This window comes from Flagellimonas crocea (assembly GCF_033441595.1).
In the GTDB taxonomy this organism is placed as follows: Bacteria; Bacteroidota; Bacteroidia; order Flavobacteriales; family Flavobacteriaceae; genus Flagellimonas; species Flagellimonas crocea.
Genome location: NZ_JAUZVX010000002.1, coordinates 721,014 through 778,684 on the forward strand (window position 1 = coordinate 721,014; position 57,671 = coordinate 778,684).

The following is a 57,671-nucleotide window of genomic DNA, read 5'->3' on the forward strand; positions in this document are numbered from 1 at the left end:
GTATTGGGACCAGTAGCCTTATCCATATATTGTTGGTAATCGCAGTTATTGCCATTCTTTACAATATTATCTCCGGACGTAAACCGTTGTAATCAATAGCAGAGCAAAGAATAAAGAAAAGGCCGCGTGAATGCGCGGCCTTTTTATATGGGATTGATGCAAATTTATTTTCGGTACGTTAAATATTGAGCCAATAGGTCAATTTTAAGTTGATGGACCTGGTACGGGGCATAAAGTTGTTTACAAAATAATTGTCGTTGTATACCAAGAAGAGATCGGAAAGCGGGGCAAAACGCCATTGCAAACGGGAGTTGAACCCAAGATTGTCCTGTTGGTTGCTGTATTGGATCAAAGTGGACCAAAACACCGATTTGTTGAAAGTGATGTCGATTTTAGGACTTACCAGCCAAAGGTCCTCGCTCTCGTAAGGTTGGGGCAACTTAATGCTGTTGTAGTTAAGACCCAATGAAATTAGCATGGTGGGCTGTATCCTTAGGCTAAGGTCGCCCTCCAATACAAATCGGGTGCCGTTATAAAAATCCCCATATCCTGGCTGCATGGAATAAGAAAATACCTTTCTTCGATCGCTCAAGAACTGTACTTCATAGCTGGTATAATAATAGCCAACATTTGCAGGGAGTTCCGTTCCCCCATCCGTTCCGGTGGGATCAAAGGTATCGGTGAGGTAGGTGTATCGGTTGAACAAGCGGACCGATAATTCTTCCTGGGATTTGAATTTGGCCTGCCAACTGGTGAAAATAGCATAATCCGTATTCATATAATCCAAGGTCGGTCTCCAAATGGCATTGGGATTGAACCGAAATCCGTGCGTGTTCAATTTGCCCTTTTGCGGCCAAAAATTGAATTCAACAAATGGCCTTGCAGCAATAATATCTTGTCTTCTTACATACCCGAGGTCCGATCGAAAATCGTCTCCCACAAAATTTCCCCGTAGACCTAGGTTCAAAAATCTGGAATTGTACCGAAGATCTATTCCTCCCGATGCGTCGCGCGAACCAATGCCGTGCGCAAAGGATTTATGATAAAAAAACTTTCCGGTCCACATATTGTTAGGTGATGCCAGATTATAATCCAGGCCCAACACACGATTGTATCTATCCGTTTCCTCCAGAAATTCGTAATCCTTAAACGTTTGGCGGTTCACAAAAATGAAACTGAGGTTGGAGCGGGAAAACATTTTCTTTTGGAGCGCAAAGACCGTATTGTTGTTACTGGCGATTTCGTTGGCTTCATCCTCTTCCGTTTGAAGGTTCAACAGTCCGAGCCGCCAGTTTTTGTTCAGTTTTCCACTTAGCCGTATTCCACCGATAATCCCATTTTCAATGGTTTCGTCATCCTGATTTTTGGCAATACCTATTCTTCTGGAGAAAAACGGATTGGCATCCCTATCGTTTCCAAAAGAGCCAAAAAGGTCGCTGTTGTCTATAAAAAATTGCCTTTTCTCCGGCAGGGAAACCTCGAACCGGGATACATTGGTAATCAAATTATCCACTTCAACATTGGAGAAATCCGGGTTTAGGGTAACGTCCAGATTCATGCCATTTCCTATGGAAACCTTTGCATCGCCACCAAAATCTACCTTGTTCAGGTTTTCATTGTTTTCGTAATCTTTTCCCACGATTCCGTTCACGTAGGGAATCAGGGCCAATGGTGTTCTTGATTTTCCCAAAGGTTTTTCAAAAACCATATCTCCCATGAATGCCAAGCTGTACACCCGTTGGTTTTGCGGAATCCTTATCCAACTGCTTGTCTCGTTGGTCTGCATATCAAAACGGTAGCTGTTAAAACGCCATTTGGTCTCCCCTTGCTTAAATTTGAAGGATGTTAGGGGTATGGCAATCTCGCAGATATAATATCCATCATAAATTCGGGTTTCCCCCAACCATTTTACGTCCCAGGAGGTGGTAAAACCGCTAGGGTCGGAACCTCCGTTGGAAATCAAGGCCTCCCTGCGTACTCCATAGGGGTTCATCCCAAAAAGGAAAGCATTGGTACCATCGTTAAAAGTGTCGAACATAAGACTGATGTTGTCATTTCCGCCGGCCCTATAGTCCCTCTTTAAGGAAGGTATCACATAATTGTCCCCCTCTGTTTTTAGTTTGATGCCAATGTATAGGGTAGTATTGTTGTACACCATCTTAATATCGGTCTGTTGTGCCGCCAAGGTGGTGTCCGAAGGAAAATATTGATGGAAGTCTGTTGCGCTTTCCGATACTTCCCAGGCACTTTCATCCAAGATACCGTCGATTTTGATGATATCATCAATAAATCTTACGGTAAATGTCTTTGTATCGGATTGAGAAAATAGCGCAAAAGGAAACAGTATTGTAGCGAGTACAAAACACTTTTTTAGCATTGGTCTAGTTTAGTTGGTCCGTCAAATTTAAGGATACATAGTTAAAAAAAACCCAAAATTTGAAATTAGATTGCTGTTTGACAAAACATTCAGAAAATTAGCCGTGATTTGATTTTACAATCACATCACTTATCCTAAAAGACGTTAAAAAATGAAAAAAACCTTATTCCTATTGCTTTTATTTCCTGTTTTTGTTTTTGGCAACAGCATGTGGGGCAAAACCGGACACCGCATAACGGGACAAATTGCCCAAAACCATTTAACAGGTAAGACCAAAAGGGCGTTGAACGATCTGTTGGACGGTCATAGCCTTGCCTTTGTGTCCACATATGCAGATGATATCAAAGCGGACGGTTCCTATTCCAAATATTCCGCTTGGCACTATGTAAACTATCCTCTTGGTATGGATTATAGGGATTCGGAGAAAAGTGAATACGGGGATATTGTGAGGGCCATAGAGGAATGTATCAGCAAGGTGAAGGACAAGAACAATTCCCGGGAAGATCGTATTTTTCATTTGAAAATGCTCATTCATTTTATTGGGGACCTTCATCAGCCCATGCATACCAGTAGGGAAGAGGACAAGGGCGGCAACGATATCCAGGTACAATGGTTTGGCGAAGGCAGCAATTTGCACAGGGTATGGGACAAGAATTTAATCGAGTCCTATGGGATGACCTATACAGAGCTTGCCTCTGAACTCACTGAAGTCGATAGAAAGCGCAAAAAGGAAATTCAGTCCGGAAACCTATATGATTGGGTGGATGAGTCCCACGAGATATGTGCTGAACTTTACGATTCCGTTGAGGTCGGTGAAAAATTGGGATATCGTTACGCTTATGATCACAACGACCTTTTGTTCCAACAGCTTCAAAAAGGTGGCTTGCGCTTGGCCAAGGTTTTGAACGATATTTTGGGCTAAAGTTCTAGGATTGTAGTACCGTCTTCAATTGATTCCTGTATTCTGAGGGGTTTTGACCTGTAAACGCTTTAAAGGACTTATTAAAGTGTGAGAAGTTATTGAAACCACTGTCATAACAAACCTGCGTAATACTGATGGGCTGTTCCGCCAATAGTTTGGATGCATGCACCAATCGGTACTCGTTTACAAATTGGGTGAATGTTTTGTTGGTAATTTTTTTGAAGTATCTACAGAAAGAAGGAACCGTCATGCTCACCAAATCGGCAATCTGCTCCAAACTAATGTCCTCTTTGAAATTTGTTTTGACATGGTTGAAAACAATATTGATGCGGTCGTTGTCCTTCACCTCCGTTTCCATGGAGAAACCTTCGGCGTTCAAAACGTTCATTTCCGTGGAGGTGGCCAATATGTTCAATATATTAAGGATGGAGAGCAGGCGCTGAAAATCCGTTTGGTATTCCAAGATTTCCATTTTTTCACCAACCTTCATTTTGGTTTTGCCGGAAAAGGCAATTCCACCTTTGGCGACCTCGAACAGTTTTTGGATGTTCTTCATTTCGGGAATGTTGAAAAAATCGTTTCCCAAAAAATCCAATTTCATCTGTACCAAAGTTTCACTCTTGTTACCGGTAAGTTTATCGGTAAAGCCACAATGGGGCAAATTGGAACCAATAAGGATAAGGTCACCATTCCTATAATAGGAAACGTGACTGCCTATCTGTCTTTTTCCAGAGCCCCCATTTACATATACCAGCTCCAGTTCGGGGTGGTAATGCCATCCATTGTTCTTGTTCTCATTGTTTGCATTGAATTTTTGAAACGTAAATGAGTGGCCAAAACTTGGGGCTATTGCTTCAAACGCTGGTTTTTGGATCATTGATGCAATTTTTCTTCCTTATTGTAAAGTTAAAAATCTTTAATCGATGCAAATATCTGCAATGTTAACACAAAGTTATGCTATTTTATCATTAATACTATGTTAAAACATATACCATGTTAATATTGCATATAAAGTGGAAAAGATGGTGGTATTCCTGTACGCTATTGCGACATACATTTGTATTGTAATCTTAAAAAAACGAAGTGTTATGAAAGTAGTAAAGAATTTAACCGTAGCAGCGGCCCTTTTGATAAGCGCAATTGGGTTGGCGAACACCGACACAACTGACTTTGGTAAAAAAACAGTAGCCAAATACGAAGTTGAAAAGAACCTTGTAAAAGTGAACCTTGATCCTGTATTTGTAAAGAAAGGTCAAAAAATAATGATGAACCTTTTGAACGTTTCCCAAGGAAAGGTGCTTTTAAAAGTTTACGATAGCCAAGACAGACTTGTTTTTGATGAAGCTATCGATGGCGACATCGTTGTTGAAAAAGCATTCAACTTCGAAAAAGCATTTAAAGATAAATATACCATAGTTGTAGTGGACAAATTCGGTACCTACAAGAAAACTATGGAGGTAAGATAGTTTGTTTAGTTAATTTTTATGTGCATGGGGGGTCGGGAGGCCCCCTTTTTTTATGCCCATTTTTTCAATTTCTCCCGTTTTGACATAGGTAGCGCACTGTTTTTAATTGCCCATTGCAATAGTTCCGGATCTTTGGTCTTGGCAAAAAGCAACCGGTAGAACTGCTGCACCGTCAAAGGGTTTTTGCTTTCCTCCATAAGTTCCAAGCCGTCCCCGATGGATACTTCTCCAGGTTCCAGCACTCGGACATAGGTTCCCGGCAACCCATGATCTATAAACTGCTTTAGAATATTTTGATCGCCAAACCGTATACCCAACTTGTAGCAGGGCTCCCTGGGTTGTGAAATCTGTATCAGAGCACCTCCCATTTTGTAAATGCTCCCTATTTTTAGTTTTGACTCGTCCAAGCCCTCAACGGTCAGGTTTTCCCCGAACATGCCCCAGTCCCATTCCAAGAGGGGGTATTTTGCTTTCCAAAAAGGATAATGGTCCGCGGAAAACAAATAACAGGCTTTGTAGGTACCGCCATGGTACTTTCGGTCTACCACCGTATCGCCCTGCACATCGGCAGAATCCAAAACAATAGGATGCTTTACCGGAAATTTATAAATGCCCGTTGTCGTTTCTTTACCGTTCCAGACGATTTTTGTGGGCCTACCGAGGTTTGTTGAGATGACTTTCATAACGGCAAGGTATAAAAAACCACCGCTTTTGGCGGTGGTCCTTCAATTAAAATAAAAGTAAACAATTAATTCTCTTTATCCAATTTCTTGGTCATGTTGAAACCGACCATCAGTCCAACACCGGCCAATAGGAAAATTGTACCTGGGTAAGCCACCTCTTGTTTAACTCCAATACTGTGGACCAATATCGAAGCTACAAATATGGCCGTTCCGATTCCCATAAGCAACAAGGCTAGGTTGAGGAGAATGATTTTTCCAATTGGAGCGGCCCCATCCCTTTTTCCCCTTACAAAAATACTGGCATCGGCCCCCTTTTCAATCAATGCCAAGCGTTCCTTGTTCCGGGTTGAAAAATAGAGGTATGCAATGGCGAAAATAACTCCGAAGATAATAGGTATAATAATTACTTCTGATCCCATAACTGTTCGTTTTAAATGATTATTGATATTTTTTTGTTCATTAGCTATGACGACCGTTTTTTATTTCAGGTTACATATTCTAATAAATTTTATTTTCGGTGTAACCTAAATCATACATTGGGCGTCCAATGAACAATGCTGACCAACAAGGAACAAGAACTGATCACGGAAATACGCAAGGGGAACACCCGGGCCTTTTCCGAATTTGTGGACAGTTATAAAAACTTGGTCTTTACGTTGTCCTTAAGAATGTTGGGCAACAGGGAAGAGGCAGAGGAGGTTTCGCAGGATGTTTTTATTAAAGTGTACAAGTCCTTGGCGAATTTTAAGGGGGATTCCAAGATATCCACTTGGGTATACAGAATTGCGTACAATACGTGTTTGGACAGGATAAAAAAAATAAAAAGGAAAAGAATCCATACGGATTTGGACCAGCTGGAAAGGGCCGCTTATGCCGAAGTGGATACGGCCTTGGATAAAATGGTGCTCCACGAGCGAAAGGAATTGATAGATCTTTGCTTGTCAAAGTTGCCAGAAGAGGATGCAGGTATCCTAACTTTATTTTATCTTGAGGAAAAGAACCTGCAGGAATTGGAAGTGATCATGGATCTTTCGGTAAACACTTTAAAGGTGAGATTGTTCCGGGCCAGGAAAAAATTGGCAGAGATAATGGGGAAAAGTATAAACAAAGAAATATTGCATGGCAATGGATAAGGTTGAAGATAAAAAACTGGAGGCATTGGTCGATAAAATGATGGGGGGAATGCCATTGGAATCCCCTTCCCGTGATTTTACACAAAGTGTGATGGCCAAAATTGAAGCGCAGGAATCCAAGGAAGTGTTCCAGTACCGACCCATTATGTCGAAAAGGGCATTGTTCACGGTCTTTGCGGCATTTGCGGCACTTCTAATCGCAGTTGGTTTCCAATTAGGCCCGGAAAGTGGCCAAGGTTGGTTCAAGAACCTGAACATGGAAAATTGGTTCCACGCTGATTGGAGTTGGATGGAAGGTTTTACCTTTTCCAAAGTAACGGTGTATGCTTTCCTCTTTTTGGGACTTATGTTTTTTGTGCAGGTCTCTTTGTTAAAGAAACAGTTGGGCAGAAGAGTTTACTAGAGATAAGCATAATAATATGCCCAATACATCAAAAAGAATTGTAGCGGAATCCGTAGGATCAATATCCATTTGGGGATGCCGGCGGACGCTTTCTCGCTCGAAAGCATGTAAAAATGCACGGATAGAAATACGCCTAGCATCAAAATAATACCAAAAGTGCTGAGTTTTCGGGTGGCATCAAAACAGACCCCAATACCCAAAACAATTTCCGCAATACCGCTCAAATAGACCAAAAGTTTATGGTTGGGAAGGTACATGGGCATAATGCGCATGTACATTTTAGGTTTGATAAAATGCATGGTTCCTGCAAAAATGTACATGCCTGCCATCAGATAAAGGTGCCATGGGGCCATAGGTCTCTAATTTTTAAAATACCAAAACGGCAAGATAACATCTGAGACGGTAACGACCGTATCTTTCTCCTTTCTTTTGCGCCTGAGCCGTAAAAGGTGCTTGCCTTCGTTCAATTGCGATATATTCAGGAATGTCTCGAAACCGAGAATATTGTTCATTCCCGTAGTCAGGATAAATTCCTCATCCATGTCAAGGCTGTCAATTTTAAAAGAATGTGTTTCGTTAAATGTTTTAAGGTACACTTTGCGGATACTGTCCTTTTGTCGGGCACTGGTGATTTGCTCACTCCAGTTGGTATTGATGCTTACACTAGAGGAAAGCCCCCTACGGTCATCTTCGGGCCTTAACGAATCATTATAGGCAAAAATGCGGTCCTCCACATTTTCAGAAAATGGTACAAAAACCTGTAAATAGGAATCAGTAATCACTTTGGAGGGAATGACGAGCCTGCCTGGAAAATCACCTTTCTCGGTAAGCATGTCCAAATAGTTTTCTTTATTGGCAAAAAAATCGGAGGATTTCATATCCTTATGGACATAGTTGGAATTCCTGTACTCCAAACTCGTAATCATTAAAATGGCGATGTATATGGGAACAAGTAGCAAAATCAACCGTTTGCCAAACCGATTGTCCAAAAAGTTATAGACCAACGGCCTGTACAAAAATGAAAGCGTGATAAAACTAAAAATCCAGTATACGGGAAAATAGATTCTGGATATCCATTTTTTTCTTTTGAGCCAGCCTTGTGTAATAAAATCCACAAAGGTTAGTGTCATTCCGATTACGATAAAGAAAATAAGAATAGAACCGAAAATACTGGAAAACCGTTCGGGCAAATCGTCATTGTCAATAATAAAATTGGCCACCAGCACAATGGACAGGATGACCATGGTCAAGGCCAATACATAGAAAATCAACAAAAAGGAAATCGCAAAGAGCACACTGCAATAGTTTTCCAAGTTGGCAATATACCTATCGAACGAGATGATACGTTTTTGTAAATACTTGGTGAAACGTTCCGAATATCTAAGCTTTTCGAACTCAATGTCCCCGGATACGTAACGAAGTCCGAGGGCCCCGATCCACAATCCTCGTAAAATAACATGGAGCAGAAGGTTGAACAACAGTATGGATGAGGCAATATGAAGAATAAAGTAAACGACGAACTTGTAAATGGAATCCTCGTTTTCCGCATTAACCATTTCTATCCGAAGGGGTTCGTAAGCGGTAAAAAGCCCGAAAATGGCAAATCCCGAAATGATCAGTTCCAGTTCCCAGCTTTGTTGCTGTAGGGAGTCCAATAGTTTTTTAAAGGAGGGACTATTGTAATCGTTGTTATTGCCCACGGTTTGATCGGTTTGTCCAACCAAGATAATCATAAAATGCAAAAACCGCTCGTTTGGAGCGGTTTTGCGTTGTTGATTATAGAAAAACTGATTATTTGATCATATCATAGCTTCGGGCGATAAAGTTCGTAAGCTCTTCCCCTTTTAGCAATCCTTTTGATAATCTTGCCAAATCCAAGGATTGATTGATCAGTCGCTCGCGCTTTTTCGCGGTCTTTGTATTCAAAATCTCGCTCACCAATTCATGGTTGGTGTTTACGATCAGGTTGTACATATCCGGCATATTGCCCATACCGAACATCCCGCCTCCGCCAGTTCGTTGCATTTCCTTCATTCGGCGCATAAACTCTGGCTCGGTGATAATGAACGGGGAAGCACTGCTTTCCATGGCCTCCATTTGAATGGTGTATCCTTTGTCCTTGGTGACCTCTTCGATTTCCTTTTTCAATTTCTCCTTCTCCTCGTCGGACAATTTGGAAATAGCGGTGTCCTCTTTTTTGATGAGGTTGTCCACATGATCGGCATCTACACGAACAAAGGATAGATTGTCTTTGGAGGTTTCTAACTTTTGCATCAAGTGTGGCACAATTGGGGAATCCAACAGTAGGATTTCATAACCTTTTTTCTTGGCAGCTTCAATATAGCTGTGCTGTGCCTCTTTGTCCGAAGCATAAAGTATCACCAATTTGTCGTCCTTATCGGTTTGATTGTCCTTGATCTTGGCTTCCAGCTCTTCAAAAGTGTAGAAATCGCCGTCGACAGATGGATAAAGGGCAAATTTGTCCGCCTTTTCAAAGAATTTATCCTCGGAAAGCATTCCGTATTCGATCACCACCTTGATGTCGTTCCATTTCTTTTCAAAATCCTCTCGGTTGTTCTTAAACAGCGATGTCAGTTTGTCCGCAACCTTTCTGGTGATGTAGGAAGAAATTTTCTTAACGGCACCATCTGCTTGTAGATAGGATCGTGAAACGTTCAAAGGAATGTCCGGAGAATCGATGACCCCTTTCAGCATGGTCAAGAATTCGGGAACGATGCCTTCCACATTGTCCGTTACGAATACTTGGTTCTGATATAATTGGATTTTATCTTTTTGAATGCTGAGGTCGTTCGTCAGCTTTGGAAAATATAGGATACCTGTCAAGTTAAATGGGTAGTCCACGTTCAAGTGAATGTGGAACAAGGGCTCCTCGAACTGCATGGGGTATAGCTCCCGGTAAAAACTCTTATAATCCTCTTCCTCTAGATCGGTGGGCTGCTTGGTCCATGCCGGGTTGGGATTGTTAATAATGTTATCCACCTCTTTAGTTGGGGCCGGGTCATCTTCCTTGGCACCTTCGGGTTTTGGGAGGGTCTCCGTTTTAGTCCCAAATTTGATGGGAATGGGCATAAACTTATTGTACTTGACCAACAGTTCACGGATTCTGGCGTTTTCCAAAAACTCCGTGGAATCCTCTGCAATATGGAGTATAATCTCCGTTCCTCGTTCCGTTTTGTCGCTCGGTTCAATGGTGAATTCCGGGGAACCGTCACAGCTCCAATGCACCGCAGGCTCTTCCTTATGACTTTTTGTGATGATCTCCACTTTTTCCGCTACCATAAAGGCAGAATAAAAACCGAGACCAAAATGTCCGATAATGCCTGCATCCTTACCAGCATCTTTGTATTTGTCCAAGAATTCCTCGGCGCCCGAAAAAGCCACTTCGTTGATGTACTTTTTCACTTCCTCTTCCGTCATCCCGATACCTTGGTCAATAATATGGATGCGCTTGTTGTCCTTGTCCACCTTGACCTCGATCATGGGGCTGCCATATTCAACTTTCGCCTCTCCAATAGAAGCAAGGTGCTTTAGTTTTAAGGTTGCATCCGTAGCGTTGGAAATAAGTTCCCTCAAGAAAATTTCGTGATCACTGTAAAGAAATTTTTTGATCAAGGGAAAAATGTTCTCTACTGATACATTGATTTTACCTGTTGCCATCGTTTTGTGTTTAAATCTTTTTACTCTCTTAGGTCAAAAAAAATACCAGACTGTTAAATATGACAAACTGACATTTTGATAGGTTTTAAAGGGCAGGAATAAATTTTAACATAATTTTGTTTATTTAATTTTGAAAAAGATTAAACAAAAGAGTTATCTTTACAATGTTATAGAACAGAATTGCTATGAAATAGTACTACTATAACAAGTTTGTTTATTTATTGGTTAGGTTGTGAAAATGCACTTTCGCCAGAAAGTGCATTTTCTTTAAAAGCTCATTTTGCGCAGCACTGACTTTCGTAACACTTCAAAAAAATACCAAAATGGCAAATACTTCAAAATCCAAAATCACCGAGGATAAAATTGTAGGTCTTTTTATGGAATCCGTACTGGAAAATGAAAAGGTGCCAAACTCGGTATTCAAATTCTGTAAGGACAATAAAATAAAGGAAGAGGAATTCTATAGTTTCTTTGGATCTTTTGAATCGCTCCAACAATCGATTTGGAACAAATTTTTCGATAACAGTTATGGTCTAATGCAAAAGAACGAGCAGTACGAGTCCATGACCAATGAGGAAAAAATGCTGACTTTTTTCTTCACCTTTTTCGAAAATTTGACATTGAACCGAAGTTATGTGCTGTTCATTATGCAAGAGCACAAATATTCTTTGGAAGGTCTGAAACAATTGAAAGGACTTCGAAAAAGTTTCAAGGATTTTGCATCCACATTGATCGAGGAAAGAAATGAAGAGAAGAATCTCAAAATCTTTAAATATAATGCACCGTTGTTTTCCGAAGGAGCGTGGCTTCAGTTTTTGTTCATCCTAAAATTTTGGATGGAGGATGGCTCCCCGGGCTTTGAGAAAACAGATATTGCCATAGAAAAATCCGTCACCACCATTTTTCAAATATTTGAAAGCACACCCCTTGAAAAAATTGTGGACTTTGGAAAATTCCTTTATAAGGAGAAATTCGCATAAGGCCAATGAAAAGTTTGGATACCATCCCCACAGGAAAGATTGAACGAGCTGGAAAGCTGGTAAAAACTGGCGTAAAAATAGGGGGGAACTACGTAAAATATTACGGTAAAAAATTAGTGGACCCAAAGACCTCCAAGGACACCTTGGACCAAGACAACGCCGAGGATATTTACGATGGTCTTAAAAGTTTGAAGGGAAGTGCCCTAAAAGTGGCACAAATGCTGAGCATGGAAAAAAATCTTTTGCCGCGTGCCTATGTGGAAAAGTTTTCCCTCTCCCAATTTTCGGTCCCACCATTGTCCGCTCCTCTGGTCCGCAAAACCTTTAAAAGATACTTGGGCAAGTACCCGGAAGAAATTTTTGACACATTTGAAAAGGATTCCGTGAATGCGGCAAGTATTGGGCAGGTGCACCGAGCTGAAAAGGATGGAAAAAAATTGGCGGTCAAAATCCAGTATCCAGGAGTGGCAGAAAGCATTAGCAGTGACTTGGCCTTGGTAAAACCGGTGGCCATTAAAATGTTCAACCTTAAGGGCAAGGACTCCGAAAAATATTTTAAGGAAGTAGAGAACAAACTTGTGGAGGAGACCAATTATATCTTGGAACTTGAACAAAGTGATGAGATTACCAAGGCCTGCTCCGTGATTCCGAATATGCGGTTTCCCAAATATTACCGGGAGCTGTCCAGCGAACGTATCTTGACCATGGACTGGATGGAGGGAATCCATTTGGGCGAATTTTCCCGTACCGATTTTGATGCTGAACTGGGCAATACCTTGGGCCAGGCCCTATGGGATTTTTACATGTTCCAGATTCATAAATTAAGAAGGGTACATGCCGACCCGCATCCCGGAAACTTTTTGGTGAGTGCCAACGGGGAGTTGATTGCCATAGATTTTGGCTGCATCAAGGAAATCCCGGAGGAATTTTATGTGCCTTATTTTGAGTTGGCCAAGGAAGAGAACATCAACAACCACGAGGTGTTCATGGAAAAACTTTACGAACTGGAAATATTGACTTCCACTGATTCGGAAAAGGAACTTGAGTTTTTTGCTGCGCTTTTCAAGGAAATGCTTTCCATTTTTACATCTCCTTTTCATAAGGAAACGTTCGATTTCGGGGATGAAACCTTTTGGTCCAAAATCGCAAATCTTAGCGAACGTTACTCCAAAGATGAACAGATCCGTAAGATGAACGGAAACCGAGGTTCCAAACACTTTTTGTACATAAACCGTACGTTCTTTGGACTTTACAACCTGCTTCACGATCTAAAAGCCAAAGTGGAGGTCAACCATTTTGAAAAGTACATGGACTAAATTTGTTAATAAATATCCAGTTCTTAGGATATATTTTTTACTTTTCCGTCAAATAGTCCAAGATTTTTTAATAAATCAATATTTAAGCACTAAGTAATGTATAACTCAAGAATATCAGGATTGGGATTCTACGTCCCTGATAATGTGGTCACTAATGATGATTTATCAAAGGTGATGGACACCAATGACGAATGGATTCAGGAACGAACAGGGATAAAGGAAAGGCGTCATGTGGTAAAAGGTACCGATACCACGACCTCCATGGGGGTCAAAGCAGCACAAAAGGCCATTGAACGTGCAGGTATTGATAAAGATGATATCGATTTTATCGTTTTTGCCACGCTAAGTCCGGACTATTACTTTCCTGGTCCCGGTGTATTGGTGCAACGCGACCTTGGTCTAAAGACTGTAGGAGCGCTGGACATTAGAAATCAATGCTCGGGCTTTGTATACGGTATCTCCGTTGCGGACCAATATGTGAAGAGCGGTATGTACAAAAATGTACTCGTTATCGGTTCCGAACTACATTCCCACGGTCTGGACATGACCACAAGGGGCAGAGGGGTTTCCGTGATTTTTGGTGATGGGGCCGGAGCAGCTGTTTTGACACGCGAGGAAAATAAAGAAAAAGGAATCTTGTCCACCCATTTGCACTCGGAAGGGCAGCATGCGGAAGAACTGTCGCTGATAGCACCTGGAATGGGGAAACGATGGGTAACGGATATTATCGAGGAAAACGATCCGGAGGATACCTCTTACTTTCCTTATATGAACGGACAATTTGTTTTTAAGAATGCAGTGGTCCGTTTTAGTGAGGTAATCATGGAAGGGTTGAAGACAAACCATCTTGGACCTGATGATATCGATATGTTGATTCCGCATCAGGCCAACTTGCGGATTTCCCAATTTATTCAAAAGAAATTTGCCTTGCAGGATGACCAGGTCTTCAACAACATCATGAAATATGGAAACACTACTGCGGCTTCCATTCCGATCGCTTTGACAGAGGCTTGGGAAGAAGGAAAAATAAAAGAGGGCGATTTGGTGGTATTGGCCGCTTTTGGTAGTGGCTTTACCTGGGGCAGCGTTATTATTCGCTGGTAACACAATTCAAAATACTTCTTATAAAACAAAACCCCGATCCTTTAGGATCGGGGTTTTTGATTGATGCCCTTATAAGATTTTACCAACCAACACTCGAATAAGGAACATCAACCCATTTTATAGAATCCCACCACCACCTTGCTTGGTGTTGCTGTCCCTTCTTTTACGCTGTTTGGCGCTGTTTTTGCCACTTCCGAAGCGATAGGACATCCCAACGTACACATTGTTGCTTTCCCAGTTGAAGGCACCTTCCTGCTCATAAGGGTAATCTCCCTCAAAGGCAAAGCGCATGGTATTGAAAATATCGTTATAGTTTACGCTGAGTGTTCCTTTGCCTTCGGCAAAACTGTAACGGGCGCCCAGGTTCACAAAATACATGGGTTTGGCATCAAACTGTATGCTCTTGTTCCTGCCGCGATAGAACCCAAACGCCTGAAATGTTAGTTTTTGGTTCACGGTGAAACTATTGTTCATTCTAAGGTTCCATGCCGTATTCTCTATTTTTACCCTTTCCTCCACAATATCGTCCTCGCTTGGGTTCGGGTCGGTCGTGTTCAGCGTTTCCGTAAGACCTCTCTGGGTTTGCGAAAAAAGGTCGAAACTACCGTTGATGCTCCACCACTTTATGGGCTTGTAGTTTGTGGAAAGCTCCACCCCGTAGGCGGATGTCTTGTCAAAATTATCGAACGTAAGGATGGTCTTGTTCAGATCTAATCGGTCAATATAGATAGCTCTGTTGATTTCATCGGAAATGCTTCTGTAGAAAACCCCTCCGGTAACACTTCCATTTTTGATTCGCTTAGTATAATTTGCTTCATAGGAGCTGGTAAACTGCGGAACCAAATTTGGGTTTCCGAAGGAAGATATCAACGGAGTGGCAAATTCCCTGATTGGGTTTACCTGCTGTAACCCGGGACGGTCCACACGTCTGCTATAGCTCAGCTGCAATTGGTCTTTTTCGTTAGGTTTGTAGGTCACGAAGGCGGAAGGATACAGTTCCGTATAATTATCGGTAAAGGAGCGAACCGCATTGGTGTCCGCCTTTACCTGCACGTCCTCGATACGCACACCCATTTGATAAGACCATTTTTCATTGGATTGTCCAAAGGTGGCGTAAGCTGAATAAATATCCATGGAATACACAAACTTGGTGGAAGGTGTTGGCACCAAATTGCCGTTGGAGTTGAAGGATTGTCCCGTGGAGGAATAATCCACCTTGGTTTCAAAGTTTCTGGACTGGAGTCCAAGCTCTAATTTGGAAATGCTGTCCAATGGATTTACATAATCCAAATTGGCCGTGGTCTGTGTACGTTCCGTATCCACAAAATCCATATAATCGGGATAGGTGGATGCGCCAACAGAGCTGAAATCGGCATCTTGTTCGCTTTCAAATAGATTGTGGTCTACTTCCAACTCGATATTGTGTCCTTCCTTATTAAAATCCAACTTATAGTCAAAATTGTATTGTTCGCTACGGTTGTTGGAATCGTCCAAGAATAACTGGGTCACGTTTCGCGACATATTGTTAAAATAGGTGACCTCGGTAGATCCAGTACCCTCACCCTCGAAAATATTCTGGTTGGTAAAAAAGGAAATCGTGTTTTTATCGTTCAGGTAAAAATCGACACCCAATTTATAAAGATGTGATTTGTTGTTGTTGAAAAAATCAAACTTTTGACGTGAGTTTTCCTCAATACGAAGAATGCTCCCATCGTTTACCCATTTGCCGATATTGTTGCCATAATTTCCATAAAAATTGAATTTTCCGTTACGGTAGTTCATGTCTATGGAGCTGTTGAATTTGGCCTCAATGCCTTTGGTTAATCCTAGGTTCACATTTCCATTGAAGCCAATATTGGCGTTTTTGTGCAGTACAATATTGATGATACCGCTCATTCCTTCAGGATTGTACTTGGCGGATGGATTTGTGATCAACTCAATCGATTTTATTGCGGTAGAAGGAATTTGTTTCAGTAATTGGGCCACGGGCACGTTGGATAGTTTGCCATCGACCATTACACGTACATTGGAATTGCCGCGCAGGGTAATGTCACCGGTTTGGGAATCCACGTTTACAGATGGAATGTTGTTCATGATATCCGATGCTGTGGCACCAGATGTGGTAAGGTCCTTGCCCACGTTGATGACCTTTCGGTCTACCCGTTGCTCTATTGTGGTGCGTTCCGCCACCACTTCTACGCCTTCCAGTTCCTTGGTCTCTTCCTCCAAAATTACAGTTCCAAGGTCTAGGTTTCGTTTTCCTTTGGCTATCGTCAGTTTTTGGGAATGGGTCTTGTACCCGATAAATTGGACTTCAAAGATAAAGTTGCCATCGGGGAGTTCCTTAATCTCAAAATTTCCATCTTCCGTGGTAATGCTTCCGGTAATGGTTTTGCTGCCATCCTCCGATTTTAGGACCACGGCCGCATAGGGGACTGGTTGATTGGTAACATTGTCGACCACGTGTCCATTAACAGAGCCAAGGGCATCTCCGGGGTCGTTAGCCAAAGAAATTGTAGGGAATAAAGTGCACAGGAACAGTGCAAAAAGAAAGCACACATTTTTCATGAGTAGTTCGTTTTTTGATTGATGATGATTGATTGATTGATTGATGATTGACTGATGTCACTTTTAAGACGCCTCGTCCAGCAGAATGTTACAGCGAAGGTTCATTTTAACATTCTTTAACAATCAGAGTGGTAAGATTGTCCATCTTTGTAAGGTATTCCGGTTCGATGAGACAACTGAGGTAGGTTCATAAAAGAAGAAACCCCGGTAAAGAATACCGGGGTTAAACATTGATAAGCTATACTAAACACTAACCATTAACTATAAAAATACAGTCTTACCAATGACAATAAGTTATGTATAATAGACGAGAAATACTCTTAAAAGTAACAGTCTATATAAAAGTTTAACACAAAAATTAACAAATGTCAAAAACACTTGTCATAGGGGCTTCCACAAACCCAGGAAGATACAGTAACACAGCAATTCGTAGGTTGGTTGACAACAATGTTGAAACAACCGCATTTGGGATACGTGGGGGAACTGTATCAGGGGTACAAATTAAAGACAACTTGAATGATTTTCAAAATATTGACACCGTAACTTTATATTTGAGCCCAAAAAATCAAAAGGAATATTACGAATCCATAGTTGCATTGAAGCCGAGAAGGGTCATCTTTAACCCTGGAACCGAAAACCCGGAATTCTACGAAATCCTTGAAAACGCTGGGATTGAAGTGGAAGTTGCCTGTACTTTGGTGCTTTTGGCTACGGGGCAATATTAATTTGCTTATCCGGATTTTTGGTTCGGATGAGCCAAAGGCCAAAAAAGGTCAACAAGCCGTTCAACGGTAGCAATTCGTACCCGACCTGATATCCTCCCAGATAATCGACCGGAACATTGGCGATCAAAATAATGGTCACCACCGAAGCAAGGGCCACTATCCATACATAGGAATCCTTTATTTTGTGCTTTGTAAAGATGCCAAAGGCAAAAAGCCCCAATAATGGACCATAGGTATAGCCCGCCACGGTAAGCAAACTGTCGATAACATTACTGCTTAGGATATACTTGAAGGCGATGATTACGATGACCAGAGCAATGCTCATGACGACGTGGGTACGTTTTCGAATTCGTTTTTGCTCCTTTTCCTCTTTTTGCTGCACGTTCAAAAAATCTACACAAAACGAAGTGGTCAACGAGGTCAGGGCGCTGTCCGCGCTACTGTAGGCTGCGGCAATTAGTCCCAGCATAAAGGTAACGGAAAGGGCCAGACCCAAATCCCCGTTCAATGCGATTTCGGGAAAAAGTAGGTCCGTTTTTGGTGTGCCGTCCATCATGGGAATCGCTATGCCTTCCCTTTTTGCAAAAATAAAGAGCAATACTCCCAATAACATGAACAAAAATGTGACCCCTACCAGAACAAAACTGAAGGAGACCATATTTTTTTGCGCATCCTTCAAGGATTTGCAGGTAAGGTTCTTTTGCATCATATCCTGATCTAAACCCGTCATGCAAATGGTTACGAACATGCCCCCGACAAATGATTTGATGAAATGGCTCTTGTTCAAAAAACTGTCCGTCACCCAAATGTCATTGTAATTTTTCAATTCCTCCGAGGCCAAGAATTCCCCAAAGCTCCATCCCAACTCGTTATTGATCATTCCAATGGAAAGGATAACGGCCAAAATCATAAAAAGGGTCTGCAGTGTATCGGTCCAAACAATGGTCTTGATGCCGCCCTTGTTGGTGTAGATCCAGATCAATAAAATGGAAATGATCACGGTGAACTCAAAACGCACCCCTAGGTCATCAAAAACGAATTGTTGCAGAACAATGGCCACAAGGTATAGCCTAAAGGCCGCACCCAAAACCCGGGATACAAAAAAGAAAAAAGCACCGGTACGGTGGCTTACCTTTCCAAAACGATCGTGAAGGTACTCGTAAATAGAGGTCAGGTTGAGCTTATAATAAAGCGGAAGCAGCAAAAAAGCCACCACAAAATACCCAAATAGGTAGCCGAGCACCACTTGCATATAAGTTAATTGACTGTCGCCTACCCAGCCCGGAACAGAAATAAAAGTGACTCCCGATAGCGAAGCGCCTACCATTCCAAAAGCCACGATATACCAGGGGGATTGCTTCCCGGCCTTGAAAAAATCAGCGTTTGAATCGTTCTTTCCCGTGAAGTAGGAAATAAGGATCAGCACTAAAAAATAAGCGCCAATAAGTAACAGAATTTGTGTTGCTGACATACCTGCAATTTGATTTGCAAAGTACGAAAGTAAATTCGTAACAGTAAAATCGTAATTTTGCATTAGAATTGATGCTATGGAATTTTCATCGAAGCTATTGGAAAACGCCGTTTATGAGATGTCCCAATTACCGGGAATCGGTAAGCGTACGGCCTTACGGCTGGTGTTGCACCTGCTTAAACAGCCCGAGGAAAGGACCGAACTATTGGCCCATGCATTGCTCAAATTGAAGAGCGAGGTCAACTTTTGTAAAAATTGCCATAATATTTCCGATACCGAAGTATGTGAAATATGTGCCAATCCCAAAAGGGACGATACCTTGGTCTGTGTAGTGGAGGATATACGGGATGTAATGGCCATTGAGAATACCTCGCAGTACAATGGACTTTATCATGTATTGGGCGGAAAAATATCACCGATGGAAGGTGTGGGCCCGCAAGATCTTACCATTGCATCTTTGGTCAAAAAGGTAAAGGACGGAACTGTCAAGGAACTGATTTTGGCATTGAGCTCCACTATGGAAGGTGACACCACTAATTTTTATATTTATAAACAATTGGAAGGCTTGGAAGTGACCACTTCTACCATTGCCCGGGGAATTTCTGTTGGCGATGAATTGGAATATGCCGATGAGGTGACTTTGGGAAGAAGTATCATAAACAGGGTCCCCTTTGAAAGTTCTATAAAAGCGAATTAATGAACATAAATCAAAAATAAGTCGATTTCTTTAGTATTTTTGTAACATACTAATCAAAATCACTTTGATAAATACGAATATGTCAAAATTTGAATTGAAATTACCGCAAATGGGAGAAAGTGTCGCGGAAGCTACCTTGACCAATTGGTTGAAGGAAGTGGGCGATACTATAGAGATGGACGAGGCCGTCTTTGAAATTGCCACAGATAAAGTGGACTCCGAAGTTCCCAGTGAAGTGGATGGAGTATTGTTGGAAAAGCGGTTCGATGTAGACGATGTAATAAAAGTAGGTGAGGTGGTCGCCGTTATTCAAATTGAAGGTGAAATTGATCATGCTGCGGACGATGCCCCCGAGGAAATGGAAGAGGAGGCTGAACCTGTAGAAGTGTCTGCAAGGGAATTGGAAGTTCAAATGTCGGGAGTAAAAGAGTCTGTCTCAACTTCAACCCCCGATTTTTCAGATTCCGAAAGATTTTATTCCCCTTTGGTGAAGAATATTGCCAAGGAAGAGAACGTTTCCATGGACGAACTGGAGGCCATTGTAGGTACGGGAAAAGAAGGCAGGGTCACCAAGAACGACATTATGGCCTATTTGGAAGATCGTTCCAATGGAAGTCAACCCAAAGAGGAGACAAAGGCGCAGCCGGAAACCAAAACGGAAAAACCAGCCACACCATTGGCGCCAAAAGAGCCTGTTGCCGAGAAACCCAAACAATCCAAAGTTCAGGTCGGAGCCGGAGATGAGGTGATCCCGTTGACGCGCATGGGCAAACTGATCGCCCATCATATGGTTGAAAGTGTATCCACATCCGCACACGTACAAAGTTTTGTGGAAGTAGACGTGACAAATGTGGTCAATTGGAGAAATAAGGTGAAGAATGCGTTCCAACAGCGAGAAGGTGAAAAATTGACCTTTACGCCCATATTTATGGAAGCTGTTGCCATGGCCCTTAAAAAATATCCATTGATGAACATATCGTTGGATGGGGACAAGGTCATCAAAAAGAAAAATATCAACTTGGGAATGGCGGCCGCACTGCCCGATGGCAATCTCATTGTTCCCGTTATTAAAAATGCCGACCAATTGAACTTGGTGGGCATGGCCAAAACCGTGAACGATTTGGCCGGCAGGGCCAGAAAGAACCAGTTAAAGCCGGATGAGGTCAAGGATGGTACCTATACCGTGACCAACGTAGGTTCCTTTGGAAGTGTTTTTGGAACGCCCATCATCAACCAACCCCAAGTGGGAATCCTAGCGTTGGGGGCCATACGGAAAATGCCTTCGGTCATAGAGACCGATCAAGGAGAATATATTGGTATCCGCAGTAAAATGTACCTGTCGCACAGCTATGATCATCGTGTGGTGAACGGAGCTTTGGGAGGAATGTTTGTAAAAGCAGTGGCCGATTATTTGGAAGCATGGGACATAAATAGGGAAATATAGCCCAAAACAGTTCATATTCCTGTCACTATTCTTACTTTAGGAGCCCAGTGAATATCATTTAAAAAGTCCACATGCAATTACAATTGACCAAACCTATCTGCTTTTTCGATTTGGAAACTACGGGAACCAATGTCGCAAAGGATAGAATTGTTGAAATTTCTATATTGAAGGTTTTTCCAAATGGGAATAAAGAAAGTAGAACTTGGTTGGTGAACCCGGAAATGCCCATTCCACCGGAATCCGAGGCCATTCATGGAATTTCCGATGAAAAGGTGGCCAATGAGCCTACTTTTAAACAGCTTTCCAAAGAAATCTATGCAATGATAAGGGACAGTGATCTGGCAGGGTTCAACTCCGATAGGTTCGATATTCCGTTGTTGGCGGAAGAAATGTTGCGCGCCGATGTGGATTTTGATATGAAGAGTATGGTATCCGTGGATGTTCAGACCATTTTTCATAAAATGGAAAAACGGACCTTGGAAGCCGCCTACAAATTCTATTGCGAGAAAAGTCTGGAAGATGCACACAGTGCCGAAGCGGACACCTTGGCCACCTACGAAGTATTGTTGGCTCAGTTGGAACGCTACCCGGAATTGGAGAACGATATCAAAAAACTTTCAGAGTTTACAACACGAAGACAAAATCTCGATTTTGCCGGTTTTATAGGTCTCGACGAAAATGACAACCCAATTTTTTCCTTTGGAAAGCACAAGGGAAAAACAGTAGATGAGGTACTGGAAAAGGAACCCGGATATTTTGGATGGATCTTGAACGCCGACTTTCCCCTGTACACCAAAAAAGTACTTACCCAAATTAAGTTGAGCAAGCTCAACAACAAGTTTTAAAATAAAATAAGCATAACCCCGTAACAGATTATGAAGCTGATTTGTATAGGACGTAATTATGTGGATCATATCAATGAACTTAGCAACGAGCGTCCGGAGGAACCTGTAGTCTTTATAAAGCCCGATTCCGCTATTTTGCCCAAAGAGCAGGATTTTTATATCCCCGAATTTTCTGATGATGTGCACCATGAGGTAGAGGTCTTGGTGAAAATTAAAAAAGTGGGCAAACACATTTCACGGGAGTTCGCCCATAAATATTATGATCAAATTGGATTGGGGATCGACTTTACGGCAAGGGACCTTCAGGCCAAATTAAAATCCAAAGGATTGCCTTGGGAAAAAGCCAAGGGGTTTGATGGGGCCGCCGTAGTGGGAACATGGTTGCCCAAGAACAAATTTGAAGACGTCGACAACTTAAATTTTTCATTATCAAAAAACGGTGAAAAAGTACAGGACGGAAATACCTCTTTGATGCTGTGGAAAATAGATGAGATCATAGCGCACATATCTACATACTTTATGCTTAAAAAGGGCGATATTATTTTTACCGGAACGCCCGCCGGTGTTGGTAAAGTAAGTCCAAATGACTACCTTGTCGGTACTTTGGAAGGAGAACAATTATTCCATATTAAAGTAAAATAATGATATACAACCTCGATAAAATAAACGAAATGGCCGAAGGCGATGAGGATTTCATAACCTCGGTAATTTCAGTGTTTTTGGAAGAAGTCCCGGAAGACCTGGAAAGTCTGGAAAAGGCAATAAACAATAAGGACTACGAAAACATATATAAATTGGCCCACAAGATAAAACCCAATGTGGATATTTTGGGCATGGAGCAAACCCGGGCCAAGGCACTGGAAATAGAGACCTTGGGCAAAACCACGGGAAGCATGGAGGAAATTCAGGAAAAGTTCCCCGTACTTAAAAAGGATGTGCTCCAAGTGGTCACAGAACTAAAAAATGACTTCGATTTATAGATGCAGGCCGAGATAATCACCATTGGTGACGAGATTCTCATTGGGCAGATAGTGGATACCAATTCAGCTTTCATTTCCAAAGAGCTGAACAAAATTGGGGTTTCCGTATATCAGATTACTTCCATTCAAGATGACCGGGAGCATATACTCAAATCCTTAAAAGAGGCTGGAGAGCGTTCTTCGGTGGTCATAGTTACAGGAGGTTTGGGCCCTACAAAAGATGATGTGACCAAACATGCCCTTTGTGAATTCTTTGAGGATGAACTGGTCCGTGACGAAGCAGTTTTGAAACATATTGAAGAGCTCTTCAAAAAATATATTTCCACCCCCATCTCCGATCTTAACAGGGAGCAAGCCATGGTTCCCTCAAAAGCCACTGTACTGCATAATGAGTTTGGCACTGCTCCGGGACTATGGATGAAGCAAGGGAAGACCGCTTTTGTGTCACTCCCCGGAGTGCCTTACGAGATGAAGAATCTCATCGGTAAATCCGTGCTTCCCAAGATTGTTGAAGAATATGAACGTCCACACATTGTGCATAGGACCATTATGACGTATGGATTGGGCGAGAGCGCCGTTGCCGAAAAATTGGAAGACTGGGAAAACCAACTTCCGCCCTATATCAAATTTGCGTATCTGCCAAGTTTGGGGAGCGTAAGGCTGCGACTCTCTGCCAAAGGTGACGATAAAGATTTCCTGATGGCCGGTATTGAGGAGCAGATAAAAAAAATGTATCCCTTGATCGGAGACATTATTTATGGCGAGGAAGAAGAAGAGGGTAGGGTAGAAAAGCAGATTGGGACATTTTTGACCAACAAAAAAATGACTCTGGCCACTGCTGAGAGTTTTACGGGCGGTAGCATCGCGGAACGAATTACCGCAGTGCCCGGAGCTTCGAAATACTATAAGGGGAGTTTGGTGTGCTATGCCACAGAGGCTAAAGTGAATTTGTTGGGAGTTCCTCAAGAATTGATCGATAGGCATTCCGTGGTAAGCGAAGAAGTGGCCGTTGCCATGGCCGAGAACGTGAAAATAAAATTAAAGTCCGACTTTGCGATAGCCACTACGGGCAATGCAGGACCAACAAAAGGGGATTCCGATGCAGAGGTCGGAACAGTTTATATAGGAATAAGCACTCCAAAAGGAACTTTCGCCCAAAAATTCGTTATGGGCAGACACCGGGAAAGGGTGGTGGTAAAGTCTGTAAACAAGGCTTTTGAACTATTGTACAAAGAAATTTTAAAATTCTGAAAAAGAATTTTGTACGTCCCATTAAAATGGTATAAATTTGCAGCCTCAATAAAATCACTCAAAAGTTAGGGAGATGTCTAAAGTTTGTGAAGTAACAGGAAAAAAGGTGATGTTTGGAAACAACGTTTCCTTTTCTATCAATAAGACCAAAAGGAGATTCGATGCGAATATCTCCAAGAAGAGATTTTATATTCCAGAGGAAGATCGTTGGGTAACCTTGAACGTTTCTGCCCGTGGGTTGAAAATCATCAACAAGAAAGGAATCTCTGCTGTCTTGAAGGAAATCAATTCCAAAAAGTAAGTTGTAAAAGCATTTTAAGTACGATACAATGGCAAAGAAAGGAAATAGGGTTCAGGTAATTTTAGAGTGTACAGAGCACAAAGAATCTGGTATGCCAGGTACTTCTAGGTATATTACCACCAAGAACAAAAAGAACACGCCAGATAGGATGGAAATCAAAAAGTACAATCCTATCCTTAAGCGTATGACCGTTCACAAAGAAATTAAGTAATAGCGTTTACGTCGCGTAAGCAGCAAAAAAAGATATAAGCCATGGCAAAGAAAACCGTAGCAACACTTCAGTCATCATCCAAAAGATTGACAAAGGCCATAAAAATGGTCAAGTCTCCAAAGACAGGAGCCTATACTTTTGTGGAGTCGGTAATGACACCGGAGATGGTAAACGACTGGTTGGACAAGCAATAAGGAAACACTTCCTTGGACTACAATATTTAAAGCCGCTGCAAAGCGGCTTTTTTGTTTTTTATAGATTTTAAAAGGGAGCGTTGTTTAACCGCCTAAAGCGGGAATAACCGTTCCATGCCATTTTGTGTCCATAAAACTCCCGACACTTTCCTATCTTTGACCATTCTCAAAGAACGAAGGATGAGCTTATTCAAAAATATATTTTCAAAGGACAAAAAGGAGACCTTGGACAAAGGTTTGGAAAAATCCAAAACCAGCTTTTTTGGAAAGCTTGGAAAAGCCGTTGCCGGCAAGTCCAAGGTCGATGATGAGGTGCTGGACAACCTGGAAGAGGTTTTGGTCACTTCCGATGTGGGCGTAAATACCACCCTAAAAATAATTGAGCGTATCGAAGAACGTGTTTCCCGTGATAAATATATGGGAACGGACGAACTCAATACCATTCTCCGCGAAGAGATTGCAGGTCTTCTATCCGAGACCAATTCTGGCGAGGATACGGAAATTACCTTTCCTAAAGACAAAAAACCGTACGTAATCATGGTGGTGGGCGTAAACGGTGTGGGCAAAACAACTACCATTGGCAAGTTGGCCTATAAGTTTAAAGCGAAGGGCCTGAAAGTGGTCTTAGGAGCCGCAGATACCTTCCGTGCCGCTGCTATCGACCAATTGGAGGTTTGGGCAAAGCGCGTGGATGTGCCTATCATTAAACAAAAAATGGGCAGTGACCCAGCTTCCGTTGCCTTTGACACCCTAAGTTCCGCGGTGGCCGAAAAGGCCGATGTAGTCTTGGTGGATACCGCTGGACGTTTGCACAACAAGGTCAACCTGATGAACGAACTCTCCAAGGTAAAGCGCGTCATGCAGAAAGTGGTGCCCGATGCTCCGCACGAAGTGTTGTTGGTTCTGGATGGCTCAACAGGGCAAAATGCCTTTGAGCAGGCCAAACAATTTACCAAGGCCACCGAAGTAAGCAGCCTGGCCGTCACCAAACTGGACGGTACCGCAAAAGGAGGCGTTGTCATCGGAATTTCCGACCAATTTCAGATTCCCGTAAAATATATCGGCGTAGGCGAAGGGATTGAAGACCTTCAGGTGTTCAACAAATTCGAGTTCGTTGATTCATTCTTCAAAATATAAGTGACTATGTACAAATACCTTCTCTGTTCTTTTTTATTGATTGGTTTTATTTCCTGCAAACAAAAAGAAGCGGAACCCAAGGAAGATATTGTCCTTTGGACTCCGTACAACGATTCCATAGAGGTAGCAGCCAGTGCCGACAATGAGAATAGGAGAATGCAATATAAATTCATCCAAAGTAGGGTATTGGACAAGAATGAAGTGTTTTTGCCACTTTATGATGAGGTGTCCCAATTTACAGAGGCGCAATATCAAAAAATGAAACCTTTGGTGTTGGAGCAGAATATTCCCACCATTCAAACCCATATTGATCAAGGTACATTTACGTATGAAGAGTTGGTGCTTTTTTATCTTCACCGAATCTACAAGTACGAGTTGCCCAACAATACAACCCTGAATACCATTATTGCCTTGAATCCCAACGTGCTGGAAGAAGCACGTGCCCTGGACAAGAACAAGGGAGACCACCATCCTATTTATGGCATGCCCATTTTATTGAAGGACAACATTGGAGCTGCAGAAATGAAGACGACAGCGGGAGCCATCGCATTAAAGGACAACCAAACGGATGATGCTTTTATTGTGGAACGCTTAAAACAAAAGGGAGCGTTGATCTTGGGCAAAGTAAATTTGAGCGAGTGGGCCAATTTTATCTGCGGGGTTTGTCCCAACGGGCAGAGCGCCGTGGGCGGTCAGACCTTGAATCCCTACGGAAGAAGGGTATTTGATACGGGTGGTTCCAGCGCGGGCAGTGGAACGTCCACCGCGGCCAACTATGCCGTTGGTGCCGTTGGAACCGAAACTTCAGGTTCCATACTTTCACCATCCAGTCAAAATTCTGTGGTCGGGTTAAAGCCTACCATTGGCCTGTTGAGCCGAACGGGGATAGTACCCATCTCCAGTACGTTGGATACCCCTGGCCCCATGACCAAAAATGTGACGGATAATGCCATTCTGTTGGATGCCATGTTGGGGAAAGATGAAGCTGATTACAAATCGGTGACTGCGGAACTAGGTATTTTATCCGCTTGGATGAATCCCGAACCGCTTCAAGAAATCCGTTTGGGAGTGATGAAGAACTTATTGGAACGCGATTCCATTTATGCCGCGAACGTCGAAACATTACGAGAAGCAGGTGCCCAAATCGTGGAATTTGAAGCTGAGAATATTCCTTTGGAAGGGTTCACTACCTTGTTGAATTTGGATATGAGGGAGGATTTGCCCGCTTATATAAATGCAGAGGTGAAGGATAAAGATGCCGTACGGGTGGAATCGGTAGAAGATGTGGTTACTTTCAACCAACAGGATTCCTTGGTGAGGATACCTTACGGACAGGAACGTTTTGATGGTATTTTGGCAGATTCGACAACGACAGACCAATTTGAAAAAATCAAACAAAATCTAAAGGAATCGGGAAGGGCATTCTTCAATATCATGGAAGAAAAGGAGCTTGATGCCGTGTTGAGCATTAACAATTATCATGCAGGATACGCAGCTGTGGCGGAATACCCAGCTTTGACGGTTCCCATGGGATATAAGGCAGATGGAGAGCCCGAAAGTCTGACCTTTATCGGAAAACCATTTTCAGAAGCGCATCTGCTCCGTATCGGCAAAGCCTTCGAAGAATTGACCAAAGCCAGGAAAATCCCGCAAGGTTATCAAGATTAATTGATGTAGGCATTGAGTTTTTCCCAAAGCTGGTTGTCAAAACTGGAAGGGCCCAACTGACCTTCGCCAGCATCATCCCCCAAACGAACAATGACCAGTTTCTGGCTAGGAACCAAATAAAGTTTTTGGTCAAATGCCCCGAGTCCCGCAATAAGATCACTGGGAGCCTCGGAAATCAGTTCACCGCTGATGGAAGTCTCCAAACCAGGTGCCCTGTAACTGTTCTTTCCATTCAGCCACCATAAGTATCCGTAGGATGGATTCAAGTCTTGGGAGGTATTGGTCATTTCTGTAAAATAGGTCTTGTCCGTCAGGATTTCCTCTCCATTCCAAGTACCTTCATTCAAGCAGAGCAGCCCAAAACGGGCCATACTGCGTGTATCGCTAAAGAAAAGATTGTTGTATCCCAGTTTCACCCAATTTCCCTGCATTCCGATTTTATCCCTTATTTTTTGATAGGAATATTGTCTAAAATCCATTTGGGTGGCGTTGGTGACAACTTCATCCAAAATAGTATAGGCCGCATTGTGATAATACCAAAATGTACCTGGGTCATTTTTGTAGATCAAACACTCCTTATCATAGCAAAAAGGGTCGTCCACCGTATAATCCAGGCCAGTGGTCATCGTTAAATGATGACGTACGGTAATGTTGGCTTCTTGCTCTGGGGTGAGCATGGACCAACCTTGGCCCAAATAGTCTTGGGAGGAGTCCTCAATGGATAGAAAACCTTCGGCTTGGGCAATGCCCACCGTCATTGCGGTCAAAGTCTTTCCCGCTGAGTTCCAAGAATGGTAGTCATCTTCGGTAAAATCATCAAAATACCATTCCACCACAATTTTTCCATCCTTCAGAATAATAAAACCATCCGTTCCTTTTTCATCCAAAAAATCCTGTAATTCCTGTTCTGCGGCGATGTTCCAGGAAAGGTCGGTCGGTGAAAGGGTTTCCCATTCGGAGGTTCCTGTGGGTGGAAAATATAATTCACCTGTTTCGGGCGAAGGAACGGATTCGAGATTGTTTTCCCCTTTGTCCGACGAACACCCCATAATCAATATTGAACCGATAATCAAAAACAAAAGATGCTTCATAATTATATAGGATTTGGCTCGTTGACTTCAATGAGACTTAATAGTTTAACGCTGAAGTGCTAAAATTATGCAAGCAATTCGATGTAATGCCTTGTGTTATTGTATTTTTGCACACCATTTAAAGGAACTATGCGCACAAAATCGCTCAAAAAGAACAAAATCAATGTGGTGACCTTGGGTTGCAGCAAGAACGTCTACGACTCGGAAGTGTTGATGGGGCAGTTGCGGGCCAACAACAAAGAGGTGGCCCACGAGGAGGATGGCAACGTGGTGGTAATCAATACCTGCGGATTTATTGCCAATGCAAAGGAGGAAAGCGTCAACACCATTTTGGACTACGTACAGCGGAAGGAAGCTGGTGAGGTGGACAAAGTTTTTGTGACGGGTTGTTTGAGCGAACGCTACAAACCAGATTTACAGAAGGAAATTCCCAATGTGGACGAGTATTTCGGTACAAGCGATCTTCCCAATTTGTTGAAGGCACTCGGCGCGGATTACAAGCACGAGTTGATCGGTGAGCGTTTGACGACCACCCCAAAAAACTACGCATACCTTAAAATTGCCGAGGGATGCGACCGTCCTTGTTCTTTCTGTGCCATTCCCTTGATGCGAGGTAAGCATAGAAGTACGCCCATAGAAGACTTGGTCTCAGAAGCTGAGAAATTGGCCGCCAACGGGGTCAAAGAACTCATTTTGATTGCTCAAGACCTTACCTACTACGGACTTGATCTTTATAAGAAAAGAAATTTGGCCGAACTGCTCCAGGCTCTGGCCAAAGTAGAGGGCATTGAATGGATTCGTTTGCACTACGCTTTCCCCACAGGCTTCCCCATGGATGTTTTGGAGGTGATGCGCAACGAACCGAAGATTTGTAATTATATTGATATTCCCCTTCAACATATATCCGATGCCATACTTAAAAGTATGCGGCGCGGTACCACACAGGCCAAGACCACAAAGTTATTGAATGACTTTAGGGCGGCTGTTCCAGAAATGGCCATCCGAACCACCTTGATCGTAGGTTACCCAGGCGAAACCGAAGCGGATTTTGAGACCTTGAAAAATTGGGTGCAAGAAATGCGTTTTGAAAGATTGGGTTGCTTCACCTACAGTCACGAAGAGAATACGCACGCCTACAATTTGGAGGACGATGTTCCCGAAGAAGTAAAGCAGGAGCGTGCCAACATCATTATGGAGATTCAATCACAAATTTCTTGGGAATTGAACCAAGAGAAAATCGGGGAAACATTCCGTTGTATCATCGATAGAAAAGAAGGAAACCATTTTGTGGGCCGTACCGAGTTTGATTCGCCCGATGTGGACAACGAGGTGTTGATCGATGCGACCAAACATTACGTGAAAATCGGTGACTTCGTGAACATCAAGATTACGGATGCATCCGATTACGATTTGTTCGGGGAACCTGTTTAGGCTTCACTGGTCAAATCTATGGATTCCCTTTCCAAAGGGTTTTCTGCCGACAGCAAAGCTGTTTTGATGACCTCGCTCCAAATGGCATAGCCTTTTTTGTTGAGGTGCAAGCCGTCCGACATATAGAGTTCTGGTTTTGGACGGTTATCGGCCGTAATCATTTGTCCAAACACATTAATGTACTGCGCATTCAGTTCCCCGATCACGTATTTGGAAAGCAATAAATTGGTCTCGATGATCTGTGGGATCATTTCTTCGCGCTCCAAACTTGGCTTTAAGCTTACAAAGGCCAGTTCTACTTCAGGATATTTTTTAAGAATCATTTGAACCAATTTGTTGCAGTCGTTCAACACCTCTTGTGGTGATTTGCCCTGTGCAAGATCGTTTTCTCCGGCGTAGAGAACGATCTTGCTGGGTTCCGCTCCATGAAAGATTTCATCAAAATAATAGATGCACCACGCATAGGTGGAACCTCCAAACCCTAAGTTGAGCACATTGAAAGGATGCAGATCTTTTTTCATGCTCACCCAAAGTCTCACGGAGGAACTTCCATAAAAAATAATCAGGTCGTTCTGATCTTCCAGACTGCGGACACGCCTTTTTAAGCGCTTGATTTCGTTGCGCCAAATTTCTGGAGGCTCTTCCATCACGGTCGGGGCAGGTTTCATATACAATTCTTCGGCCCGTTTTCTTGCTACTTCCACGTAACGCGCGTAGGTGTGCTGATAGCCTTTCACAAAATCATATAAATCAACAGTCCCAGATAATTTCTCGCTCAGTTTAAAAGGTTTGTGGACCTTGCAGTAAAAAAGCCCATTGGAAATGCGTTTGTCAAAGTTTACCAAAACAATGGGCACGATGTAAGGCTCCTTGTCCATGGACTGGGCCAGTTTAAAAACACCCATTTTAAACGGCCCTGGGGATTCCTCGGTGGAGTAGGAGGTGCCTTCTGGACTTATCACCAGATTGTGTCCGCCAAGTAGATATTCAGAAGCTGTTCGATAAAAAATGCTACGGGTCTCCTTTTTGCTCCTTTTGTCCACCGTGTCCGATTCTTTGGTGTAGACATTGATGTATCCCAACTTGTTGTAATAATTCTGATGGCCGTATTCTTGTCCCCGACCAATTCGAACTGTTCGGATACCTGGGTCACCATACTTTTCATCCAATATTTTGGCGCTGATAAAATGCGAATCCAATGTAATTTGGAACTTATTGTTGAGGGTGTAGAACGAATGGTTGAAGAGATGGTTGTAAATAAAGATGCAGCCACTTTTTTCTGGAAGGTTTTCCAATCCCTCAATATGATGCTGTACGTTTTCGAATGCTTTTTTGGTAGCCGAGGCACATGATTTTCTCACATCGCTGTCCGATTCATTTTTCTTTTCCGCCACCGTTTCATAAATCTGTTGGAGCCCCTTGAGGAACTTGAGCTCTTGCATGTCCTCTTGTAAAAGTTCCAGACTGAGAGAGGCGATATGTCTTTCCAAATGGGAACCTTGGTTGATGAGTTTGGACAGGGCATCGTACCCCAATTGTTTGGTATTGGTATTAGATAACAAATGCCCCACTTGATGCAAGGGGGAGGAAAGCGCCAATCTGGATTTGTTGTTCTCGATCAATTGATAGACCGCCTGCAGGTTATGCTTGCCCAAAAGTCCCAAATAACGAACAAAGGCCGCATTGATTTGATTGCCCATCAGCCATAACAGCCGCATAAAAAAGTTATGGGCAAAAACGGAGCATTTGTCCAATAGTTGTAGCAAATCCTTTTGATGGATAAAATAAATGGATGTTTTCTGGGTGGTTACCGCCGAGCAGATATCCTTTTCGCCCATGGCGCAGGACCAGCCAAAAATAAAACCAGGGTTGTTTATGGACCGCTGACGAATCTCAATGTTTCCTTCCAACCGCTTGATGGCCACTTCGCCATGGATTAAAATAAAAAGTCCATTGGTAAGCCTGTCCTGAATGTAAAGCACTTCGTCTGGTTCATATTCCCGTCGCTCGGCAATGGACGCGATTTGCATCAGCTGTTCGTCATCGAAGTAGTCCAAGAAAGGGGAACGTCGCATCAAGGAAACCACTTCGGACTGCTCTGTTTCGGGGCCCATAAAAAATTCACGATCTTTTTGCAGGGGTCGGTAGCGTGCCGCCTGCAAAAGATCGGTCTGTTTTAAGAGTGCTTGCCGTAGTTGATGGTACAACGAACGGCCGACCTTGGCAATGGTCTGGTTGTCTCGATCATTCTCCAAATGTTGCGCCATTTCCTCAATGGGTACCTCAAAGAAACTGGCCTGCTCGGACGCTATAACGATTTTATAGGTGTACCGCTTGCGATCGTTCAGTCCATTGAGGCCCAAAATGCTCAGTGGCTCGGAAATTTGGCAGACCAATACTTCGTCTTCGGGATCCTTGGTGGTAGTGTAATAGTCAAAAGTACCGTGGAGCAACCATCGAAAGGTATTCACTTTGGTGTGTAGGTTGCAGATAACGTGCCCCTTTTCATATGCAGAAATGGTTCCGTTGGGAAACTGTTTTTTCAGATAGTTGATATCCGCTTCAATCTGGTTCACAAGCCTTCTTCAAGTATGGGTTGGTGGGGTTAACTTCATCAAAAAAAAGCAGTTGGGAAAAGTATTTTGGAATTAAAATCAATATGTAAAAATGAAGCTATAATCATAGCAATATTTCCAAAATTACCTCTACAAATTGGGCAATCCGTAATTGGGGGAAACCTTCATACTGTCAGTTTATGATTTCATAATCAACCTTATGGGAACTGACATTTGTCATGGTAATTGGCATTGGTGTAGGTTAATTTTAGTATTTCAAAAACACAGACCGGTCTCCTTTTTTTGGCGACCAAGGCAAATAAGGAACATCTACAATTAACTATAGCAATTATGAACTTAAACCAAAATAAACTGAAAGCAAGTGTTACCCTGCTTCGCATTTTTATCGGGTGGCACTTTTTATTTGAAGGCGTGGTAAAGCTCTATAATCCTGAATGGACCTCGTTCGGATATTTGGCAACCGCACAAGGACCATTCGAGTGGTTTTTTACCCTGTTGATAGGGGATGCAACCATAGGTTGGGTGGATACCCTCAACATTGTTGCGTTAATGTTGGTTGGCTTTACATTTACCCTTGGAATATTTGAGCGTGTCGGCGCCATTGTCGGGGCAGGTCTTTTGGCCCTTTACTTTTTGGCGCACCCGCCATTACCCGGACTTACACAAATGAACGTTGAGGGGAGCTACTGGATCATTAATAAAAACTTGATCGAGCTCGTGGCCTGTATCGTGATCTATCAATTACCGACCGGGTCTTATTTTGGCCTAGATCATCTTAGAAAGAACAAACTTAAAACTCAGGAACAATGAAATGGACTAGAAGAGACCTGTTGATAGGATTGGGAGGCCTGCCCATATTGGGAGCCGTATGGTGGGCTGGGGCGGCTAGCTCCGTTGGTTCGCGAAAAAACCGTTCTGAAATATTGGAACAGCTCAACATAAAACCGTCGTTGCCGAATGCTGTGCCAGGAATAGGGGGAGACCCCGTGAGAATCGGGGTCATCGGTTTTGGTATTCGGGGCGAACAATTGACACGGGCCTTGGGGTTTGCGACCGATGAATGGAAAGAAGAGATGCGCCTAGCGACCGAAGAAGACCCCAACAATAGAGGTTTGGAGGATTTTGAAGCACAAGAACGTCTTAATGTGAAACTGGTAGGTATCTGTGACGTATTCAATGTACGTGCAGAGAAATTCATCAATTCGTTTTCTACTGATGATAATAAGATTAAAAGGTATGCGAGCTACAAGGATATGATCCAGAGTGGGGACGTGGATGCCGTCGTAATTGCAACACCTGACCACTGGCATGCCCCCATGTCCATCGAAGCTTTGAACAACAATGTACACGTTTATGTGGAAAAACCTATGACGCATACCGTTGGCGAGACCTATACCTTGCGCGAAGCGGCCGAAAAATCCGATGCGGTGTTCGCCGTGGGGCACCAACATAGACAGACCCTGAGTTTTAGTACTGCACGTGACATTGTGGAAAAAGGAACTCTTGGGCACGTATCGTTGATTCAAACAAATACCAACAGGAACGATGACAATGGAGCCTGGAACTACGATATCCATGATAAAGCCAGTCCCGAGACCATTGATTGGGAACAGTTTTTAGGCTCCGCACCAAAGGTGCCTTTCAATAAGAACCATTTTTTTAGATGGCGTAAATGGTGGGCATACGGCTCTGGATTATCAGGGGATTTGTTGACCCACGACTACGACCGTTTGAATTGTGTACTGAATATGGGCATTCCTGCTTCGGTCAGTGCCTCGGGGGGCATATACACCCATAACGATGGCCGAAACGTTCCAGATGTGATTCAGGTGAACATGGAGTTTCCCAATTTCAGTACGGGAAGCAGTCAGGCAAAAGGAAAGGAAAAGGGTATGACCTTCTGCTACAGTGCCACTTTGGGTAATGGATTTAACCGTCCAACCATTTTAATGGGGCACGATGCCACCATGGAACTGGGCAATAGGTTGACTGTTTGGCCCGATGGTGCATCCACCCGATATGCCGATATGCTGGAAGCCGAAAAAATGAATCCGAATGTACCGATTTACCAATACGACCCCGCTGCTACCAGCACGGATGCCGTTTCCTCGGCCACATCGCAATACTTTGCCGATAAGGGCCTAATGTGGACCTATATTGATGGAGTCCGTGTGGATTCTACCTTCCTGCACATGAGGGAATGGTTGAGCGTCATAAAAAATGGAGGAAAGGTAAGTTGTGGAATCAAAGAAGGTTTTGATGAGGCCATTTCGGCCCATATGGCAGGTCTGTCATGGAAATTGGGCAGAAAAATAGAATGGGATGCTGCTAGCCAAATGTTGAAACCGATTGAAGGTATCGACTTTGATCAAGTATTGTTGGCGAACGAAAATTGGAACATACAACCAGAAATGGTTGGATGAGGTTTCTTGATTTTTATGGATTCTAGTCCGGAAGGTGGGGTGTTGCTGTAAATGAATTTTATTCAGGGAGGCGATGTCCCACTTCTACTTTTGGGTTATATGATGACGTTGGAAACCAGTTCCTCTACGGTTGGATGTTCGCTTCCACCAGCAGGTTCAATGGTCAGGTTCAAGGATTCCGCATTTTCAATATATTTTAAAGAGACCAATTCCTTGTCCGTGGGCACAACGCCCATGTTGATCATCTCTCCATTGACATCGCTCCACATTTGATAGGTTTTGTCCTTGGGCAAACGGGGCAAACCTTTAGGGTTTACGAGCACCAGTTGACTTTTATGGTTGATATAGGCTATGGCCTTTCCATTAGGGGCCTTTTGATTTCCGTACAGTACCAAAGGAGTTACATCGGGGTTGTTGATGCTTTCCAATCTATTGGAGGTGAGCCTAAATTCCGACTCAAGATTGTCTATTTGACGCTGTAGTCCACTCGTCTGCAATTGGAGCGACTTGAAGTTGTTTTCGGCATTCTGCCATTGTATGTATAGCCAAAAAGTGCTAAGGCCAAAAATCAGGGCAAACCCTGCGGCAATCGATAAGGGCAGCCAATTAGTTTTTTTTATGTCGTTTTGATGGATGGAGTTGGCCAGTCTTTGCTTTACGGTCGATGGCGGCATAATGGCCTGCTCCATGCCCATACGCTCAAAATCCAGCTCCAGTGCATCAAAGTGTGCTTTAAGTTCTTTATCGTTTTTAAGGGCTTCTTCTACGGCAATCGTAACCTCTTCCGAAAGCTCTCCGGTCAGATAAAGCTCAAGAAGTCCCTCTTCCAATATCTTTTTCCTTTCCATCATGCCATTAATTCTAAAAAGATCCAAATGTAGACCAACTTCTGGGAATACGATTCCCGTAATTGCTTTAGGGCCTGCCTTACATAGGATTTAAAAGTTCCAAGCGGAACACCCATTACTTTGTGGGCCTGTTTATGGGTGTATCCTTTATAGTACACCAGGGCAATTGCTTTTTGGTGATGAGGCTCCAATGTTTTTATGGTGCCTTTCAACTCTGTATAATCGGGCTCCTCTTCTTTCGTCTCTTCACTATCATATACACTCAAATCCTCCATTTGGATGAGCAAATCTTTGGAACGCAGTGAATTTAACGTTGTATTCCTTGCAATTCGGTAGGCCCAAGTATAGAACCTGCCCTTGGAGGCATCGTAGGCCTCTATGTTTTTCCAAATCTTGACGAAAGTTTCCTGTAGAAGATCCTCTGCTTTGGATTGATTCCTGCACATACGAAGGATGACCCCAAACAGGGCGCCGGAATATTTATCGTAAAGCTGGTAGAGGGCTTTTTCATCTCCTGAAATCAAACGGGAGATTGCCTCGTGATCTTCAAAATTGGTTTTCATTGCTGATGTTAAAGATATGATAAAAAATCGCTGGCTTCATCCATCGGCAAAAAGCATGTGTAAATAATAGTAGAAAGCGCTTTAAAAACAATAATCATTAAAATTAAAAATCAGAAAAATGAAAAAATTAATTTTTGCCTTTGCAGCTTGTGCACTATTACTATCTACACAACAATCCAATGCCCAAAAATCCCAGGACATTGTTGATATCGCCGTTTCGGTGGATGATTTCTCAACCTTGGTAACCGCACTAAAAGCGGCCGATTTGGTGGGCGCCCTTAAAGGTGACGGACCTTTCACTGTTTTCGCCCCTGTAAATTCCGGCTTTGCGAAAATCGATTCCAAGACATTGAACAGCTTGTTGAAACCTGAGAACAAAGAAAAGTTGGCGGCCATACTTACCTACCATGTGGTCTCCGGAAAATTGATGGCTGCCGATGTAGCGGCGGCTCTTGAAAAAGGAAATGGCAGTGCAGAACTTACAACCTTGAACGGTGGGAAATTGATGGCTATGAAAAAGGACGATGGCATTTATTTGAAAGATGCCAAAGGTAATTGGAGCAAAATCTCCAAAACTGATGTCGTTGCCTCAAATGGAGTGATTCATATTATTGAGGACGTTGTGATGCCCAACTAAGTAAGAGTTGTTTGTTTTGTAGTTGAAAAGCACCGCCCCGCGGTGCTTTTTTATTGGATAAATCCGCTTCGGCAGGTTATTTTTTGCGTTCCAGCTCCAGTTGATAAATTTCCCTCCCCAACTGTGCCAAAAAAGGGATGCCCACTTCATCATAATCATAGGTGTCATCATTGAAGATACCATTGCTGTTCACTAAAATGGTGGCCACGATCATAAAATCGACCTGATTTTTTGTGTCCTTGATGTAGGCGCAGTCCGTTAATGTGCCATAGGCATATCCTACCTTGTTGTATATTTTTATGTAGGGCGGAATATCATCGGTATTGTCCCCGAACATGAAGAATTTTACGTAACTGTCATAAAATGTCACTGGATCATATCCCAGTTCTGTAGGCAAAGTATGCATGGATTCCCTCAGGAAATTGTATTGGACTTCACTGAGGTCAAATTGTTGCTCTTTGGGAAATGCCCCGGGGAATATGATTCGTTTTAATAATTCGCTTTGCGATTCAATAGGATAATAATTCTTCAGACCAAAATCAAACGGCCCCTTTCTATAGTTTCCGTCCTCTATGTATCCCTTACCTTTTTTGGTGTTCTGCAATTGCAATGGTTTTGCAGGGGAGCTGATGATGGGATCGCTCAAATAAGTTGTGGAGTCGTTTAGGTAGTGGACCAAGGGTTTGGTAGTGACATCATCGGCATTGTCCGTGGATAAGCGATGGGCGATTCGAATGGGTGAAACACCTCTTTTTTGGATTCTTTCATTGAGTTCGTCCTGTCCCAAAAACTCTATCAATCTGTTATTGGCGGCATTGTCCGACACGGCAAAAATCTGTGAGATATTGGTGGCGAATGTTGTTTCTACCGAATCGCCCTCAACAAAAAAACGGCTTTGGAGGGAGAGCGAATCTATTTCGTTCAGCTTTTCCAAGGCAGCTACCGCAGCAGGAAATTTAACGGTACTGGCAGGGTAGAAGTATTTGTTTTTATCTACTTGAAAATCGTGATCTGTAAAAAATATACTGTCGTTCCTACGGTCTATTTGTGTGTAGCGAATCTGAATCTCATGTTCCCCGAGGTTGTCCATGACCATTTTAATCCTTGGATTCGGTGATGAAAGTACTTTCTCCAAAGGGTCCGTTACCGGGTCTTGTGTGCAGGAAACCCCGATAGCCAAATAACCCAACACTGCAAATCTACGCCACATGGGAGCGGTTTAAATATCCTTGGTATATACCTCGCCCCGGTGCGGTTTAAGTATGCTTTTCACTTCGCCCAGTTCAAATTCGGCAACCACCAAAAAAGCGATACTGTGCATAGGGCTAAAATGATCTACGCCGGCAAGGTCGTACTTAAGTTCTTCGACCTCTGCAAATTCTTTGAGGTGTTTTAAGTAGTGCTCGGCAATGTGTGCTGCCGTGGGGCCCCTAAAATCCCAGATTATCTTGATTTTTCTATCCAAAAGTTTTTCCATGTTTTTTTATGATTCGGTTACTGATTTCCCTGTTTCCGCAAAGGTTTTAAAGTCTTGCATATATTGTAAGGTCTGTTTTTTGAAGGCGCCCGGCATCAGAAACCCCATCAGTTTCATCCCGAATCCGGAAAATTGAAATTCAGATTCTGAAATCCAACGTGTGCTTTCCCCTTCGTCCCTGTAATAATTTTTTTGAAGGTTGTGCACACCCTTGGCGTCATAGGTCATGTGCATTTCTTCCGGGAGATTTTTTTTGATGATGGTCTCCACCAAGTCCATTTTTCGCTTCCCCATTTCATATGTCAGACTCATTTGGGAACCTTCCTGTCCTGTAATCTTGGATAGTTGTTCGTAGGCCACAAGCCCCCTTTGCCAATGTTTCATATTTTCTGGATGATCCATTTTTTCGATGAATTCATCCCTCGGGACATTAACTACAATTTCGGTAGTGTACTTCATGGTTTGATTGGTTTTGCACTAATGTAGCAATTTCTGGGCATCTATTTCCCATGAAAAAATCTGTTAATGAAATTAGAACCTTCTTGTAAGGGATTTTGTAATTGTTATTTTTGCGAAATGCTTAAGCTCCAAAAAAATAGACTGTTCTTGATTTGCATTTTTGTTGTTGTCCTTATTTCTTCATGCGAGGGTATGTTCAACAAGGATGAAGAAAAGGAACCGCTGGCCCGGGTAGGGGACACATATTTGTACAAAGAGGATATCGCCTCGTTATTGAACGATGATATGACGGCCACTGATAGCACCATATTTGTGACCAACTATATCAATAATTGGGCATCAAAGCAACTGCTGCTGTCAAAATCAAAAATAAATCTTTCGGATGAGAAACTGGCGGAGTTTGACCGTCTGGTTTCCGATTATCGTACCGACCTCTACACACGTGCGTACATAGAGGCATTGGTGAACCAATCCCAGGATACCGCTATTTCCAAGACCCAGTTGCAGGAGTTCTACGAGCGGGAGAAGGAAAACTTTAAACTGAACGAGAAACTCGTGCAACTGCGCTTTGTGGGCATGTCGGCGCAGTTTTTGGATAGGGATGGTGTGGAAGCCAAAATTAAAAACTGGGATGCCTCCGATAAAAGATACCTGGACTCTATTGCCGTACAGTTCAAAAAAATACATTTCAACGACTCCATATGGGTGAGCGCCAATCGGGTAATTGAAGAAATACCGCCCTTGACCAGGGCAAATGAGGAGACCCACTTAAAAAAATCACAATTTTTTGAGCTACAAGACTCGATAGAGGTATATTTGGGCTTGGTGACCAACGTATTGGAAGTCAACGAAACGGCTCCTTTTGATTATGTGGAACCGGATATAAAACAGTTGATCTTAAATAGAAGACGATTGAACTACGTGAAAAAACTGGAGACCGATATTATTGATGAAGCTATTAAGAAGAATGAATTTGAGGTTTATGAAAAATAAAATGAAAGGACTGTTCTCCGCTGCGTTTTTTGCAGTGTTGGGACTGGTACAAGCACAGGAAACGGATGAGGCATTGGCGACCAGAGATTCCATCGACACCTCCAAAAAGGTAAAATTGGACGGGATTGCCGCAGTGGTCGGTGATTATGTGATCTTGGAATCGGACATCGATAAAACTTTGATCGATCTAAGGACCCAAGGCGCTTCCATGGAAGATGTGACCCGGTGCAATCTGCTGGGAAAACTTATGGAGGACAGATTGTATGCCCACCAAGCGGTACAGGACAGTTTGTTGGTTTCGGACGATCAGGTAAATGCCCAAAGCGATAGGCAAATCCAACAACTTACCCAGCAAATAGGAAGTGCTGAGAAAATGTTGAAATATTATAAGAAACCGGACATGGAAAGCTTCCGTGAGGAACTTTTTGAAATCAACAAACTTCGAATGCTCTCCGAAAAGATGCAAACCAAGATTGTTGAAGAAATCGAGGTGACACCGGAAGAAGTACGTCAGTTTTTTAATAAGATTTCGGAGGATGAAAGACCCGTTTTTGGTGCAGAGCTGGAAATTGCACAGATTGTAAAACAGCCCGAAGCCCCAGAAGAGGAAAAGCAGAAGGTGATCAATCAACTCAAGGAAATCCGCCAAGATGTTTTGGAAAATGATGCAAGTTTTAAAGTTAAGGCGATTCTATATACCCAAGATGCTGCTTCTAGGGCCAATGGCGGCCTTTATAGTATGACTAAGGAGACTCAATTTGTTAAGGAGTTTAAAGATGTTGCCTTCAGTTTGCAAGAAGGTGAGATTTCCGAGCCATTCGAAACAATTTTCGGATATCATATCATTTATGTGGAAAAGATAAGGGGACAAGAACGGGATGTTCGACATATACTTATGACCCCGGAGATTCCGCAAAGTGCCATTGACAAAGCTGTGAATGAATTGGATACCATCCGTCAGCAAATTTTGGACGGTAAATATACCTTTGCCGAGGCAGCGTTGAATTTCTCCGATGAAAAAGAAACCAAATTCGATGGCGGATTACTTCGTAACCCCATAAATTTCGACTCCAGGTTCGAACTTACCAAAATGGATCCTACCCTTTACAATCAGGTGAGGGACTTAAAGGATGAAGAAATTTCCAGGCCCATTCGCGAAGATGACCAAAGAGGGGGACCACCCAAGTTCAAGATTATGAAGATTTCCAACCGCTATGACGAGCACGAAGCGGATTTTGCAAAAGATTATATGAAAATCCAAGAATTGGCACTTCGTGAAAAGCAGTTCAAGGCCATAAAAGAGTGGATGGACGAGCATATCGAGGATACGTATATTCATGTGGATGCTGAAAGTAGAGGCTGCGATTTTGCAAACAACTGGGTAAAGCAATAGTTGTATGTCAGATGTAAATGCAGTAGAAAACCTGGTCAAGAAACACCAAGAACTAAAAAAAGAGATTGCCAAGGTTATCATAGGCCAAGAAGAGGTAATCGAACAAATACTACTGTCCATTTACACAGGGGGTCATTCCCTTTTGATCGGGGTTCCCGGTCTGGCAAAAACGTTAATGGTCAATACCATTGCGCAAACCTTGGGATTGGACTTTAAAAGAATCCAGTTTACCCCCGATTTGATGCCAAGCGATATTTTGGGAAGTGAAGTGCTGGACCAAAACCGCAATTTCAAGTTTATCAAAGGACCTGTTTTCGGTAACATCATATTGGCTGACGAGATCAACAGGACACCGCCAAAGACCCAAGCGGCCCTATTGGAGGCCATGCAGGAAAGGGCCGTTACCATAGCAGGAAATCAATATAAATTAAACCGGCCCTATTTTGTGCTTGCTACCCAAAACCCCATCGAGCAGGAAGGTACCTATCCATTGCCCGAGGCACAGTTGGACCGTTTTATGTTTGCCATAGAACTAAAATACCCATCGGTAGAGGAGGAAATCCAAGTAGTGAAATCCACAACTTCGGATGATGAGGTCCATATCAATTCACTGTTCAATGCGGAAGAGATTATCGAGGTTCAGCATTTGATCAGGCGCATTCCCGTTCCCGACAATGTGGTGGATTATACCGTAAGGTTGGTGAATAGGACCCGCCCTGGCCAGGAAGGAGCTTCAGACTATGTAAAAAACTACATTGATTGGGGCGCGGGACCAAGGGCATCTCAGAACCTTGTTTTGGCCGCCAAGGCCCACGCAGCCATCCATGGCAAGTTCTCCCCGGACATTGAAGATGTCAAGGCCGTGGCCATGGGAATCCTAAGACATAGGATACTTAAAAACTATAAAGCTGAGGCAGAAGGCATCACCGAAGAAAAAATTATCACGGAATTGTTGTAAAAAATAAGGAGGTCAACACTTATTTAGTGCGATTCTAATTCCAAATTACTTCTTGTTTTAGTAAATTTACCGAATTACAAAAATCTTAAAAACTCAATTGTATAATGGCATTTGATATAGACATGATTAAGGGTGTCTATGCTTCCATGGGGGAACGCGTAGAAAAAGCCCGTGAACTGGTGGGCAAGCCACTAACACTTTCCGAAAAGATTTTATACTCCCACCTGTGGGACGGTAAAACCGAAAAAGCATATGTAAGAGGCAAGGACTATGTTGATTTTGCCCCGGACAGGATCGCCTGTCAAGATGCAACGGCGCAGATGGCCCTCTTGCAATTTATGCAGGCCGGAAAGGATAAAGTAGCGGTACCGACCACAGTTCACTGTGATCACTTGATTCAAGCCAAAGATGGTGCTGCGGCAGATTTAAAACATGCCAATGAGACCAGCAAGGAAGTTTTTGACTTTTTGGGGTCTGTATCCAATAAATACGGTATTGGGTTTTGGAAACCTGGAGCAGGTATCATCCACCAAGTAGTATTGGAAAATTATGCTTTCCCAGGGGGGATGATGATCGGAACCGATTCCCACACCGTTAATGCTGGTGGATTGGGAATGGTGGCCATTGGAGTTGGTGGTGCGGATGCAGTGGACGTAATGGCCGGAATGGCATGGGAACTAAAATTCCCAAAACTTATCGGCGTTAAATTGACCGGAAAACTATCCGGTTGGACCGCCCCTAAAGATGTAATCCTTAAAGTGGCCGAAATTCTAACCGTAAAGGGAGGGACAGGCGCCATTGTAGAATATTTTGGGCCTGGAGCCACGTCCATGTCCTGTACAGGAAAAGGTACCATCTGTAACATGGGTGCAGAGATCGGAGCGACCACATCGACTTTTGGGTACGATGAATCCATGGAACGTTACCTAAGGGCAACCGACAGGGAAGATGTTGCCGATGCAGCCAATAAAGTAAAAGAACACTTGACCGCAGATCCCGAAGTATATGCCAACCCAGAGCAATATTTTGATCAGGTCATCGAAATCAACCTGTCCGAATTAAAGCCACTTTTGAACGGTCCATTTACACCGGATTTGGCTACCGAAGTCGGCAGTATGACCAAAAAAGCCACCGAGAACGGATGGCCGTTGGCTGTTGAGTGGGGATTGATAGGATCTTGTACCAACTCTTCCTATGAAGATTTGTCAAGAGCATCATCCATCGCGCAACAAGCGCTGGACAAAAAACTGAAGACAAAAGCCGAATTTGGAATCAATCCAGGGTCGGAACAAGTAAGATATACCACCGAGCGTGATGGTATCCTAGAGATATTTGAAAAATTGGACGCAAAGATCTTCACCAATGCCTGTGGACCATGTATCGGTCAGTGGGGACGTTATGAAGATCCCAAGAATGCACCAAAGAACAGTATCGTTCACTCTTTCAACCGTAACTTTGCGAAGCGTGCGGATGGAAACCCAAATACCCACGCATTCGTGGCGTCTCCAGAAATGACGGCTGCAATAGCCATTGCAGGTCGTTTGGACTTTAATCCATTGACAGATAAACTCATCAACGAGGATGGAGAAGAAGTAATGTTGGATGAGCCAACAGGATGGGAATTGCCGCCAAAAGGATTTGAGGTCAAAGAAAATGGATATGAAGATCCCGTAGAGGATGGAAGTGGAGTAGAGGTAATCGTTGCAAAAGGTTCAGAACGTTTGCAACTGCTTGAACCATTTGAACCTATCACCGCCAACGATCTTCAAGGTATGAAGTTGTTGATCAAGGCCTTTGGAAAATGTACCACTGACCACATTTCCATGGCAGGGCCATGGTTGCGATTCAGGGGGCATTTGGACAATATTGCCAACAACACCTTGATCGGGGCAGTAAACGCCTTCAACCAGAAAACCAACTTGGTGAAAAGCCAATTGACCGGTGAGTACGGAGGGGTGCCGGATACACAACGTGAATACAAGAAAAAAGGAATCAAGACCGTAGTGGTCGGAGACCATAACTACGGAGAAGGTTCATCCAGAGAGCATGCTGCTATGCAACCAAGACACTTGGGTGTTGCAGTTGTATTGGTAAAATCGTTCGCAAGGATACACGAGACCAACCTTAAAAAACAAGGTATGTTGGCGTTGACCTTTGCCAATGAGAACGATTACGACCTTATTCAAGAGGACGACACCTTCAATATGGTGGATGCCGCTGAGTTTGCTCCGGACAAGCCATTGACCATTGAAGTGGTGCATGCAGATGGAAGCAAAGATACCATCATAGCGAACCATTCCTATAACGATGCACAGATCAAGTGGTTCAACGAAGGCTCGGCCCTGAACCTGATTAAAAAGCAGAATGCTTAATTGTATCTAAAATAATCTGCGAAAACTCCTGATATTGTAAAAGATGTCAGGAGTTTTTAATTTTTGAGAAATAATATTCAATGAAGATCAGTAGAAAGACCATTCTCAATGTTGTATTGATTCTTTTTGTTCTCTCTTTTTTCGTAACGCCCATCGGGTACTATGGAAAGATATGGTTGAACAGATTGTTTTCCTTTTCGCCTTCGGTGATCGAGCAATCGGAACAACAAAAGATCACCGATTATGATTGGCGACTTAAGGATGAAGAGTGGAACTTTTTCAATTTTGAGAAATCCAAGGGCAAGGTGGTATTCATCAACCTGTGGGCATCATGGCGATTGCCTTCGGAAGCTGAACTTGCAAGTATTCAGGAACTGTACGACAAATACAAAGGAAAGATGGATTTCTACATCATCACCAATGAAGAGCGGGAACCCGTTGAGGCATTTATGGAAAAACATGGATTCACTTTTCCGGTGACCTACTTGATCATAGGTGAAAAAATGCCAATAAAGACGGATAAAGTACCGTCATCCTATTTGATAGATAAATCTGGAAACATTGTAATCCATGAAGAGGGTATTTCGGATTGGAGTACAAGAAAGGTCTACAAGGTGTTGGATGAATTGATTGTCGAATGAAACTGACCAAGGAACAAATCGGTAATGGTATATGGATATTGGCCATAATCCTCATCCTTTTTACCCCTTTGGGCTTTCATGTCAAGGTTTGGGTAAACAAGATTATGGCAACTGTAGTCAGTCCGAGCACTATTGCGGAGGGGGATCAGATCCAGCTTACCAGCTATAATTGGGACCTTGTTGATTTGAATGGTATGCCTACCAATCTACAATCCAAAAAAGGAGAGGTTATCTTAATCAATGTATGGGCCACGTGGTGTCCACCATGCGTGGCCGAGTTTCCAGGGTTTGTGGAACTGTATAAGGACTACAAGGACAAGGTGGACTTCGCTTTTGTTGCCAACGACGAAGAAGAAAAGGTAATGGCCTTTTTAAAGAAAAAGGGGTATGAGCTACCAGTTTATTTTCCGGCATCGCCTTCCCCAGCAGAACTGGAAAGTGGTAGTATTCCCGCTACGTACATTGTTGACAGGGAAGGAAACGTGGTTGTGGATAAAACGGGGGCGGCCAACTGGAACTCGGATTCGACCCGTGAACTATTGGACCGGCTTATATCCCAATAACTACTTTTGTCTAAAATATTTAAAAGGCACCAACAACATTCCAAAACACTCACCATCATCCTTGCCCAAATGTTTATGATGGATTTTATGAGCCCTTCGAACGCCGCGTGCATACCAGTTATTCGCGTTTCTAAAAATCTTGAAACGTTGGTGGATAAATATATCGTGAACCAAGAAGTAGGCGATTCCATAGGCCAAAATTCCAAACCCTAGAGGCCATCCGTACCAAAAAGTGGTATAACTCCCTAAATAGAAGAGGACCATGCTTACCACGGCGTAAAAGATAAAAAAGGCGTCGTTGCGCTCGAACCACGAGTCATGGTCTTTTTTATGATGGTCCCTGTGAAGGGTCCACAAAAAGCCGTGCATGATATATTTGTGGGTGAACCACGCCATGAATTCCATAAAACAAAAAGTGCTCAAAAATATCAATATCCAGAGTGCTACTTTCATTGTACCAATTGTAATTTATAATTAACATAGGATTGCGCCAACAGACTGAATTTTTGATAGTTGGGTACCCGAATCCTTGTGTTTTTGATTTCCAGTGGAGGAGTGCTCTGCAGTTTTTGAAGCAGTTTTTTATAATATTTATAAGCTGTATAAACACCGAACTTGGCCTGCTCCGGCAACTGCACGATTCCTGAATAACCAAGGGCAAAATCGGCCTTTATTTCGTTTACGATGCGTTTTTTGGACTCCTCATCCAGTTCCAACAGGTTGGTGTTGGGAAAGTACGTCCTGTTCAGATCTTCGTAATCTGCTTTTAGGTCCCGTAAAAAATTTACCTTTTGAAAAGCGGAACCAAGGGCCATTGCAGACTCTTTGAGCTGCTCATATTTTTCCTTGTCACCTTTAACGAACACGCACAGGCACATAAGACCCACAACATCTGCGGAGCCATAGATGTATTCGCGATACTCATCAAAAGTCTCATAATTTTTTTTGGTGAGGTCCATTCGCATGCTCTTCATAAAAGACTCGACCAAGTGATGGGGGATATCATATTTATGATAGGTATGCTGAAATGAATTCAGGATAGGGTTGAGGCTTATTTTATCCTCGATGGCACGTTCCATGTCCCTTTCAAAGGCATTGAACAACTGGGTCTTGTCGTAGTCGTGGAAGGTATCCACTATCTCATCGGCAAAACGCACAAAACCATAAATATTATAAATATCCGAACGAATCGAGGGAGCCAACATTTTGGTGGCCATCGAAAAGGAGGTACTGTAGGACTGCGTCACGACTTTGCTACAGTGGTATGAGACATCATCAAAAATAGTTTTCATCTTTTTTACTTCTTTAGGATTAGATCAGCCACCAGTTTACCGGAAATCAGGGATGGTGGGACCCCTGGGCCGGGTACGGTCAACTGACCGGTAAAGAACAAGTTTTTTACTTTGCTACTTTTGAGGTTAGGTCGCAAAAAAGCGGTCTGGCGCAGCGTGTTGGCCAAACCATAGGCGTTTCCTTTATAGGAGTTGTACTGTTCAATAAAATCGTTCACACAGAAACTTTCTTTAAAAAGTACTGATTTTTTTACATTCTGACGGGTTAATTTTTCAAATCTATCCATCACAATGTCAAAATACTGGTCCCTCAATTGCGGGGTATCTTCCAATCCCGGGGCAATGGGTACCAAGAAAAACCCTGTTTCCTTGCCCTCAGGAGCCATGGATGCGTCCGTAACGGAAGGGAAATTGGCATAGAACAGCGGGTCAGTGGGCCATTGTGGACGATCATAGATTTCTTCGGCATGTTTTTCAAAATTGGTGTCAAAGAACAGATTATGGTGTTCAATGTTTTCCAGTTTCTTGTCAAAACCGATGTAAAATAGCAGCGAGGAAGGTGCATAGGTCTTTTTCTCCCAATATTCCTCGGAGTATTGACGGTATTTTTTGTCGAGCAAGGTTTCGGAGTGGTGATAGTCGGCCCCGCTTACCACGTAATCCCCAAGATGGTTTTTTCCTCGGCTCCTGATGCCCAAAACCTCTCCATCGGAAACAAGAATATGGCTTACGGGACTATCGGTATGTATAATGACACCCAATTCTTCCGCCACGTTTTTCATGGCCTTGATGATTTCGTACATGCCGCCTTTGGGATGCCACGTACCAAGACCGAAATCGGCGAAGTTCATAAAATTGTAGAACGAAGGGGTATTGCTCGGTTTTGCACCCAAGAAGAGTACCGGAAATTCCAACGTGGAGACCAATTTTGGATTTTTGAATCGTTTACGGACCTGTTGGCTAATGGTCTTGAAAAACTGGTCCACCTTCAATATGGTTTCTTTGGTAACCAGCTCAAACGGGGATATTCCGGGCCGCAGTACTACTTTGTTGATGGCAATGTCATAGTTTTCCTGTGCCTCGCCAATGAACTGTTTTAAATGCTCGCTGCTTCCGGGCTCAATACGTTCGAACTCTGCGCAGATGTTTTCCATACAATCACCTATGGTAATGGTCTCGTCCTCAAAAAAAATCTTGTAAGCAGGGTTCAATTTATCCAATTGATAGTAGTCGGATGTCTTTTTGCCAAAATCAGCGAAAAACTTCTCAAAAATATCGGGCATCCAGTACCAACTGGGACCAATATCGAATGTAAAACCATCTTTTACCATTTGTCTGGCCCTGCCGCCGACCGTGTCGTTTTTTTCAAACAATTCCACTGCGTAGCCCGCCTTTGCCAAATAACAAGAAGCGGAAAGGGACGAAAAACCGGAACCAATGACAATTACTTTCTTCATTTGGGCTTAAAGCGATTCTATCAGTTGATTAATGGATTTAAATACTTTGATGGGGCCAAGAGGTTTGTTGTCCCCAAATTCTTGAATCTGATGTCCCAAAACATAAAGTTCGGAGTCGGGCGATTTTTTGAGTACTTCCCCAAATCGTACAAAGTAATCATCGATATCGTCCTTGGTGGGCGAAACGGTGAAATAGGAAACAAACCTGATGTTTTTATAATATTTGAGCAGATCCTCCAAACTTTCAATAGGCATGGTCTGGCCTAAATAAATGGTCTTGTATCCGTGCAGGGCCAATTGATAGTTGATGTACAACAGGCCAAGTTCATGAATTTCATTTTCCGGTAAAAACAGCACATAGACAAGGTCCTTTTTCGTGGGGGCCTCAAATTGAAGCTTTTCCGTATGTATATAAATTTTTTGTTTGATCAAATTGGATATAAAATGCTCGTGTGCCGGGCTTATGGTATTCGTTTGCCACAACAGTCCTAGTTCGTTCAAAAGGGGTATAAATACCTCATTGAATATTTGGGTGAACGATTTTTGATCCAAAAGGCCATTGTAGGTATTCAAGAAAAGGGATTGGTCAAAATTGAGCATGGCCAACTTAAATGAATTGATGGCATGGCTTTTCTCACTTTTTTGGGAGATGATCTCATTGACCAATGAAGGTATTTTGGCTTCCCCCAATTTGGCAATTTTGGAAATCTTGTACCCGTTGTTGTAAAGCAGGGTAACGTTCAATAATTTTTGTAAATTTTCCAGATTGTAGGTACGAATGTTGGTATCGGTCCTTTCCGGGCAGAACAAATTGTATCTCTTTTCCCAGATTCGAATGGTATGTGCCTTTATCCCCGAAAGGTTTTCCATATCGCGAATGCTAAAAGAACTTTTTACGCTGTTCATCTTTTACGGTTAAACGTTAAACAAATTTACAATTAAAAAAATGTCATCCTAGCTTTTTATCAAAAATTTAGATTCTTCCTTATAAATATCAATGTTTTGGGAAAAGTGTTGAGAATTTTTCAGACGGTGTTTAAAATCAAACTGCCAAAAGTATCTTGTAATCTATCTTTTGAAAATCAGCTTTTTATAGATTTTGAACTCTTTTTTCACGTAGGGAAACAACATCAACAGGCCGAACATATTGGGGAATACCAAGGCCAAAATCATGGCATCGGAAAATTTTATGACCGCATCCAAGGTTATTGCAGCGCCCAGTACCGTGAACATCAGAAATATTATTTTATAGGATAGATCCATCAACTTGCTTCTTCCAAAAAGATACTTCCAGGCCTGCAGCCCGTAATAGGACCAAGAAAGGATGGTGCTGAATGCAAAAAGGCAAACGGCCAACATCAAGATCCAAGAAGACCCACCTATGGAACTTTCAAAAGCAAGGGAGGTAATATTTACCCCTCCCAACCGGCTCCCGTCGTTGAGCAATGCCTGTCCCTCGACCACGTTACCATAAACAAATACCCCGTCCATATTAAAGAGAATGATCACAATGGCCGTCATGGTGCAGACCAGCACCGTATCAATGAAAGGTTCCAACAAACCAACAAGTCCTTCCGAAGCGGGATAGGACGTGTTCACGGCAGAGTGGGCAATGGCCGCAGAACCAGCACCGGCCTCATTGGAAAATGCCGCCCTTCGGAACCCTTGGATCATTACGCCCACAATGCCCCCGGAAATTGTTGCTTCGGGAGTAAATGCGCTCTCTATGATCAATGCAAATACATCGTCCACCAGTTCTATTTTTGAAAATATGATGAAGAGTGCCGCACCTACATAGAGAATAGCCATAAACGGCACCACTTTCTCGGTGACCTTGGCTATGCGTTTGATGCCTCCAATGATTACGATTCCGGCCAAAATGGCAAAGACTGCCCCAATGATGCTTCCGGTGGCACTTCCCGTTAACCCAAAACGCTCAATAATCTGTGCTGCTGCCTGATTGCTCTGAAAGGCATTGCCCCCACCAAACGAAGCCCCAATGCACAGCACGGCAAAGAGCGCGGCCAAAACCTTCCCCAATCTAGCAAATCCACGCTGTTGCAAACCTTTGGACAAATAGTACATGGGTCCCCCATATACATTGCCGTTCTTATCAATATCCCGGTACTTTACACCCAAAGTGCACTCCACGAATTTTGTGGACATTCCCAGTAGGCCGGCAAGGATCATCCAAAAAGTGGCACCGGGCCCTCCAAAGGAAATGGCCACTGCTACCATGGCTATATTGCCCAATCCAACCGTTCCAGATACCGCGGTAGCCAATGCCTGAAAGTGGTTTACTTCACCGTGGTGCCCTTCATTTTTGATGGTGTCCACCAAATCGCCATCCACCTCATATACTTCAGCGCTCAGTTTTGGGGCCAATTTTTCCAATTCGTCATATTTTCCACGTACCACCTGTATGGCAGTTGGGAAATGGCGGATATTTACGAAGCCAAAGTATACCGTGAAGAACAATGCTCCTACAATTAGAATGATCAAAATGATCGGAATTCCTTGGCCGAACAATGGTATTTCCGTCAAGATTAAATTCTCCCACCATATGGCAAAGGGCATAAAGGCATCATTGATTTTTTCGTCAAGGCCCTGGTTGGATAGGGCTATGGGTTTTAGAAAATTAAAAAATGTACTGTAAAAAGATAGGTTTTCCATGATTGATAGTTTGCCGAAATTTCAATCGTAGTTTTGGACTATCTGGGCTTTGTCGGAAGGAATTCTAAAATGTCAGTAAAATAAAAACTGACAAATCAAAGGTAATCATCTAGTTTTCAATGGTTATGTTTTCTTTTGGGAGATGCAGCCTAATTTTTCGTTCCCTGTTTTCCGACATTTGGAACAAACTGGTTTTTAGGGGTTCGTAGTGTTTTTCCTTGGTCCAATTTCCCTTACCAAACAGGCCATTGAGTATGGATTCCAACAACCTTTTGAGTTCGTTATGATCGTTGATGTCATAATTTTTTGAGGCTATAAAGTTTTTTGGCTTGATTTCCAGCCAGCCCTCATTGGTATTCTTTTTTCTTTCGGCAAAGGTTTTCAATAAATTGTAGAGTGCGGGGGTCAGTTGAACGGTTCGGTCCTTTTCTCCTGGAAACCCCAGTAAGGTCACCGATGTACCATTTCCACTACTGCGTTTGTTCGGTTTGCCAAATACCAGCTTTAGCAGATGGGGTTCGGGAATCACGGTTTCGGTAAGTTCTTTTACCCAACTTAGGGCAAGGGCAAAGAAAAGCATGATCAAGGAGGTCTTAAAGATGGCAGAAAATAACAAGAGGTTGATATTGCTGCCTGTCAACTTGTAGATTTGTGCCAACAGGGTCACCAAAATAGTGATGAGAGCCAACCATGCCAATAGTGGCAATCTCCTTTTCCTGAAAGATTCCCAAAGCACGAACCCCAAAAAAATCAGGGTCAGGAATGCGTAGACCACATCAAGCTCATTGATTACGGAGGCTTCTTGCGCCAAAAACATTTTGAAGAGCGTTGGAAACAGTGCAAAAAAGAAAGGGATACCTATGATGTAGGGCCAAAACTTGGACTTTATAAGAGGTGCAAACTGTTTGGGCAAATATTTGAACCACGGCAATGCCATGAGTATAAAAAGGCTGTTGGTCAATGAGAAAACGCTCCTGAACCCGTCCTTATAATGAACATAGGAACCGTCGCTGTACAGATAAATAACATCCACAAGTCCAGAAAAGGCCCAGCACAATACCGAAAGGGCAAGCCATACCGGGCCATAGTCGGCTTGTTTTTTGCCGATATGGTACCAAATGGACATGAGGGAAAGGAAAGCGAACAAGCTAACCGAGAGCTGCCACCAACCATAAAATAAGGAAACCTGATTGGGTAGGTCAGCGTCCATTTTTTAAGTGCTTAGGATAAAAGGTCTTCAAAACAAATTGATTGTCAACGCAACGGAAATTACTTAAAAATAAAGTAAGTATAAAACAAAACCGGGAATTGGGTCAATACCGGGTTGATAAAAGCAAAAAAACCGCAAAGTCTTGCGGTTTTTTGTGCCCACGACTGGAGTCGAACCAGCACGTCCTTACGAACACTACCCCCTCAAGGTAGCGTGTCTACCAATTCCACCACGTGGGCCTTTGGAATTTTAAGTGTGCAAATATAATTTTTTTGTGCAAAAAGGCAGGACTTTAATGGCTTTTTATCATTGAAGGCGGGTAGGCCAACAATAGAATGTCTTAGCACAAAGTTTACAAAATCATAATATCCGGCCACTCTTATTTTTATGAAATTTGTCTTGCATGAAACACCCCCATACAGATGAACGCCAGCATCGACTTGCTGTCCGGGTCAAAGATTCGGATAGGAACGCATTCAATTTGCTGTTTTCCATGTTGTGGGAGCCCATGTATACCTACGCATCTTCACTGGTAATGAACGATTCCCTGGCCCAAGACTTGGTCCAGGACATCTGGGTCGATTATTGGCAACGCAGGGAGAGTGTGGAGGTGGAAAACATCAAATCCTATCTGTTTAAGGCAACACGATATAAATGTTATAACGCACTTCGTGACATCAAGTTCAATAAAATACAGATAGAAGCTGCAAATACAGTTTACATAGCTCCGGAAATGGAATTGGAAGAAGATGTTTTGGAACTTAACGAGCGAATCGATGTGAGTTTGTCCAATCTTCCCCAACGATGTCAAGAAGTATTCCGATTGAGCCGCATCCATCACATAAGCAACCAAGAGATTGCAAACCGGCTGAACATATCCCATCGTTCCGTAGAAAATCAAATTTCCCTTGCACTGAGACAACTTCGTAAAGACCTCTCCATTGTTAAGTCATTGTTCTTTTAGGCACTCTTTTTTTAGCTAAAGGTTAAGAGCGATTTCCAAAGATTAAGTAATCATTAAACCCTCATTTTAGCATGTGCGTTGGTGTGCGTTTCCGGTACTTCTAAGTGAAACGGACACACCATGACTGAAAATGAGATCAAAACGTTGATGAAAAAATACCTTGATGGTACCATTTCCAAAAAGGAGGAATCGCTTTTGGAACAATTTGACCATAGGCTGCTTTCCAAGAATCATCGGAACATCTTTAAAAATCCGGAGCACAAAAAACAAATTGGTCAAAAATTGACCAAAGGCATCAATCGGCCCCAAACAAGGAACTTGATGTTTAAATGGAGCAGCGTGGCCGCTTCGATAATCTTGCTGGTTGGACTTACATATTTTGTATTCAATTATATGGGCAATCAGGAGGTGGATGAACCCGTGGCGCAGGTCACAAAATCCACCGACTGGGGTCAAAAACTGAATTTGCACCTGGCAGATGGGACCGAGGTTTACCTGAATTCCGGTAGTACCATAATATTTCCAAAGCGTTTTGATGGAAATATAAGAGAAGTGCAGCTTGAGGGCGAGGCCTTTTTTGATGTGGCAAAAAATCCGAATAAACCCTTCATCATAAAATCAGGAGAGGTGGAGACCACCGTACTGGGAACTTCATTTAATGTGAACACCTATCCCGATAGCCAACAGGTGGCCATCACGGTGGCCACAGGAAAAGTAAAGGTGGCATCCCAGGATAACGAAGTTTTTCTCTTACCAAATGAACAAGGTGTTTTTGATAAAAGGACAAAATCCATCACCAAGGATAAAATCGATATCTCGGCTTTTCTGCACTGGAAGGATGGAATCATCCATTTTGAGGACGCACAACTATCCGAAGTGCTGGAAACCTTGGAGCGCTGGTACGGAGTGAGCTTTTTGGTCGACAATGATAACATTGGCAATTGCCACATCACCGCAACATACAACAACGAAAGATTGAGCGCCGTCCTGGAGAGCATTGTTTATGCTAAAAAAGGGCTGAGCTACCAGTTTATGGACAATAACAACATCCAATTAAACGGAAAATGCACTGACTGAAACCAACTCGAACCAAAAAATATGACCCTATGACATAAAACCAACTCATGAAAAAAGAGACAGCCCGTAACACTTTGGCGAGCGGAAACAGGCTGTCGACTGTTCAATAATTACAAATTCTTATAACCATTTAAACATTATGTGAAATTATGAATTCACCAACTATTAAACAATTAATCAAATTGACATTCCATACATTTTGCTTCCTGATTGTTTTGTCACTTCTTAACCCAGTGCTTGCCGCTGATGTTAGAGGGCAGAGCTTGGAAAGTTTTAAGGTGGATTTGTCCGTGGACGACGCCACCGTAGTAGATGTGCTCAGACAGATTGAAGGTCAGACCGACTTTAAATTTGTATACGACCGAAAAGTAGATAGGTTACAGAACACCTACAACATTGCCTACCAGAACGTTTCGTTAAAATCCGTTTTGGAATTGATGGCCAAAGATGCCGACCTTACTTTTAGGAGGATCAACAATACCATTTCCATAGATGTAAGGCCCAAGGCACCAAAAAGGGTGGTCGAAGTGGTTTTTATTACCGTCACCGGTAAGATTACCGATGAAAATGGGGTGCCATTGGCCGGAGCTTCCGTAATGGAACAGGGTAGGGGAAATGGGACCATTACCGATTTTGATGGAAACTTTTCCATTGATGTGGAAAGCGATGCGGTTCTTCAAATTTCCTATTTGGGGTACAAATCCCGCGAAGTGTCCGTAGATGGACGCAGCACCATCAATGTGCAATTGGAACAAGACGCCACCATGTTGGAAGACGTAGTGGTCGTTGGATACGGTACCCAGAGAAAAACCGATGTAACCGGTTCCATTGCCTCGGTGGACAGCGAGGAATTCAACAAAGGTATCGTTATGAACCCCGGACAATTGTTACAAGGTAAAGTGGCCGGTGTCAACATATCCAATGTCAGTGGAGAGCCCGGTGCAGCACAAGATGTGATCATCAGGGGTGTCGGGAGTCTTCGCTCCGGTACCACGCCCTTGTATGTAATAGATGGTTTTGCCCTGGACAATACGAGTACAGGTGTTCCTACGAACCCTTTGAACTTTATCAACCCACAGGACATTAAAAGTATCGATGTGTTGAAAGATGCATCGGCAGCGGCAATATACGGAGCAAGGGCGGCCAACGGGGTAATTGTGATCACAACGAAAAGAGGTAAGGCAGGAAGAACCCAAATGGACCTTAATGTTTCCACAGGTTTCTCGACCTTGGCGAATCAGGTCGATGTTTTTTCGGCCGACCGTTTTAGACAGGAGGTCGTTGCCGCCGGTGGCACCTTGGAAGATGGCGGAGCGGACACCGATTGGCAAGATGCCTTGAGCAGGACGGGATTCTCAAAAAATATAAACTTCGCCATGAGCGGGGCGTCCGACCAATTCTCTTATCGTGCCTCTTTGGGAGTGAACGACCAAGAAGGGATTCTTAGGGGCAACGACCTGAAGCGTTATTCCGGTAGATTGAATTTGACCCAAAGAGCATTCAACGACCGATTGAAAATCGAGTTCAATATGACCGCCACGAGAACGGAAAACCTACGGGCCGATTCCGATGCCATAGTTCAGGATATGCTTCAATTGAATCCGACGCTGCCATTGTATACCGATGGTCAGCCAACTTTGTTGGACAATATGCTCAACCCATTGACACGAGAGAAAATCTATAGTGATGATGCCGTTAACCATCGTATTTTGGCCAACTTGGCACCTTCCGTGGAAATCGTAAAAGGACTCACCTATAAGTTGAACCTGGGTGTTGATTACTCTTCTACAGAAAGGGATGTGCAGACAAAACCATACCCTTTGTTAGAGGATTACATTAGGGGAGAACTGAACAGCATCTACACTACCAATAAAAACAGTCTTATTGAAAATACATTGACCTATAATTTGGTGGGCGAGAAACAGAACTTCACATTCTTGTTGGGACATTCTTATCAAGAAACCTATGTGCATCAGAAAAGTTTTGAAATGGAGGGGTTTTCGGACAATGGAATCGATCCAAAATATCAGGATCAAATCAGTTCTGAGGACACCCCTACCAACATGAAAACTTATGCGACAAAAAACGAGTTGCAGTCCTTTTTCGGAAGGGCCAATTATGTTTTTGATAATCGCTATATGTTAACGGCCACCATGAGGGCGGACGGTTCATCCAAATTTGGTGGAAACAACAAGTATGGATATTTCCCCTCTGTGGCCGCTGGATGGAACATCATGAACGAGGAATTCTTGAGCTCCAATACAACTATCAACAATTTGAAGTTGAGAGCCAGTTGGGGTAGGACAGGTAACCAAGAGATACCTTCAAAAATTACCAAAAGAAGTTTTACCGATAGCAGGGACAACAACGACTCCTATCCAATCAATGGTGACGAAAGCACTTTGGCAGATTATCCGTACGGTACCATTTTTACCCGTTTGGCAAACCCCGATATTCAGTGGGAAGTATCCGAACAGTTTGATTTTGGTCTTGACTTTGGCCTGTTCAATAATCGGTTGTCGGGAACCTTGGATTACTTCAATAAAGTATCCGAAAACATCCTGTTGGAAGTAACCCCTGCGGACCCCGTTCAGCCTACGGATAAATATTGGACCAATATTCCCGATATGGAGATCAAAAACAGTGGTGTTGAATTCTCGCTGGACTATCACAGCGATTACAGCAAGGACTTTTCCTATAACATCGGGGGTAACTTTGCTTATACGAAAAATGAGGTTTCCGATTCACCTTACGAAGTTTTGACTACTGGTGCCGCGCAAGGTGCGGGACAGACCGATGCCACCATAAATGGCAACATCAACGGGGAGCCCATCGGAGCATTTTATATGCCCGAATTTTTGGGAATCGGGGACGATGGACTGAGCATTTTGTCCGACGAGAGAAAAGTGGTAGGCAGTGCCCTTCCAGATTTGATCTATGCTTTCTACCTAAACTTCAATTACAAGAATTTTGACCTTGGTTTAAACTTTAATGGAGTGTCAGGAAACAAAGTATATAA

The 57,671-nt window shown here is 43.0% G+C and carries 55 protein-coding genes and 1 tRNA gene (2 of these 56 cut by a window edge); 33 read left to right on the forward strand and 23 right to left on the reverse strand.

What is annotated here, in order from left to right:
- Positions 1 to 92, forward strand: the 3' portion of a protein-coding gene (locus tag SD449_RS08500; protein ID WP_318309955.1) for a lmo0937 family membrane protein. It extends 76 nt beyond the left edge of the window; 92 of the gene's 168 nt are visible here — the last part of the coding sequence; its start codon lies off the left edge, out of view; it ends in the stop codon at positions 90 to 92.
- Between the two features lie 86 nt (positions 93 to 178).
- Here SD449_RS08500 and SD449_RS08505 read toward each other — a convergent pair whose 3' ends face one another.
- Entirely contained in the window at positions 179 to 2,377 is a 2,199-nt protein-coding gene (locus tag SD449_RS08505) for a DUF5916 domain-containing protein (RefSeq protein ID WP_318309956.1), read from the reverse strand.
- Positions 2,378 to 2,528: 151 nt separating this feature from the next.
- On the opposite strand from SD449_RS08505, the gene SD449_RS08510 reads away from it, so the two are divergent.
- A complete protein-coding gene (locus SD449_RS08510; RefSeq protein WP_318309957.1) occupies positions 2,529 to 3,299 on the forward strand; it encodes a S1/P1 nuclease in 771 nt (256 codons plus the stop codon).
- Between the two features lie 4 nt (positions 3,300 to 3,303).
- On the opposite strand, the gene SD449_RS08515 is transcribed toward SD449_RS08510, so the two are convergent.
- Positions 3,304 to 4,176 (reverse strand): AraC family transcriptional regulator, encoded by an 873-nt coding sequence (locus SD449_RS08515; RefSeq protein WP_318309959.1) that lies wholly within the window; start codon positions 4,174 to 4,176, stop codon positions 3,304 to 3,306.
- Positions 4,177 to 4,387: 211 nt separating this feature from the next.
- Here SD449_RS08515 and SD449_RS08520 point away from each other — a divergent pair, with 211 nt between their 5' ends.
- A complete protein-coding gene (locus SD449_RS08520) occupies positions 4,388 to 4,765 on the forward strand; it encodes a hypothetical protein (RefSeq protein ID WP_318309960.1) in 378 nt (125 codons plus the stop codon).
- 50 nt (positions 4,766 to 4,815) lie between these two features.
- On the opposite strand, the gene SD449_RS08525 is transcribed toward SD449_RS08520, so the two are convergent.
- Positions 4,816 to 5,448, reverse strand: a complete 633-nt coding sequence (locus SD449_RS08525) for an MOSC domain-containing protein (RefSeq protein WP_318309962.1) — start codon at positions 5,446 to 5,448, stop codon at positions 4,816 to 4,818.
- Positions 5,449 to 5,513: 65 nt separating this feature from the next.
- Entirely contained in the window at positions 5,514 to 5,867 is a 354-nt protein-coding gene (locus SD449_RS08530; protein WP_318309964.1) for a DUF6249 domain-containing protein, read from the reverse strand.
- 135 nt (positions 5,868 to 6,002) lie between these two features.
- Here SD449_RS08530 and SD449_RS08535 point away from each other — a divergent pair, with 135 nt between their 5' ends.
- Positions 6,003 to 6,581, forward strand: a complete 579-nt coding sequence (locus SD449_RS08535) for an RNA polymerase sigma factor (protein ID WP_318309966.1) — start codon at positions 6,003 to 6,005, stop codon at positions 6,579 to 6,581.
- A complete protein-coding gene (locus tag SD449_RS08540; protein WP_318309968.1) occupies positions 6,574 to 6,984 on the forward strand; it encodes a hypothetical protein in 411 nt (136 codons plus the stop codon). The genes SD449_RS08535 and SD449_RS08540 overlap by 8 nt, the downstream gene beginning before the upstream one ends.
- Here the strand turns inward: SD449_RS08540 and SD449_RS08545 are convergent.
- The 3 genes from SD449_RS08545 to htpG all read right to left on the reverse strand — a co-directional run bounded on the left by SD449_RS08545 (position 6,981) and on the right by htpG (position 10,662).
- A complete protein-coding gene (locus SD449_RS08545) occupies positions 6,981 to 7,337 on the reverse strand; it encodes a DoxX family protein (protein WP_318309970.1) in 357 nt (118 codons plus the stop codon). The two genes, SD449_RS08540 and SD449_RS08545, sit on opposite strands and share 4 nt — an antisense overlap.
- A 6-nt stretch (positions 7,338 to 7,343) precedes the next feature.
- Positions 7,344 to 8,684, reverse strand: a complete 1,341-nt coding sequence (locus SD449_RS08550; protein ID WP_318309972.1) for a hypothetical protein — start codon at positions 8,682 to 8,684, stop codon at positions 7,344 to 7,346.
- Positions 8,685 to 8,775: 91 nt separating this feature from the next.
- Positions 8,776 to 10,662 (reverse strand): molecular chaperone HtpG, encoded by a 1,887-nt coding sequence (gene htpG / locus SD449_RS08555; protein WP_318309974.1) that lies wholly within the window; start codon positions 10,660 to 10,662, stop codon positions 8,776 to 8,778.
- Positions 10,663 to 10,985: 323 nt separating this feature from the next.
- Here htpG and SD449_RS08560 point away from each other — a divergent pair, with 323 nt between their 5' ends.
- The 3 genes from SD449_RS08560 to SD449_RS08570 all read left to right on the forward strand — a co-directional run bounded on the left by SD449_RS08560 (position 10,986) and on the right by SD449_RS08570 (position 14,062).
- The gene (locus tag SD449_RS08560; protein WP_318309976.1) at positions 10,986 to 11,642 is read left to right on the forward strand and encodes a TetR family transcriptional regulator C-terminal domain-containing protein; all 657 of its coding nucleotides are present in this window, start codon (positions 10,986 to 10,988) and stop codon (positions 11,640 to 11,642) included.
- 5 nt (positions 11,643 to 11,647) lie between these two features.
- On the forward strand, positions 11,648 to 12,958 hold the full coding sequence (locus SD449_RS08565) for an ABC1 kinase family protein (RefSeq protein ID WP_318309978.1): 1,311 nt from the start codon (positions 11,648 to 11,650) through the stop codon (positions 12,956 to 12,958).
- Between the two features lie 96 nt (positions 12,959 to 13,054).
- Positions 13,055 to 14,062 carry a 3-oxoacyl-ACP synthase III family protein gene (locus SD449_RS08570; protein ID WP_318309980.1) on the forward strand — a complete coding sequence of 336 codons (1,008 nt, stop codon included), beginning with the start codon at positions 13,055 to 13,057 and terminating at the stop codon, positions 14,060 to 14,062.
- Between the two features lie 117 nt (positions 14,063 to 14,179).
- Here the strand turns inward: SD449_RS08570 and SD449_RS08575 are convergent, their stop codons facing one another.
- Positions 14,180 to 16,630: an outer membrane beta-barrel family protein gene (locus tag SD449_RS08575; RefSeq protein ID WP_318309982.1), complete on the reverse strand. Its 2,451-nt coding sequence runs from the start codon at positions 16,628 to 16,630 to the stop codon at positions 14,180 to 14,182.
- 365 nt (positions 16,631 to 16,995) lie between these two features.
- Here SD449_RS08575 and SD449_RS08580 point away from each other — a divergent pair, with 365 nt between their 5' ends.
- A complete protein-coding gene (locus SD449_RS08580) occupies positions 16,996 to 17,355 on the forward strand; it encodes a CoA-binding protein (RefSeq protein ID WP_318309983.1) in 360 nt (119 codons plus the stop codon).
- On the opposite strand, the gene SD449_RS08585 is transcribed toward SD449_RS08580, so the two are convergent.
- Positions 17,339 to 18,826 carry a sodium:solute symporter gene (locus SD449_RS08585; protein WP_318309985.1) on the reverse strand — a complete coding sequence of 496 codons (1,488 nt, stop codon included), beginning with the start codon at positions 18,824 to 18,826 and terminating at the stop codon, positions 17,339 to 17,341. The genes SD449_RS08580 and SD449_RS08585 overlap by 17 nt on opposite strands.
- Before the next feature lie 76 nt (positions 18,827 to 18,902).
- Here SD449_RS08585 and recR point away from each other — a divergent pair, with 76 nt between their 5' ends.
- From recR to SD449_RS08640, 11 genes are all read left to right on the forward strand, one after another.
- On the forward strand, positions 18,903 to 19,523 hold the full coding sequence (recR, locus tag SD449_RS08590; protein WP_318309986.1) for a recombination mediator RecR: 621 nt from the start codon (positions 18,903 to 18,905) through the stop codon (positions 19,521 to 19,523).
- 79 nt (positions 19,524 to 19,602) lie between these two features.
- Positions 19,603 to 20,967: a dihydrolipoamide acetyltransferase family protein gene (locus SD449_RS08595; protein ID WP_318309987.1), complete on the forward strand. Its 1,365-nt coding sequence runs from the start codon at positions 19,603 to 19,605 to the stop codon at positions 20,965 to 20,967.
- A gap of 71 nt (positions 20,968 to 21,038) precedes the next feature.
- A complete protein-coding gene (locus SD449_RS08600; RefSeq protein WP_318309988.1) occupies positions 21,039 to 21,812 on the forward strand; it encodes a 3'-5' exonuclease in 774 nt (257 codons plus the stop codon).
- Between the two features lie 30 nt (positions 21,813 to 21,842).
- On the forward strand, positions 21,843 to 22,454 hold the full coding sequence (locus SD449_RS08605; RefSeq protein WP_318309989.1) for a fumarylacetoacetate hydrolase family protein: 612 nt from the start codon (positions 21,843 to 21,845) through the stop codon (positions 22,452 to 22,454).
- On the forward strand, positions 22,454 to 22,792 hold the full coding sequence (locus SD449_RS08610) for an Hpt domain-containing protein (protein WP_318309990.1): 339 nt from the start codon (positions 22,454 to 22,456) through the stop codon (positions 22,790 to 22,792). Before SD449_RS08605 ends, SD449_RS08610 begins: the two co-directional genes overlap by 1 nt.
- Positions 22,793 to 24,043, forward strand: a complete 1,251-nt coding sequence (locus tag SD449_RS08615) for a competence/damage-inducible protein A (RefSeq protein ID WP_318309991.1) — start codon at positions 22,793 to 22,795, stop codon at positions 24,041 to 24,043.
- A 73-nt stretch (positions 24,044 to 24,116) separates the two neighbouring features.
- Entirely contained in the window at positions 24,117 to 24,344 is a 228-nt protein-coding gene (rpmB, locus tag SD449_RS08620) for a 50S ribosomal protein L28 (protein ID WP_100817573.1), read from the forward strand.
- Positions 24,345 to 24,372: 28 nt separating this feature from the next.
- The gene (gene rpmG, locus SD449_RS08625) at positions 24,373 to 24,555 is read left to right on the forward strand and encodes a 50S ribosomal protein L33 (protein WP_100817574.1); all 183 of its coding nucleotides are present in this window, start codon (positions 24,373 to 24,375) and stop codon (positions 24,553 to 24,555) included.
- A 41-nt stretch (positions 24,556 to 24,596) separates the two neighbouring features.
- On the forward strand, positions 24,597 to 24,749 hold the full coding sequence (locus SD449_RS08630; RefSeq protein WP_318309995.1) for a DUF4295 domain-containing protein: 153 nt from the start codon (positions 24,597 to 24,599) through the stop codon (positions 24,747 to 24,749).
- 180 nt (positions 24,750 to 24,929) lie between these two features.
- Positions 24,930 to 25,886 carry a signal recognition particle-docking protein FtsY gene (ftsY, locus tag SD449_RS08635; RefSeq protein ID WP_318309996.1) on the forward strand — a complete coding sequence of 319 codons (957 nt, stop codon included), beginning with the start codon at positions 24,930 to 24,932 and terminating at the stop codon, positions 25,884 to 25,886.
- Between the two features lie 6 nt (positions 25,887 to 25,892).
- Entirely contained in the window at positions 25,893 to 27,554 is a 1,662-nt protein-coding gene (locus SD449_RS08640; RefSeq protein WP_318309997.1) for an amidase family protein, read from the forward strand.
- Here SD449_RS08640 and SD449_RS08645 read toward each other — a convergent pair.
- Positions 27,551 to 28,645: a serine hydrolase domain-containing protein gene (locus SD449_RS08645; RefSeq protein WP_318309998.1), complete on the reverse strand. Its 1,095-nt coding sequence runs from the start codon at positions 28,643 to 28,645 to the stop codon at positions 27,551 to 27,553. The genes SD449_RS08640 and SD449_RS08645 overlap by 4 nt on opposite strands.
- 129 nt (positions 28,646 to 28,774) lie before the next feature.
- Between SD449_RS08645 and rimO the strand changes: the two genes are divergently transcribed.
- The gene (gene rimO / locus SD449_RS08650; RefSeq protein ID WP_318309999.1) at positions 28,775 to 30,076 is read left to right on the forward strand and encodes a 30S ribosomal protein S12 methylthiotransferase RimO; all 1,302 of its coding nucleotides are present in this window, start codon (positions 28,775 to 28,777) and stop codon (positions 30,074 to 30,076) included.
- Here the strand turns inward: rimO and SD449_RS08655 are convergent.
- Positions 30,073 to 32,652, reverse strand: coding sequence for a cyclic nucleotide-binding domain-containing protein (locus tag SD449_RS08655; protein ID WP_318310000.1), 2,580 nt, complete (start codon positions 32,650 to 32,652; stop codon positions 30,073 to 30,075). The two genes, rimO and SD449_RS08655, sit on opposite strands and share 4 nt — an antisense overlap.
- Before the next feature lie 330 nt (positions 32,653 to 32,982).
- Here SD449_RS08655 and SD449_RS08660 point away from each other — a divergent pair, with 330 nt between their 5' ends.
- Together SD449_RS08660 and SD449_RS08665 are read left to right on the forward strand one after the other, a co-directional pair.
- Positions 32,983 to 33,462 carry a DoxX family membrane protein gene (locus tag SD449_RS08660; RefSeq protein WP_318310001.1) on the forward strand — a complete coding sequence of 160 codons (480 nt, stop codon included), beginning with the start codon at positions 32,983 to 32,985 and terminating at the stop codon, positions 33,460 to 33,462.
- Positions 33,459 to 35,075, forward strand: a complete 1,617-nt coding sequence (locus tag SD449_RS08665; RefSeq protein WP_318310003.1) for a Gfo/Idh/MocA family protein — start codon at positions 33,459 to 33,461, stop codon at positions 35,073 to 35,075. The genes SD449_RS08660 and SD449_RS08665 overlap by 4 nt, the downstream gene beginning before the upstream one ends.
- A 95-nt stretch (positions 35,076 to 35,170) precedes the next feature.
- Here SD449_RS08665 and SD449_RS08670 read toward each other — a convergent pair whose 3' ends face one another.
- The gene (locus tag SD449_RS08670) at positions 35,171 to 35,926 is read right to left on the reverse strand and encodes an anti-sigma factor (protein WP_318310004.1); all 756 of its coding nucleotides are present in this window, start codon (positions 35,924 to 35,926) and stop codon (positions 35,171 to 35,173) included.
- Positions 35,923 to 36,486: an RNA polymerase sigma factor gene (locus SD449_RS08675; RefSeq protein ID WP_318310005.1), complete on the reverse strand. Its 564-nt coding sequence runs from the start codon at positions 36,484 to 36,486 to the stop codon at positions 35,923 to 35,925. Before SD449_RS08675 ends, SD449_RS08670 begins: the two co-directional genes overlap by 4 nt.
- A 118-nt stretch (positions 36,487 to 36,604) precedes the next feature.
- Between SD449_RS08675 and SD449_RS08680 the strand changes: the two genes are divergently transcribed.
- On the forward strand, positions 36,605 to 37,123 hold the full coding sequence (locus SD449_RS08680; protein WP_318310006.1) for a fasciclin domain-containing protein: 519 nt from the start codon (positions 36,605 to 36,607) through the stop codon (positions 37,121 to 37,123).
- Between the two features lie 76 nt (positions 37,124 to 37,199).
- On the opposite strand, the gene SD449_RS08685 is transcribed toward SD449_RS08680, so the two are convergent.
- From SD449_RS08685 to SD449_RS08695, 3 genes are read right to left on the reverse strand one after another with little or no spacing between them, the layout of a single operon-like run.
- Positions 37,200 to 38,333 carry a serine hydrolase gene (locus SD449_RS08685; RefSeq protein ID WP_318310008.1) on the reverse strand — a complete coding sequence of 378 codons (1,134 nt, stop codon included), beginning with the start codon at positions 38,331 to 38,333 and terminating at the stop codon, positions 37,200 to 37,202.
- Positions 38,334 to 38,342: 9 nt separating this feature from the next.
- The gene (locus tag SD449_RS08690) at positions 38,343 to 38,600 is read right to left on the reverse strand and encodes a hypothetical protein (protein ID WP_318310009.1); all 258 of its coding nucleotides are present in this window, start codon (positions 38,598 to 38,600) and stop codon (positions 38,343 to 38,345) included.
- Between the two features lie 6 nt (positions 38,601 to 38,606).
- Entirely contained in the window at positions 38,607 to 39,059 is a 453-nt protein-coding gene (locus SD449_RS08695) for an SRPBCC family protein (RefSeq protein ID WP_318310010.1), read from the reverse strand.
- Between the two features lie 192 nt (positions 39,060 to 39,251).
- Here SD449_RS08695 and SD449_RS08700 point away from each other — a divergent pair, with 192 nt between their 5' ends.
- The 6 genes from SD449_RS08700 (at position 39,252) to SD449_RS08725 (ending at position 45,979) form a co-directional block, all read left to right on the forward strand.
- Entirely contained in the window at positions 39,252 to 40,052 is an 801-nt protein-coding gene (locus SD449_RS08700; RefSeq protein ID WP_318310011.1) for a peptidyl-prolyl cis-trans isomerase, read from the forward strand.
- Positions 40,042 to 41,445, forward strand: a complete 1,404-nt coding sequence (locus SD449_RS08705; protein WP_318310012.1) for a peptidylprolyl isomerase — start codon at positions 40,042 to 40,044, stop codon at positions 41,443 to 41,445. Before SD449_RS08700 ends, SD449_RS08705 begins: the two co-directional genes overlap by 11 nt.
- A gap of 4 nt (positions 41,446 to 41,449) precedes the next feature.
- A complete protein-coding gene (locus SD449_RS08710; RefSeq protein WP_318310013.1) occupies positions 41,450 to 42,403 on the forward strand; it encodes an AAA family ATPase in 954 nt (317 codons plus the stop codon).
- Positions 42,404 to 42,507: 104 nt separating this feature from the next.
- Positions 42,508 to 44,775, forward strand: coding sequence for an aconitate hydratase (locus SD449_RS08715; RefSeq protein WP_318310014.1), 2,268 nt, complete (start codon positions 42,508 to 42,510; stop codon positions 44,773 to 44,775).
- Between the two features lie 80 nt (positions 44,776 to 44,855).
- Positions 44,856 to 45,416: a TlpA family protein disulfide reductase gene (locus SD449_RS08720; protein ID WP_318310015.1), complete on the forward strand. Its 561-nt coding sequence runs from the start codon at positions 44,856 to 44,858 to the stop codon at positions 45,414 to 45,416.
- Positions 45,413 to 45,979 carry a TlpA family protein disulfide reductase gene (locus SD449_RS08725; protein WP_318310016.1) on the forward strand — a complete coding sequence of 189 codons (567 nt, stop codon included), beginning with the start codon at positions 45,413 to 45,415 and terminating at the stop codon, positions 45,977 to 45,979. The genes SD449_RS08720 and SD449_RS08725 overlap by 4 nt, the downstream gene beginning before the upstream one ends.
- On the opposite strand, the gene SD449_RS08730 is transcribed toward SD449_RS08725, so the two are convergent.
- From SD449_RS08730 to SD449_RS08760, 7 genes are all read right to left on the reverse strand, one after another.
- Complete coding sequence (locus SD449_RS08730; protein ID WP_318310017.1) at positions 45,980 to 46,432, reverse strand: sterol desaturase family protein; 453 nt, start codon at positions 46,430 to 46,432, stop codon at positions 45,980 to 45,982.
- A complete protein-coding gene (locus tag SD449_RS08735; RefSeq protein WP_318310019.1) occupies positions 46,429 to 47,271 on the reverse strand; it encodes a phytoene/squalene synthase family protein in 843 nt (280 codons plus the stop codon). Before SD449_RS08735 ends, SD449_RS08730 begins: the two co-directional genes overlap by 4 nt.
- Before the next feature lie 5 nt (positions 47,272 to 47,276).
- The gene (locus SD449_RS08740) at positions 47,277 to 48,728 is read right to left on the reverse strand and encodes a phytoene desaturase family protein (protein ID WP_318310021.1); all 1,452 of its coding nucleotides are present in this window, start codon (positions 48,726 to 48,728) and stop codon (positions 47,277 to 47,279) included.
- 6 nt (positions 48,729 to 48,734) lie between these two features.
- A complete protein-coding gene (locus SD449_RS08745) occupies positions 48,735 to 49,634 on the reverse strand; it encodes a MerR family transcriptional regulator (protein ID WP_318310022.1) in 900 nt (299 codons plus the stop codon).
- A gap of 162 nt (positions 49,635 to 49,796) precedes the next feature.
- On the reverse strand, positions 49,797 to 51,401 hold the full coding sequence (locus tag SD449_RS08750; RefSeq protein WP_318310023.1) for an alanine/glycine:cation symporter family protein: 1,605 nt from the start codon (positions 51,399 to 51,401) through the stop codon (positions 49,797 to 49,799).
- A 109-nt stretch (positions 51,402 to 51,510) separates the two neighbouring features.
- Positions 51,511 to 52,611, reverse strand: a complete 1,101-nt coding sequence (locus tag SD449_RS08755; RefSeq protein WP_318310024.1) for a hypothetical protein — start codon at positions 52,609 to 52,611, stop codon at positions 51,511 to 51,513.
- A 155-nt stretch (positions 52,612 to 52,766) separates the two neighbouring features.
- Positions 52,767 to 52,850: transfer RNA gene (locus SD449_RS08760), tRNA-Leu, on the reverse strand.
- 164 nt (positions 52,851 to 53,014) lie between these two features.
- On the opposite strand from SD449_RS08760, the gene SD449_RS08765 reads away from it, so the two are divergent.
- The 3 genes from SD449_RS08765 to SD449_RS08775 all read left to right on the forward strand — a co-directional run.
- Positions 53,015 to 53,575: an RNA polymerase sigma-70 factor gene (locus tag SD449_RS08765; protein ID WP_318310025.1), complete on the forward strand. Its 561-nt coding sequence runs from the start codon at positions 53,015 to 53,017 to the stop codon at positions 53,573 to 53,575.
- Positions 53,576 to 53,722: 147 nt separating this feature from the next.
- Positions 53,723 to 54,652: a FecR family protein gene (locus SD449_RS08770; RefSeq protein WP_318310026.1), complete on the forward strand. Its 930-nt coding sequence runs from the start codon at positions 53,723 to 53,725 to the stop codon at positions 54,650 to 54,652.
- 215 nt (positions 54,653 to 54,867) lie between these two features.
- Positions 54,868 to 57,671 carry the 5' portion of a SusC/RagA family TonB-linked outer membrane protein gene (locus tag SD449_RS08775; RefSeq protein WP_318310027.1) on the forward strand. Its footprint extends 385 nt past the window's final position, so only the first 2,804 of its 3,189 coding nucleotides appear in the window; the start codon lies at positions 54,868 to 54,870; the stop codon falls past the right edge of the window.

Bases quoted from the DNA above. Each gene is read 5' to 3' on its own strand.
- SD449_RS08570 (WP_318309980.1), top strand. From the start codon at position 13,055: ATGTATAACTCAAGAATATCAGGATTGGGATTCTACGTCCCTGATAAT.
- SD449_RS08710 (WP_318310013.1), top strand. From the start codon at position 41,450: ATGTCAGATGTAAATGCAGTAGAAAACCTGGTCAAGAAACACCAAGAA.
- SD449_RS08755 (WP_318310024.1), bottom strand. From the start codon at position 52,611: ATGGACGCTGACCTACCCAATCAGGTTTCCTTATTTTATGGTTGGTGG.
- SD449_RS08715 (WP_318310014.1), top strand. From the start codon at position 42,508: ATGGCATTTGATATAGACATGATTAAGGGTGTCTATGCTTCCATGGGG.
- SD449_RS08700 (WP_318310011.1), top strand. From the start codon at position 39,252: ATGTTCAACAAGGATGAAGAAAAGGAACCGCTGGCCCGGGTAGGGGAC.
- SD449_RS08690 (WP_318310009.1), bottom strand. From the start codon at position 38,600: ATGGAAAAACTTTTGGATAGAAAAATCAAGATAATCTGGGATTTTAGG.
- SD449_RS08685 (WP_318310008.1), bottom strand. From the start codon at position 38,333: ATGTGGCGTAGATTTGCAGTGTTGGGTTATTTGGCTATCGGGGTTTCC.
- SD449_RS08605 (WP_318309989.1), top strand. From the start codon at position 21,843: ATGAAGCTGATTTGTATAGGACGTAATTATGTGGATCATATCAATGAA.
- SD449_RS08675 (WP_318310005.1), bottom strand. From the start codon at position 36,486: ATGAAAACCAATTTTGAAGATCACGAGGCAATCTCCCGTTTGATTTCA.
- SD449_RS08750 (WP_318310023.1), bottom strand. From the start codon at position 51,401: ATGGAAAACCTATCTTTTTACAGTACATTTTTTAATTTTCTAAAACCC.
- SD449_RS08740 (WP_318310021.1), bottom strand. From the start codon at position 48,728: ATGAAGAAAGTAATTGTCATTGGTTCCGGTTTTTCGTCCCTTTCCGCT.
- SD449_RS08525 (WP_318309962.1), bottom strand. From the start codon at position 5,448: ATGAAAGTCATCTCAACAAACCTCGGTAGGCCCACAAAAATCGTCTGG.
- SD449_RS08520 (WP_318309960.1), top strand. From the start codon at position 4,388: ATGAAAGTAGTAAAGAATTTAACCGTAGCAGCGGCCCTTTTGATAAGC.
- SD449_RS08615 (WP_318309991.1), top strand. From the start codon at position 22,793: ATGCAGGCCGAGATAATCACCATTGGTGACGAGATTCTCATTGGGCAG.
- SD449_RS08720 (WP_318310015.1), top strand. From the start codon at position 44,856: ATGAAGATCAGTAGAAAGACCATTCTCAATGTTGTATTGATTCTTTTT.
- SD449_RS08535 (WP_318309966.1), top strand. From the start codon at position 6,003: ATGCTGACCAACAAGGAACAAGAACTGATCACGGAAATACGCAAGGGG.
- SD449_RS08725 (WP_318310016.1), top strand. From the start codon at position 45,413: ATGAAACTGACCAAGGAACAAATCGGTAATGGTATATGGATATTGGCC.
- SD449_RS08765 (WP_318310025.1), top strand. From the start codon at position 53,015: ATGAAACACCCCCATACAGATGAACGCCAGCATCGACTTGCTGTCCGG.
- ftsY (WP_318309996.1), top strand. From the start codon at position 24,930: ATGAGCTTATTCAAAAATATATTTTCAAAGGACAAAAAGGAGACCTTG.
- SD449_RS08680 (WP_318310006.1), top strand. From the start codon at position 36,605: ATGAAAAAATTAATTTTTGCCTTTGCAGCTTGTGCACTATTACTATCT.
- SD449_RS08510 (WP_318309957.1), top strand. From the start codon at position 2,529: ATGAAAAAAACCTTATTCCTATTGCTTTTATTTCCTGTTTTTGTTTTT.
- SD449_RS08640 (WP_318309997.1), top strand. From the start codon at position 25,893: ATGTACAAATACCTTCTCTGTTCTTTTTTATTGATTGGTTTTATTTCC.
- recR (WP_318309986.1), top strand. From the start codon at position 18,903: ATGGAATTTTCATCGAAGCTATTGGAAAACGCCGTTTATGAGATGTCC.
- rimO (WP_318309999.1), top strand. From the start codon at position 28,775: ATGCGCACAAAATCGCTCAAAAAGAACAAAATCAATGTGGTGACCTTG.
- SD449_RS08585 (WP_318309985.1), bottom strand. From the start codon at position 18,826: ATGTCAGCAACACAAATTCTGTTACTTATTGGCGCTTATTTTTTAGTG.
- htpG (WP_318309974.1), bottom strand. From the start codon at position 10,662: ATGGCAACAGGTAAAATCAATGTATCAGTAGAGAACATTTTTCCCTTG.
- SD449_RS08560 (WP_318309976.1), top strand. From the start codon at position 10,986: ATGGCAAATACTTCAAAATCCAAAATCACCGAGGATAAAATTGTAGGT.
- SD449_RS08730 (WP_318310017.1), bottom strand. From the start codon at position 46,432: ATGAAAGTAGCACTCTGGATATTGATATTTTTGAGCACTTTTTGTTTT.
- SD449_RS08645 (WP_318309998.1), bottom strand. From the start codon at position 28,645: ATGAAGCATCTTTTGTTTTTGATTATCGGTTCAATATTGATTATGGGG.
- SD449_RS08545 (WP_318309970.1), bottom strand. From the start codon at position 7,337: ATGGCCCCATGGCACCTTTATCTGATGGCAGGCATGTACATTTTTGCA.
- SD449_RS08565 (WP_318309978.1), top strand. From the start codon at position 11,648: ATGAAAAGTTTGGATACCATCCCCACAGGAAAGATTGAACGAGCTGGA.
- rpmG (WP_100817574.1), top strand. From the start codon at position 24,373: ATGGCAAAGAAAGGAAATAGGGTTCAGGTAATTTTAGAGTGTACAGAG.
- SD449_RS08705 (WP_318310012.1), top strand. From the start codon at position 40,042: ATGAAAAATAAAATGAAAGGACTGTTCTCCGCTGCGTTTTTTGCAGTG.
- SD449_RS08595 (WP_318309987.1), top strand. From the start codon at position 19,603: ATGTCAAAATTTGAATTGAAATTACCGCAAATGGGAGAAAGTGTCGCG.
- SD449_RS08695 (WP_318310010.1), bottom strand. From the start codon at position 39,059: ATGAAGTACACTACCGAAATTGTAGTTAATGTCCCGAGGGATGAATTC.
- SD449_RS08665 (WP_318310003.1), top strand. From the start codon at position 33,459: ATGAAATGGACTAGAAGAGACCTGTTGATAGGATTGGGAGGCCTGCCC.
- SD449_RS08575 (WP_318309982.1), bottom strand. From the start codon at position 16,630: ATGAAAAATGTGTGCTTTCTTTTTGCACTGTTCCTGTGCACTTTATTC.
- SD449_RS08580 (WP_318309983.1), top strand. From the start codon at position 16,996: ATGTCAAAAACACTTGTCATAGGGGCTTCCACAAACCCAGGAAGATAC.
- SD449_RS08540 (WP_318309968.1), top strand. From the start codon at position 6,574: ATGGATAAGGTTGAAGATAAAAAACTGGAGGCATTGGTCGATAAAATG.
- SD449_RS08735 (WP_318310019.1), bottom strand. From the start codon at position 47,271: ATGAAAACTATTTTTGATGATGTCTCATACCACTGTAGCAAAGTCGTG.
- SD449_RS08515 (WP_318309959.1), bottom strand. From the start codon at position 4,176: ATGATCCAAAAACCAGCGTTTGAAGCAATAGCCCCAAGTTTTGGCCAC.
- SD449_RS08610 (WP_318309990.1), top strand. From the start codon at position 22,454: ATGATATACAACCTCGATAAAATAAACGAAATGGCCGAAGGCGATGAG.
- SD449_RS08600 (WP_318309988.1), top strand. From the start codon at position 21,039: ATGCAATTACAATTGACCAAACCTATCTGCTTTTTCGATTTGGAAACT.
- rpmB (WP_100817573.1), top strand. From the start codon at position 24,117: ATGTCTAAAGTTTGTGAAGTAACAGGAAAAAAGGTGATGTTTGGAAAC.
- SD449_RS08505 (WP_318309956.1), bottom strand. From the start codon at position 2,377: ATGCTAAAAAAGTGTTTTGTACTCGCTACAATACTGTTTCCTTTTGCG.
- SD449_RS08670 (WP_318310004.1), bottom strand. From the start codon at position 35,926: ATGATGGAAAGGAAAAAGATATTGGAAGAGGGACTTCTTGAGCTTTAT.
- SD449_RS08660 (WP_318310001.1), top strand. From the start codon at position 32,983: ATGAACTTAAACCAAAATAAACTGAAAGCAAGTGTTACCCTGCTTCGC.
- SD449_RS08530 (WP_318309964.1), bottom strand. From the start codon at position 5,867: ATGGGATCAGAAGTAATTATTATACCTATTATCTTCGGAGTTATTTTC.
- SD449_RS08745 (WP_318310022.1), bottom strand. From the start codon at position 49,634: ATGAACAGCGTAAAAAGTTCTTTTAGCATTCGCGATATGGAAAACCTT.
- SD449_RS08770 (WP_318310026.1), top strand. From the start codon at position 53,723: ATGAAAAAATACCTTGATGGTACCATTTCCAAAAAGGAGGAATCGCTT.
- SD449_RS08630 (WP_318309995.1), top strand. From the start codon at position 24,597: ATGGCAAAGAAAACCGTAGCAACACTTCAGTCATCATCCAAAAGATTG.